The sequence below is a fragment of the Neobacillus sp. NRS-1170 genome (genome assembly GCF_050468025.1).
Map to the genome: position 1 here is coordinate 1 of NZ_JBITPF010000071.1, position 56,660 is coordinate 56,660.

Here is a 56,660-nt window from a genome sequence, read left to right on the forward strand (position 1 = left end):
ACCCCGCAGGCGCTTAAGCGGCGAGGAAGCTCCCCGGACCGCCCGCGAACCGCTCGCGCCTGGAGCGCAAATCAACAACCAACTTTAATAGAACTAAAGGAATAAAACAAGCCAGCTTCCTCGGAAACTGGCTTGTTGAGTTTTATTTAATTAATCCTTCATTTTCCAAAAACTCTTTTGCTACTTTTGCTGGAGACTGTTTTAGACTATCAACCTTATAGTTAAGTTGACGCATTTTGTCATCAGTTATTTTACCCGAAAGCGAATTGATAGCTTTTTTCAATTCAGGATGTTCTTTTAATGTTTCTTGCTTAATAATTGGCACCGCATAGTAAGGCGGGAAGAATTTTTTATCATCCTTTAATACTTTCAAGTGAAAGGCCTCAAGTAAACCATCAGTGGAAAATGCATCAATAACATCACTTTTATGATTATCTAAGGCTGTATAGCGCAGACCCCCGTCAACAGCTTTCACATCTTTAAAATTCATATTATATTTTTGAGAAAGTCCAATCAAACCATCATCACGATTTGGAAATTCAAGTGTAGGACCTAATATTAAGCCATTGCTGACTTTCGCTAAATCAGAAATCGTATTTAAGCCATACTGTTTAGCGGTGTCTTGGCGAACGGCCAATGCGTAAGTGTTATTAAATCCGAGCGGCTTTAATTGTTCAATCCCATATTTTTTAATAAATTCTTTTTGGACAATATTATAGACCTGCTCAGGATCATTTTTGGGCGGCTGCTTTAAAATATTAACCAACCCGGTTCCGGTATATTCGACATATACATCGACGTCACCTTTATTCAGGGCGCTAAAGGCTACCTGAGAGCCCCCTAAATTAAGCTTTCTTTCTACTTTAAGATCCGTCTTGTCTTCAATTAAATCAGCCAGCATATTTCCTAAAATTAATTGTTCACTAAAATTTTTCGAGCCGATGACAATTTTATCCTCAGCATTGGCCTTTGCATAAATTGAAAAGGCTCCGGCAGTAACAAGCAGAACGGAAGCAATACCAATCGCCCATCGTTTTGTCTGCTTACCTGAAGACTTTGAGGACCGTTTCTTGCTAGTATACGAAAGTGCAGATTCCATTTTACCCACAAGAAAGTCAATCAGAAGGGCCAGAATACACGCAGGGATGGCTCCTGCTAAAATCATGTTATTATCAACGGTTTGCACCCCTGAAAAAACGAGGTAACCAAGACCGCCCGCGCCGACGAAAGCAGCGATGGTCATTAATCCAACAGCGGTTACCGCTGAAATTCTGATTCCCGCCATAATCATCGGGAAGGCAAGTGGCAATTGCACTTTTCTCATTGTTTGACCTTTGGTCAGACCGATGCCTTTGGCGGCTTCCAGAATATCCCTATCAATATTTGTTAAGCCTGTATAAGTGTTTTTTACAATTGGAAGCAGTGAATAAAGAACGACCATGATAATTGCGGGCGTGCTTCCGATACCAATAAAAGGAATCAAGAATCCGAGTAAAGCCAAGCTTGGTACAGCTTGAATAACATTTGTCGTCCCAATAACCGGCTTAGAAAGCTTTGGTTCTCTGGAAATAAGAATTCCAAGCGGAATACCTACAACAATCGCGATTAATACGGAAACAATACTTAAATAAAGATGCTGTCCTAGTAAACTGAAAATCTGCTGATAATTAGACGAAAAATAATTCCAAAAGTTACTCATTAAAACGACACCTCCAAATCAATTAGTTGGCTGCTTAATGCTGATAAAATGCTGCTTCTTGTGATTAATCCAGTTAATTGTTTAGCACTATTTACGACAGGCAAATAGCCAATTTTATGCTCATTCATGGTTGCTAATACAGAAATTAAATTTGCATCATGGGAAACAGAAAGAATATTTTGTTCCATAATCATTTCAATTGAGGTGTTTCGGTTAAGGAGTTGAATGCCTTTTAAAGTCACAAGTCCTTTTAGGACATTATTTTTGTCGGTAACCATTAAACTGTCTACCTTATTGTCCTTCATAATCTCAATCGCCTGTAAGACGTTCCTCATCGCCGTAATTTTTACAGGATTCTGAATCATAATATCCTCGGCCAGTAATAATTCCGGATTATTCCATACACGTCTTTTCCCAATAAATCCCTCAACAAATTCATTTGCAGGATTTTTTAAGATATTTTCAGGTGTATCGTATTGAAGAATATCCCCATCTTTTAATATACAAATCTTATCTGCTATTTTAATAGCTTCATCCATATCATGTGTAACAAAAATGATTGTCTTATTCCATTCCTTTTGCATTTGGAATAATTCATCCTGAAGGGAACTTCTTGTAACGGGATCTAATGCACTGAAGGGTTCATCCATTAAGATGATATCGGAGTTTGTGGAGAAGGCCCTGGCTACGCCTATCCTTTGCTGCTGGCCGCCGCTTAATTCTTTGGGATAGCGGTGTAGATATTCCTTAGAATCTAAACCTACCATTTCCAGCAATTCTAAAGTCTTTTTTTCAATCGACGCCGGACCTTCGCCCTTCAGTTTAGGAATCAATTCCAGGTTTTCTTTAATTGACATGTGAGGAAACAATCCCGTGTTTTGAATGACATATCCAATATTTCTCCGTAAGTCAATCGGATTCATCTTTGAGATATCTGTCCCGTTGACAAAAATCTGTCCCGATGTGGGCTGAATCAGCTTATTAATCATTTTAAGCAAAGTTGTTTTACCGCATCCGCTTGGTCCAATAAAAACGACCAACTGACCTGCTTCAATGTCTAATGAAAAAGTGTTAATAATGGTCTTTGTTCGATATTTCTTAACAATATCTTTAAACTGTATCAATTTCATTCCCCCTTATTTTTTGAAACGTTACCGGTAATGTGACAACCTGATGATAACACATAAGTTGTCACTTTGTCGAGTTCAAGAAAAATTGAAGTGTTGGAACAATCTTTCCAAAAGATAGATATTGCCAGCTATTTTTATGTTAAATTAGAAAAAAGTGTTAAAATATAGATAATAAAAAATTTTCAAAAAAATAGGAGAATGCGAAGTGAGCTTTGTTCGAGATAAATTTAGTTCGAAGTTTTTCTTTTTCCTCGTTTTCGCTTTTCTGTTGATTCATGTACCGATAATCGGTAATTATGTAAAAATTATAAATACCCTTATCCATGAATCCGGCCATGCTTTTTTTGCCCTTTTTGGAGGCCATGTCGAAAGAATATCTTTGTTTATGAATTCAGAGGGTGCAACCTATAGTAATCAGTCAACCTGGATTGGCAGTTTTTTTACCAGTCTTGCCGGCTACACATTTGCTTCTTTTATGGCGTTCCTTTCGTTTTTGCTAATTGGAAAGAAACAGCAAATACTTTTGATTGATATTTTGTTAGCTTTTATATTTTTAAATCTGATATTCTGGGTTCGTAATCCATATGGGATATTTTGGCTTTGCTCATTTGCAGCAGCATTTCTGTTTTTGCTTATTAAGGGTGGCCAGGGATTCAGAGATCATTTATTACTTTTAATCGCCTCTGTTTTGTTGGTCGACTCTGTACAAAGTTCATATGAAATCTTAATTATTAGTTTCGTACAGCCTCATGCGGCAGGGGACGCGGAGAATCTTGCACAATTGACGCATATAATATCAGCACCAATCTGGGGGAGTTTCTTCTTCCTGCAAGCAATTTGGTTCTCTTATTATGGGTTGAAAAGAGGGTATTATAAAATCCAAAATTAGTAGAGGGGATGGTTAAATGAATGTATTCGACGCAATTCAAACGCGACGTAACATAAAGAAATTCAAACCTGATGCAGTAAAGGAAGAATTGATTTTCTCATGGCTGCAGGCAGCGGCCATGGCGCCAAATCATCGGATGACGGAACCATGGCAGATTCATATTATTGGAACGGAGACAAGAGCACAATTAAATCATAAAACGGATTTTGGAAATGCTCCTTTTCTTATGGCAGTATTATCGAAACAAGGAGCAACAAAAATAGAAACTGATGAAAATGCAATGGCTACCGCTTGTTTTGTACAAAATTTTAACTTGGCAGCCTGGGCAGAGGGAGTAGGAACATTTTGGTCCTCGATTGGCGCGAAAGGGAAAAATCGAGAAAAGTTAGCTATTCCTGGAAATTATGATTTTATAGGTGTTCTCGCTGTTGGCTATCCAGAGGAAATACCAGAACCAAAGCCAAGGACACCGATTCAGAATAAAATAAAGATCCTGCCATAGAAAAAGCCAACTATTTTCCGGTTGGCTTTTTTCTAATTACATTAATTCAAGTGTATATTGACAAGTTTTAATTGACTCCGCATATTCTAAGGTAAGATTATCTATAATTTTTTGGACAGGGAGAATTTCTTTAATTTCATCTACTCGTGCACCTGCAAAAACTAGTCCGTTTTCAACGTCACCATTTACTGAAGTAAGTAAAGAATCAAGTGTACAAAAGCGGTAGGAGCAATTTTTTAAGCAATCAAGGCATTTAGCGATTTTTAATTTATCTGGACCGCTAATTAGGGTTGTAAAGTTATTTTTTATCGCTCTTCCTTGCAAGCCGACAGTGGTTTTAACCAAAACCAAATCATCTTTTTTAGCATTAACGTATTTTTGTTTAAAAGCTAAAGGTGCATCACATTCTTCACTGGCAACAAATCGAGTCCCCATTTGCACACCTGAGGCGCCCATTGAAAGTGCTTTTGCAATATCACAGCCAGTCATAATTCCTCCTGCTGCTATCACTGGTATCGAGACCGCTTCGATTACCTCTGGAAGAATATCAAACATAGGACGATCGGTTCCTAGATGTCCTCCTGCTTCAAACCCCTCAACCACAACAGCTGCTGCACCCAGACGCTCAGAAATCCTTGCCAATTTTGCAGAAGAAACAATTGAAATAACTGGAATTCCAGCTTGCTTGCCCCATGTGTACATATCTCTAGATATGCCTGCTCCAGAAATAATAAAATCAACTTTCTCTTCAAGGGCTGCTTTCATTTTTTCAGCAAAATCATTCATAGCAAATAAAACATTTACACCAATATATCCGGTATTCTTAATAAGATTCCTCGCTTGTTTTATATGCGAACGTAATTCCTCAACTGAAATTCCTGTCCCAGAAATAATACCAACCCCGCCAGCATTTACGACTGCTGAAGCCAGTTTGCTTAAAGAGATACCAACACCCATCCCGCCTTGGAGGACTGGTACCTTTGGCATTATATGACCTATTTTAAGTTGTGGGAAATTCAATTCATAACCTCATTTCAAATGGAATTGTGTGAAACTTCTCAAGTATCGTATCATTATAAATTAGAAAAGGATGTGATTTTTTTAACTGGTCATAAAATCAGGTTATATCAATTGCTCACCGTATAAGAACATAAATCCAATACCAAACTATAGGTTATGGAAAAAATAATTGGTGGTGGAAGAATTGGTAAAACTTTTTACTGATATTGATTTAGATGGTCTTGGCTGCGGGGTGATTGCAAAAATAGCATTTGGGGATCAGGCTGATGTATCCTATTGTTCCTATCGAATTTTAAATCAGAGAGTGGATGGATTTATCTCAAATCGTGAGAATGATAAAGAGGAAATGTATATAACCGATCTAGCGGTAAACATCGAGGTAGAAAAAAAATTGGCAGATCGCTTTAAGCTGGGAAGGCATATTCAAATGATTGACCACCATGTAACCGCAATGCATTTTAATGAATATTCATGGGCATGTGTTAAGGCGGAATATGATACGGGGAAAAAGACCTGTGCAACCTCATTATTTTATGATTTCCTCGTTGAACGTGGAAAGCTAGAACGAAATAAGGCATTAGAGGAATTTATCGACTTGGTCCGCCAGTATGATACGTGGGAATGGGATGAAAATGATAATATCAAAGCAAAACGATTAAATGATTTATTCTACATAAGGAACCGTGAGCAGTTTGAAGAAGAAATGCTAAAAAGGTTAACGGAAAACAAGGATACATTTGACTTAACTGAAACAGAAAATATGCTTCTTGATATCGAAGAGCAGAAGATTAACCGATACATTCAATCCAAGAGCAGACAAATGGTCCAAACATTTGTTGATGATTATTGTGTCGGAATTGTCCATGCGGAGCAATATTTATCTGAGTTGGGAAATGCGTTAAATAATCTATATCCGTATTTTGATATGATTGCTTTATTGAATGTCGGCGGAAAGAAAATGGGATTTCGAACTATTCACGATGAAGTGAATGTAGCCGAATTTGCACAAAAATATGGCGGCGGTGGCCATCCGAAAGCCTCTGGTGCTGATTTGACAGGCGAAGCATTTGAAACGTTTATTGTGAAGGTTTTTGAATTTTCTCCCCCTAAACCAGATGCTGATCGAAATGAATTTAATGTGAAAGAAGCCTCCTATGGCAGCAGTTATCAGAACCATAAAGGAGAAATCAGTTTTATTTTGCCGGAGGGAAATAGCAGGTATATAATATACCATAATGGAGAGAAACTAAATCAATCATTCTTTTCTTATGAAGAGGCTGAACGATCTTTAAAAAGAAACCACGCCTCTTGGCTCCGCTATGACAAAGAATTTCTTCCGATACTGGCAAGAAATCTTCAAATTCCAATCGAAGAATTAAAAGTGAAATATCCTGAAATAGTCAGTAACAGAATTGTGGACATTGTAAACATATAAAAAGAGCTTGGGCAGCCAAGCTCTTTTTTATATTCATTTGACAATTTCAGATACAATTTCATAGGACCGCAGGCGGGCTTGGTGATCAAATATTTGCGAATTGATAATCATTTCATCTGCCTGGGTTTCATCCAAAAAGGCTTGCAGTTTCTCCTTAACCGTTTTCGGTGAGCCGACAATAGAGGTACTTAATCGACCAGCTAATAATGACTTTTCATAATCACTGCAAAGCGCATTGATATTTTCGACAGGCGGCTGAAGCTTCCCAGGGTTATTTCGGATGAGGGCTAGGAATTGCTGCTGCATCGACGTTGAAAGCCAGTTAGCTTCTTCATCTGTTTCCGCAGCAATCACATTCACTCCCACCATGGCATAAGGCTCCTCGAGTACATCAGATGGTTTAAATTTGCTGCGGTAAAGTGCAAGAGCAGGCTTCGTGTATTCAGGAGAAAAATGACTAGCAAAGGAAAAAGGCAATCCTATTTGTCCTGCTAATTGAGCACTAAAACCACTTGAACCTAACAACCAAATTGGAACATCCAATCCTTCTCCAGGAATGGCCTTGACATAATTTTTCCCAGATCGATTAAAGTAGGCACGGAGTTCTCCCAGCTGCTCTGGGAAGTCATTGCCATCGCTTCGCCGGTCTCGCCTTAATGCATGGGCAGTCAGTTGGTCTGTTCCAGGTGCACGGCCTAGACCAAGGTCAATTCGGCCTGGAAAGAGAGATTCGAGCGTTCCAAATTGCTCGGCAATGATAAGTGGTGAATGATTGGGAAGCATAATCCCGCCAGAACCAACGCGGATGGAGGTAGTCCCTGCTGCGACATGACCAATAACCACAGATGTGGCAGAACTTGCAATACCTGGCATATTATGATGCTCTGCAAGCCAATACCGGTTATAGCCCCATTTTTCAACATGACGGGCAAGGTCTAAAGTGTTCCTTAATGAATCAGCAGGAGTTCCCCCTTCAATGATGGGAGAAAGATCAAGGACTGAATATGGGATATCACTTAGACGTTTGCTGCTTTTTTCTTGATTCATATTGTCAGCCTCTTTCATAAAAACTTTAATCGGTTTTCTAAAGAAATTTTAACAGTTACTTAATCCCCTTCAAAATGAAATGCTTGCCCCCAGTTATTTAAGGCTTAATTAAGAATGGAGTGGTAATTTAATCGTGGGTATATTTGATTATTATTTCAAAATTGTAATTCCGATGAAACATTATGTAAATCCACTAACATATTCCCGTAATGGTTTTGATGTATCATGGATGAAAAGAGCGTTTTGGAAAATTTTAATATACCTTTTTGATTGAATTAAACTATGGGGTGATAAAATGGGTTCAACTTCAAAAAGGAGTAAATATTTCGATAATGCCAAATTTATATTAATTTTTCTCGTTGTTTTTGGGCATCTCATAAGTCCTTTAAAGGAACACGATGGGCTCCTTTTTACCTTATATTCCGTGATTTTTTTATTTCATATGCCAGCATTTATCTTAATCTCTGGATACTTCGCAAAAGGTTATAAAAAACCGGGATACTTGAAAAAGTCTGTTAAAAAAATTTTAATTCCTTATTTAATTTTTCAATCCATTTATTCTGTTTATTATTATCTAAATAGACAGGAAGACAAATTGAATTTTGATTTACTCCATCCGCATTGGTCGCTGTGGTTTTTAATGAGTTTGTTTTGCTGGAATATGATGTTATATATCTTTGCAGAACTTAAATGGAAGGGTCTTGTGATTGCTATCGCTATTGGGATTGGGATAGGTTATGTTGATCATATTGGAAGTTTCTTAAGTTTATCGAGGACATTTGTATTTTTTCCATATTTTTTATTGGGGTATTTATTAAACGGGAACCAGTTAAGAAGGGTTATCAGAGCAAAGTACTCACTTCCATTTGGGATATTAATCTTATCTGTAACACTTTTATTGGTTGGATTTGGCTTCCCAAAGGATGCAGTTCCCTGGCTTTTAGGTGATACATCTTATGCAAACATGGGAGGAAAAGAGGTATCAGATGGGTTATTGCGTGGTCTCCAATATGGCGTAACATTCATAGTAATGTTTGGATTTTTAGCTCTCATACCGTCCACCCAGTTTAAATTAACGAAAATCGGAGAAAGAACCTTATATATCTATTTATTTCACGGTTTTATTATTAAATCCTTTCAAACGTTCATACCGGATGAGCGGATACATTCCATATCAGGAAATTATCTATTACTTTTCATCATTTCTTTCTTGATATGTAAAGTTCTTGGTAGTTATTTTATGAAAAAATATACTCAACCGCTAGTTGAATTTAAAGTCTGATAGCCGAATGTGTTGGTCGCATTCGGCTGATTTTTTGTCCATTCATAACCCCAATAATGAACTAACAAAGTTTTTCTTTTTTCTTTTGACTTTTCCGTTGTCCAGGACGAGTGGTTTTTCCATTTGAGGAGATTTTTTCATTTCTTTTATTTCTGTTTGAAGGACTTCTACCTGTTGTGTTAAATTTTTTATTTGTTGCTGCAGTTCTTCAATTTCTCGGCGATGCTGAAGAAGCTGGTAGGAAGCAACCGAATCTGCTTTTGCATGAAGACCAATTTCAAGTTTATTTACTTTTTCAATCAGCTTTTCAATTGTTTCATTCTTCTCCTCAGATTTCACTATTCCTATTCGAGTTATCTTTTTCTCTTTTACAGGAGCAATTTCTTGAATAAGTGTACCGCTTTGAAGCTTTTCATGAATTTCTTTTAATACCTCAATGTCCTGGTTGTTAAAATGATAGTGCCCTCGTTCATTTCGTTCCATCGGCAGGTCGAGCTGTTTTACCCAGCGCTGAATCGTACTAGTAGACACTCCTAATAATTTAGCTGCCTCGCTTGTATTCATATCGAATCCCTCCAAAGTTAAAATTCTCGTAAACTCCGAACGACGAAATGATTAACAAACTATTAACCCCAGAATTTCCACCATTTCTTTTCCTTTGCTGCTGCTACATCTCTAAAGCTTGTCAACATTTGTTGAAATGCTAATTCTCTTTGAGTAATTTCTTGACGGTATTGATTTCGTTCTTCGATAAAAAATTCACGGTCTATTGAAATGGCTTCAGTTAGATTTGAGATTTCGTTATTGGTTACATCAACATAGTGAGACAATTCTTCAGTGGTTTCGGAAAGTTGCTTTGAAAGGGTGAAAATTTCTTCTGTTGTTTCCATTGAAACGTTTGCAATATTATTAGAAAGGTATTGCAATGATTCAAGCGTATGTTCAGAAGCTTTTTCGATTGATTCTGAAAGCTGTTGTATATCAGCTTGTGTGTTGGCTGATGATTTATAGATGGAATCGGAGATTGATTTGACGGTAGTTAACGTCCCATTTTTAATTTCTTTTTTTACTTCCTCTAAAACCTCTTTACGGACGACACTACGGATTTCTTCTTTTACTTCATGTAAAAAATTTTGCGTATAGGTATCCATGGCTTCAAAAAAAAGATTGGCATTATTTAATGGATACTCCTCCACAACCGATGGTGTTATCGGTTCTGAAATGACTTCTACAGAGACGACAGATGGTTCTAAATCAGCATCAGCAACATTTTCAGACTCTGGTTTTGGTTGGAGTGATTTGCGTATAAGATCTTTACTTGCCTTTTTTTCTTGCATACTCTTAATATCGAGAAGCAGGTTTATCTCCCGTTCCCCATAAATTCTTGCCCCTTGTTTTGTCCGGGGAATATCGAGTAACTCATTAAATTCTTTTTCCCACTGACGTAAGGTTCCAGGCGTGATATTTATTTCTTTTGCTGCTTCTTTTAAGGTATAGGTTTTCATTTACCAATCATTCCTCTCTAAAAAAAATCTAGGAAATAATCATCGTTATGATAGTAATTCACCATTAAGTATCCTATTTTCCTGCTTTATGACAAAAGCTATCAAAACAAGACTTAATGCAAGAAATAACAACATTTTACTGCAAATTGAGCGCAGTTCTTTTTTGGAAATGAGTAAGTTGAAATAGATGAGTGTAAACTAAAACATGAACAATTTACGAGGGGGAATAAGCCTTCATGGTTGCGGTTATCTATTCAATTCTTTGGATTATTGCTGCCATTAAGTTGGGGGATTGGAGAAATTGGAAACTGTACTACCCAACAATGCTTTTCGCTTCTGTTGGCAATATGTTGTATGAAATTGTTTGCTCAGAGTACCCCATGTGGGCAATGGAAAAAAACGGTTTGCCAAATCATACAATTCCTATTTTACTTTTATGTATTATTGGAATGCCGCTTTCAACCTTTGTTTATTTATCCAATTTTCCCAATACTTTATCAAACGGCAGGAAATTTTTTTATCTTACATTATTTGTATTTATTTTTGTTGTGCTTGAATATATATCTGTTCAACTAGGCTCCATAACTTATCATAATGGATGGAACTTATTATGGTCTATTTTGTTTAATTTCGTTATGTTTTCAATCCTTATCATTCACTATAGGAAACCTATTAAAGCACTTTTTCTGTCATCAATCTTTGTAGTGATGTTGGCGATTATTTTTGATGTGGACTTCGGCAATATGAAATAGAATTAGCAAAAATTTTATCTTTGAAAATATTTATTTTGTGGTATAGTTAGAAACGGAAATATATAATAATCCGCAGGCAGATGCGGTAGAGGTTCTAGCACCCCTCTCAAAAAAAACTAAGAGGAACAGTACTGCTTCTTAGTGGTGCTGTTTTTCTATTTTAAGGAGACTGAGTAAAAATGAAAAACAGTAAAGCATTAGTAGTCTTTAGTGGCGGTCAGGATAGTACAACATGTCTATTCTGGGCCTTGGAACAATTTAAAGAAGTGGAAGTTGTCACTTTTAACTATAATCAGCGTCACAGCCTAGAAATTGAATGTGCCAAAAATATTGCAAATGAACTTGGTGTCAGGCACCATATTTTAGACATGGAACTACTAAATCAGTTAGCGCCAAGTGCGTTAACGCGGGATGATATTGAAGTGAAGGATGGCGAAGAGGGCGGGCTGCCATCATCCTTCGTACCTGGAAGAAATTTAGTCTTTTTAACGTTTGCAGGAATCTTAGCGAGTCAGATCGGCGCCAAGCATATTGTAACAGGTGTTTGTGAGACAGACTTTAGCGGCTATCCCGACTGCCGTGATATTTTTGTGAAATCCTTAAACGTTACCCTTAATTTATCGATGGATTCTCAATTTGTCATCCACACACCACTTATGTGGATTAACAAAACCGAAACTTGGGAATTAGCCGATAAATTAGGAGCTTTAGATTTTGTCAGGGAAAAAACGTTAACTTGTTACAATGGCATTATTGCCGATGGCTGCGGAGAATGTCCTGCCTGTAAGTTACGACAAAACGGATTAGATGAATATTTGAAAATTCGAAAGGAGTTTTAACAGCCATGTATGGTTTTCGAATTGTTGATAAACTCCAAAAGATGGATGTAGATATCCAAAAAGAACAGCTAAGGTATCATAAAAAGCGTGTAATGGTTAGTAAAGAATTCACCTTCGATGCTGCCCATCACCTGCACAACTATGAAGGAAAATGTAAGAACTTACATGGACATACCTATAAAGTGATATTTGGATTGAGCGGTTTTGTCGATGAGCGTGGATTGATGATGGACTTTGGCGATATTAAAGATATTTGGAAAAATGAAATTGAAATCTTCCTCGATCATCGGTATTTAAATGAAACTCTTCCGCCGATGAATACAACAGCTGAAAATATGGTAGTTTGGATTTATGAAAAAATGGCTGAAGCACTTAGCCAAGATGAAAGACAGAAACAGTACCACGGTGTTAGAGTGGAAATTGTCCGTTTATTTGAAACACCGACTAGTTATGCGGAAGCCAGAAGGGAGTGGATGGAAGTTGAGTAAATTGCCTGTAATGGAAATTTTCGGCCCAACCATCCAAGGCGAGGGCATGGTTATCGGTCAGAAAACGATGTTTGTGAGAACGGCGGGTTGTGATTATTCCTGCAGCTGGTGTGATTCATCTTTTACATGGGATGGAACAGGTAAAAATGACATCAATATGATGACAGCAGATGAAATTTGGGAAGAGCTTAAAAGACTTGGGGGAAATGGTTTTTCGTTTGTAACAATCTCTGGCGGAAACCCTGCTCTATTAAAAAATTTAGATACTTTAATAGAACTATTTAAAGAAAATAATATAAAAATAGGTTTAGAAACGCAGGGCAGCAGATGGCAGGATTGGTTCGTAGATATTGATGAATTAACAATTTCACCAAAGCCGCCTAGTTCAAAAATGGAAACCGATTTCTCTATTCTTGATACTATTATAAACCGTCTTGAAGGGAACGATCCCTCGAAACATGTTAGCGTAAAGGTTGTTATTTTTGATAACGAGGATTATGAATATGCAAAAAAAGTATATCAGCGCTATCCTAATGTGCCTTTCTTTTTGCAGGTAGGAAATGATGATTTAACGACAATGGATAATCTTTCGTTAGTAAGTCAATTATTGAGTAAGTATGAGTGGCTTATAAATAAGGTGATGGATGATAATGATTTTACAAATGTAAAAGTCCTTCCGCAATTGCATACTTATATTTGGGGCAATAAAAGAGGGGTTTAAATCGAAATATTGGGGAAAACTATGCGGGAGTCGTTTATAGGTTATAAAGAGAGGGAATTTATGAAAAAGCTGCTATTTTTCCTGTGTCTTTTCGTAATTGGACTTCCCGGTGTAGTTTTCGCTCAGCAAAAGGTACCCATTCTTATCTATCATTCAATTGATGAATTTACAGGACATGGTTCTAAAGAGCTATATGTTACTCCGGAAAATTTTGAAAAACAAATGATCTATTTGAGAGATCATGGCTATACCTTGTTGACCTTTGAGCGCTGGCAAGATATTCAAAAAGTGAAAAAGCCAATTTTTATTACCTTTGATGATGGATATAAAAATAATTTGAACGCCTTTGCCATTTTTCAAAAAGTGAAAACGGATCATTTCAAGCCTGCTGGAACTATTTTTGTGATATCAGATTTTATTGGCCGTTCCAATCGATTATCGCAGTCAGACTTAAAGATGATGGCGAATTCTGGCATGATTTCTATCCAATCTCATACGGCAACCCATCCGGATTTAACCAATGCGGATAATTTGACCTATGAACTTAAGGAATCGAAAGAAAAATTACAGAGGATTACGGGTAAACAAGTCAATGCTTTGGCCTACCCCTATGGAAATACAGATGAACATGTTGTAAACGAAACAAAAAAGTACTATTCCTACGGACTTACTACTACCCCTGGTCCATATACAAAAACCGGAATTAAAAATGAGCTTTATCTCTTGCCAAGAAGTTACGTCAAATATTCAACATTACTTGAAGATTTTGCACAAATAGTAAAATGATATATAAAGATAGGCGATTACTTTTTAGAAGGTAATCGTCTTTTTTTGTTGTTTAAATAATATGCTCTTTTTAGGGGGGAATGGGGATGAATTCTGCGATTAGTATATGGCAAGAGCATTTATTTTGGCTGGAAATTCTCCAGGATCATGCAATATTTGTTCGGGATCACTTGTCAATAGAAGAAAAGGAGGCAATTTCCATCGCTGAAAGGTTTAAAGAATCATTCGGTGCCTTGCTTAATAGCCTGCAGCAATTAAATCCAGACCTAAGTGCTTCCGCAAGTGAACAAATTGCCTTTTCTGAACAAGCTTATTCTGTTTCATTTGAGTACTATCGATTTGAGGGTCATTTACAAAATCTAAGGATCAAAAATGAAATAAATTTGAACTTATCGCCAACCTATTTAAATGGAACACTCAATGAAAACCAGGAGTACTTAAGGATTCTTTCATATTTTGTCAATGGACAACAACCTGTTCCATTAAGACTCGATCAATTGCTGGATTTATGGCTGGAGGATCAGCTCGGTCACATTATTTTATTAAAGAATATCGTTGATCCGATTGAATTGGCCGTAGATAAGCAGACTGATGTGTATGCCCAAAGGTTCCAGATGTATATTCTGCAAAATCATCATGTAAAGGGATTCCTTCGATTTATGGAGCAGGGGTTTCCGCGACAAAAAGAGCTTGCCTTAGAGGTTGGAAGAACCGTTATTGAAATGAATTTGTACATCAGGTCGATTATGGAAAAATATAAAGGTAATCGGATATTAAATAAAACAACTTTAAGGTTTATAGAGCATCACTTTCCGGAAACCTGTTATTTTATAAAAAGATTAGCGGAATTTGCTCCGGAACTTCTTTCAGAAAGTATGCATTGTTCCTTACGAAAGCCATCTTTTGGCTAAGGAGAGGAACTGGGAATCTAAAGCTGCTCAGTTCTTACTTTTTTAATATGAAAAATTTAGATAATGACAAAGCATTGTAATCTGTCCGAAACTTCCGTGTAAACTATCACAGCTATAATAGAACAAAGACTCTTATATGGCGGGTGTTTATATGGAAGAAACAATGGTAAAATCTTATTTGCAGAAATCACTAGAAGAGTGGAGGGATGATATTTCACTCGTTCTTGATGAAATTGCGTCAGAATATGATGAAGTGGCACAGGAATTAAAGGTTTATTCCTATAAATATGGGATTACCAAACAGGTAATTCAATCGACAGTAAATGAAGAAATAATTGAAAAAATTCGCCAAATGTATCACAAGCCGTTTGAAGAAAGCTATAATCAGCTGAAGGAGTACATAAAGGATCTTGAGGAAAAGCGAAGAGTGTTTCAAATGTTTATTCAAAAAATTGAAGAAGTGACAAAGAAAGAATCAGCGAAGATTACTACTTATTAACAATCGTAGGAGGCACCGTTTAACGGATGCTTCCTTTTTGTTTGGCGTGAACCACTCCAAAAGGGATTTGCATATATTAAATAGCAGGATGGAATAGCGAGGTGTCAATACATGATAACGGCAAAAATTGGAAGTAATACCTATCAAATCCCGGATAACCTCGAGGAGTATTTTCAAGCGTTTCGCAAACAAGTGATTGGGATGAATCAAGAGTTTGAATCGCCCTACGGCAAAAAGAAAATTATTTATGCCGACTGGACAGCCAGTGGCCGTTTGTATAGACCGATTGAGCAAAAAATTTCTGATGTATTTGGACCATATATGGCCAATACCCACACAGAATCCAATATTACCAGTCTTATGATGACGGGAATTTATCAGCAATCAAGAAAAATTATCAAGGAACATGTTAATGCCGATAAGGATGACGCTGTCATCTTGGATGGTTTTGGGATGACATCAGTCATCAACAAATTTCAAAGGCTCATAGGAATCAGAGTGCCAGAACAGTGGAAAAACGCCATGCAGCTTCCAGATGAAGATAGACCGATTATTTTTCTGACTCACATGGAGCACCATTCGAATCAAACTTCCTGGCTCGAGACCTTGGGAGAGGTAGTGATCATTCCACCCGATCAGGAAGGAAGAGTGGATGTTCAACAATTGGAACAACAACTCTCTCGTTATAAAGACCGCCGGATTAAAATCGGTTCTTTTACTGCCTGTTCCAATGTATCTGGAATCCAAACTCCCTATCATCAATTAGCAAAAATGATGCATCTACATGGCGGGATTTGTTGTGTGGACTTTGCCGCATCGGCTCCATATATCAAAATTGATATGCATCCAGAAGATCCACTGGAAAAACTAGATGCTATTTTTTTCTCACCCCATAAATTTTTAGGGGGACCTGGAACTAGTGGGGTATTAGTCCTTGATTCTCGATTATATAAAAATAAGGTACCCGACCACCCCGGAGGAGGAACGGTGACATGGACAAATCCTTGGGGCAATCATAAATATTATGAAGACATTGAACTGCGTGAAGACGGAGGTACTCCAGGTATACTCCAAGCCATTCGAATCGCTCTTTGCTTGAATTTGAAAAAACAAATGGGAGTTCCAAACATCTTAAAAAGAGAAAAAGAACAGCTTGCTCTTTTGCTGACACAATTAGAGGAAATTCCAACCCTGAAAATATTAGACGGTCACATCAAGGAGCGCCTAGGTATTGTATCTTTTTATGTGGAACAAATACACTACAATTTAATTGTTCGCTTACTTAATGATCGATTTGGCATTCAGGTAAGGGGGGGCTGTTCGTGTGCGGGAACTTATGGACATTACCTATATAACATAGATGAAAATTCATCAAAGCTAATAACCGATCAAATAGACCAGGGGGATATGTCCACAAAACCTGGATGGGTTCGCTTTTCTTTACATCCAATTATGACAAATGAAGAAATTTCATTGTTTGCTCAAGCAATTAGGGAAATTGTCAGCAACATTTCTGACTGGAAAAAGGACTATGTATATGATGCCGCGAGCAATGATTATTTTTATATCCACCACATTAGAGAGGATATGTCGTCATTATTCCGCTTTGAATAGGTATGTATCATAGTCCAACGATTTTTCATATGCTATTCAAAAAAAGGGGGTGGTATGGGGTGATTCATACAGTTAAAGCTGGCGAAACATTACCTATCTTATCCGCTAATTATCGGGTTAGCCTCAGGCGGCTTTATGCTGCAAATCCCGGGATAGGGCATTTGCATGCAGGACAAAAAATACAAATTCCCGGTCTGCCGGAGCCGAGTACGATCCCTTTTTCTATTCAGATTTCAGTAGGGAAGAGAAGACTAGTTTTATATAAAAATGGGAGACTAGTTAGAATTTTTCCTATTGCAGTGGGGAGGATGCTGACCAATACTCCAACTGGAGAATTTGTCATTGTAAATCGCCAGTACAATCCAGGAGGACCGTTTGGTGTTTTATGGATGTCCCTTTCAAAACAGGGATATGGAATACACGGTACCAATGATCCAAGTTCTATCGGAAAAGCCGTTTCCCATGGATGTGTAAGGATGTACAATCGGGATGTATTGCAGCTAGCAGATATGGTCCCGAATGGAACTAGAGTTGTTATTAGTCCTTAGATTTTAGATAAAAGGCCCACCTGCGACTAAGAGGAAGGTGGGCCTAAAATTTTTTATTTATAGATTACGATGGATCCAACAGATTTGTCCTTGGCTTGTCCGTTTACGCGAACCTTAAGTCCGAAGTTTTCCACATTTCGGCCAGCATCAGGTAAAAACGTATTTGCAAAAGAGTTGCTGTCATTGAATAATGAGACTGCATTTTGACTTGGGAATAGAATCGAATATGTCGGATATTTAATATCTAATCCTGAGGTTGGATTTAATCCGAATGCTGCATCTGCTACTTGGAAACGTGAAATAGCTTCATTTCCATTACTTAAAAGAATACTTTTTCCGAGATGGGCATCAACTACACCTAGGAAGCCGTCTCCTGGATGAACTCCTGTCCAGTTATCAGTAAAGCTGTCGTCTACATACCAAACTAGTAATCCACCATCATAGCTCATTAAGGAACTACCACGTTTAATATGAGCAAGACCTGTATCAACACCTTTATGGTTACGCCATTCTAGTAAATAATAATGGTTAGTGAGTTTGTTACCATCCATTTTAGTAAAGCCATTTAATGTAAATGGAGATGTAGTATTTTCGCCGCCTTCATCTAATACTGTGGCACCATCAGCAACCACCTTAATATTGTCAGCAAAGAATCCTGTGAATGAGCTGCCCCAATCTGTAGCATAGCGAAGTCGAAGTTTGATTTTTTGACCTGCATATGCTGATAGGTCAAATGACTCTTTCTCCCAACCATTAGATTTACCAGTAAAGCCAGGCATAGAGTTTAAGATCGTCGGATAGCCTTCTGGAACTACATCGGAACGTGTATGATCGTTTCCTAATGACTTCCAAGTTGCACCGTTGTCAGTTGAGACTTGAGCGAATCCAAAATCCCACTGCTCTTCAATATCGTACCATGCATCAAATGTTAGGGTTGCAGAAGATTTCCCTGTAAGGTCAACATCAGTTACCATGTTGGAATCCATTTCATCCGCTTGTCCGCCCCAGAACTCATAGCTGCCCGCAGCTGGAGTATTGATAGGTGTTTTCTTCTTAGGAAGGTTAACGCGAATCGCTTGGTTATTTTGCCCTAAAGGTGAATTTGCTTGGTCTAACAAGAATTGTGTACCTTTTGTAGATACCTCATCCCAGTTCACAACAGTCGGAGCTGTCCATTTTCCACCTAGTGTAGATTGGAAGTATTGTTTTGCCCATGGAGAGAAGCCTGTAGGTTCCGCACCAGGGATCTTACCAGCCCATGAACCGCTTGACATGATGGACCAATATTCGATTGCTTCACCTTGACCGGAATAAATGGTATCGTACTCATCAGGTAGACCCAAGTCATGACCATATTCGTGCGCGAATACACCAGTGGCCCCGTCTTCAGGCATCATTGTGTAATCATAAAAGCCTGGTAGTCCTTTTCCTAGTCCATCTGGATCAACTAATTTAGCTGAACGGTGAGACCAAATAGCATTATTCCCTAATGAGCCGCCGCCTGCTTCTTGTCCCCTTCCGGAGTGGATAATTTGTAAATGATCAACTAATCCATCTGGCTCCCAGTAGTTACCGTCACCATCTAAATCATGCGGGTCCTCTAAATCATAATCTTCTAAAGGAATTCCGGCTGCTTTGGCAGCAGCGTACGTATCAATTACTAGTTGTTTAGCTCCACCTGGCGTAACATTATCATGACCGCCAGTTGTTCTATCAGAACCATAGTATGCTGCAGTACCAGGTACTTTCAACCATCCATAAGCTTTTCCTGCAATTGTATAAGTTCCACCTGATTGTTCTTCATAATATTGCTTTTGAGAAACTTGGTCTTCACCATTTGGACCCTTATATTCACCTTTATTACCAAATATCATATTTTCATAGTGTTCTGTATTATAATCTGGATAATAGTTATCTGTTTCACTTTTTTGTAAATTATTGTGAGAGAAGTCTGAGTATTCTACCATTAGAGTAAGTAGTTTTCCTTTTTTGACGACTCCAGGTGAAGCGCTTTCACTTACGGGATCAGGATTACCCTTTAACTGCCCATATTTATTACCACTTCCATTTAACAAGCCATAATTGGAATCTTTAAATTTCCGTTGTTTTGCTGCATCCGCTGCTTTTACTTTTGCGGCTAAAGGATCAACAGCCGTTTCTTTATCTTGCTTCCCCTTTAACTCTAGGTAATTATGTAGTGCTTTTTGCTGCTCTGCAGAAGATGCTTCTTTGGAGATGATACCCTGTTTAATAAGGGAATCTAGTAATTTGTCCTCATTTACTACAGATAAGTCTAGCGAACCATAAGAATGAGAGACTGAAGCTTGACTTTGACCCTGGTTTTGGACGGCAGCCGAAGTTTTCGCATAGTTTCCAGGAAAGCCGGAAAATAGTGTGCCTGCGATAACAGCTGTAGTAAGTCCTGTTTTTAATAGCTTTTTCAATAATCTTCCCCCTTAGGAAAAAAATAGAGTGCCTTTTAATAATATTTCGAATATTGAAATAACACAACGGGAAAATTTGCTCAATTTTCTGTAAATTCGAGCAAAAAATAGTGAATTTGACATATTTTGTATGGGGGATTTTTGTCACATCTTTCCGTTTCTACCTTCACAAAACGACAAGCGAAATTTACAATAAAAATAGCATAGTAATAATCAGCAAAAGAGGAGACTTTTCGATGAAAAAAGTTTATATCATCCATGAAAATAACGAATGGACCATTCATCTAACGAAGCGTTTAGATGAATTAAAAGTCCCATATGAAGAATGGCATCTAGATCGAGGAAGGCTGGATCTATCCAAAGAACCACCAGAAGGGGTTTTTTATAATCGGATGAGTGCCTCTTCTCATACGAGAGGACACCGCTTTGCACCGGAATTTACAGCACAGGTTCTTGCCTGGCTTGAATCCCATGGGAGAAAAGTTTTTAATGGGACTCGCGCCCTACAGCTAGAGGTTAGCAAGGTTTTGCAATACCTTGAGCTAACTAAACATGGCATCCAAACGCCACGGACCATTGCAGCTGTTGGCAAAGAACAAATATTGGAGGCAGCAGCCAAATTTGTTGATATACCTTTTATTACTAAACACAACCGTGCAGGAAAAGGGCTTGGTGTCCAATTATTTCAGTCAATTGATGCTTTACGGAGCTATGTAGAAGGTCCTGCATTTGAGGAGCCAGTTGATGGGATTACTTTAATTCAAGAATATATCCAAGCTCCGGAAAGTTTTATTACACGCTGTGAATTTGTTGGCGGAAAATTTATTTATGCAGTAAAGGTGGATACTTCAGAAGGTTTTCAATTATGTCCAGCAGATGCCTGTCAAATTGGGGATTTATTTTGTCCTGTAGGTGAAACTGTGGAAAAACCTAAATTTCAAATCATTGAAGGATTTAATGACCCAATTATCAAAAAATACGAACAGATTCTCTCTGCTAACCACATTAATGTAGCTGGAATTGAATTTATTCGTAATTCAGCTGGAGAAATATTCACCTATGATATCAACACAAATACAAACTATAATTCAGATGCAGAAGAAATGGCCGGTAAATTTGGCATGTTAGAGCTGGCCAAGTTTTTAAAAAATGAGTTAAATCTACTTCATTAGGACTAAACAAATAGAAAGAGGCAGTTTAAATTGAAACTGCCTCTATTTTTATTGAAGATTAAGCTTTAGCAGCCTGAATTTGAAGGTTGATTTTTACTTTATCGCCAACAAGTACGCCGCCTGTTTCAAGTGCAGCATTCCAAACTAGGCCATAGTCAGAACGGTTGATGCTGCCTGTTGCACTGAAGCCAGCCTTTTCATTACCCCATGGATCTTTTCCTGTACCTTCAAATGAAACAGCAAATGTTTCTTGCTTTGTTACACCACGAAGAGTTAAATCACCAGTCACATTGTATTCTCCATCATCTGTTTTTTCAATGCTAGTAGCCTTGAAAGTCATGTTAGGATGATTTGCAGCGTCAAAGAAATCAGCAGAAGCTAAGTGCCCATCACGATCTTGGTTGCGAGTGTCAACACTAGCTGTTTCAATCGCAAATTCGATTGATGCAGTTGTTAAATCAGTTGGATCTGCTTCAATTGTTGCATTAAAGCTGTTGAAAGTACCTTTTACATTTGCAATCATCATGTGTCGAACCGAAAAATCTACACTGCTGTGTGCAGCATCTAATATCCAATTTGATTTTGTCATGGTAAAATCTCTCCTTTTTTTGTTTTGAATTTATTTATCTCGAAATTAAAATAACTTAATTCAAAATAAATTATATTGTGTTGGACATCTTGATGTCAATTGATTTTTTATAATTTTTTTTTGATCTTTTCAAATACTAATTCATAATGGATTTTTGGGAAGGAATGATTTCATATGAAAAATAGGAGACGAAATAGGGTTCCATTTATATTATTATTTCTTATCCATACCTTCCTTCTTGGTTTATCCATTCAAAGGAGCAAGAGCTGGAAAAAATTATTGGTATTGTTGTTTTCCAATATGGGGTTTTCCTATTTATTCGAATACTTTATTTTTAATCTATTTAAGGCATATTCGTATCAACCAAAAATACTGAAAAAAAAGCTTTTCGATAATATTTTTGGTGCATTCTTATCTCAAGCTATCTATGTGCCCTTTACTGCTGTATTTTTAACGGAAAAAAAATCTGGTTGGGGAAGCAAAATTGGTGCAGGAGGTTATTTTTATTTAGTAGAAAAAATTTTTTTATCGCTGGGGATTTTTAAGCTTGCTGGATGGAAAACCATTTATACCTTTATCCTTTTGCCGTTTTATTTTAAATTAAGTGATTTTTGGTTTGCATCATTAAATAAAAAAAACTCGATTACCCGATTTATTTCACTCTTTTTTATGATTATGGTGACAGAAACTAATCTGTTGTTAGTTCTAACCTTTTTACGGCGGTACCGTTTTGGAATAGGAAAATACCACTCATGGAGAGAACACTTTATCATGTCACCGTTATATACCATTCTTTTATCGTTATTTACGGCTTTTTCATTAAGAAAAAAGAATAATTTAGGAGTTAAGTTAGGATTAGTTTTATTTTCGGCAAGTTTGAATAAATTTTTTACAAAAATAAAGCTTTTAAAAAATAATCTTCATCCAACTGCTTATCTTGGAAAAAGGATTCTCATGATCTTTATTTATGGATGGTATAGAGAATGGGTGTATAAAGATGGGGGGAACAATCAACTGGAAAATTAACACAAAAAAACGCCTTTACGGCGTTTCCTTTTTGAGAAATAAAATTCGCTTGTAATAATTAAAACTATGTGATAAAATGATTTTTGGTTTAATATGTAAAATGTCTTCTTACGGTTAAAATACCCTACAATAACATTAACATATTAGTTTGTGAAAGTCAAACAAAAGGACCAAAATTTTTTCTGGGGAGTGGTTTCATGAACGAAAAACAGAATAAAGTTTGGCAATTGGAACAAGAACGGGTACATGAGGTTGTCGAAGAAATTGAGAAAAAAGAAAATAAATTAATGAAAAATACCGGCAAAGTCAGTTCAGACGTTCTGGAGCTTCGAAAAACCTTTTGGGAAGATGTTACCGTCAATTTGGATGATCCTGATGATGTTATCGAAACGGCAGCGAGTATTAAGCAGCAGTCAGAATTACTTTCAGAGCGGGAACGGACCCATAAACAGTTGGATAAACACCTTAAAACGCTTGATCGGCTTAAATATTCCCCATACTTTGGAAGAATTGATTTTTTGGAGGATGGAGAAAAAGAAACAGAAAGTGTCTATTTGGGAATCGCTTCGTTTATGGATCAGGATGACGAGGATTTTTTAATTTATGATTGGCGTGCCCCCATTTCGAGCCTTTATTATGATTATTCTCCAGGTCCAGCCCATTATAAAACCATGGATGGAAACATTGAAGGAGAAATGAAACTTAAGCGTCAATTTATTATTCGTGCTTCAGAAATTAAAGGAATGTTTGACACCGGGGTAACAATTGGCGATGAAATGCTCCAGGAAGTGCTTGGGAACAACGCAAGCACACAAATGAAAAGTATTGTTGCGACGATTCAACGTGAACAAAATCTGATTATCCGAAATGAAAAAAGTAAGTTACTTATTGTCCAAGGGGTTGCGGGAAGCGGGAAAACCTCAGCAGCCCTGCAGAGGGTAGCCTATTTGTTATATCGCTATCGTGATACGTTAAAGTCGGAAAATATTATGCTATTTTCTCCAAATCCCTTGTTCAATAGCTATGTGGCCACCGTGCTTCCTGAACTTGGCGAAGAAAATATGCAGCAAGCGACTTTTATGGAGTACCTAAATCACCGTTTGGGTCATGAATTTGAAGTAGAAGACTCATTCAATCAGATGGAGTATTTGTTAAACGGGCAAAATGACGAGGATTTTCAGGTTAGAGTTTCAGGTATCCGTTATAAGTCAAGTCTCGAATTTAAACACATCATCGATCAATATACATTCATTTTATCAGAAGAGGGTTTGCTTTTTAGAGATTTGACCTTTAGAGGTGATGTATTAATTTCGAAAAGAGAAATCCATCAATATTTTTATAGTTTAGATAAGAATTTTACCTTGCCAAATCGGATACAGCTTGTTAAAGAATGGTTAATAAAAGAGTTGAAGCGTTCGATGAAACGAGAGCGTTCCAGAAGCTGGGTGGAGGAAGAAATTCAATTTCTTGAAAAAGAAGATTATATGGAGGCATTCAAGCAGCTTCAAGAGAAGAAACATTTTACTCAGGATACTTTTGATGATTTTGAGAGAGAACAAAAACTTTTAGCTGAAATGTTAGTAAAAGAAAAATTTAAACCTTTATTTACAAGGGTGAAAAATTTGAAATTTATCGACATGCCGGGAGTTTATCGGCAAATTTTTGAAACAGGACATAGATTGAAGGTAAACTTACTAGACAACTGGGACAATTTTGCCAGGCAAACAGTAGATAAATTGACAACTGGGGAAATTCCTTATGAAGATGCCACTCCATATGTCTATCTTCAGGATTTAATCCAAGGCCGGAGATCGAATACTTCTATCCGCCATATCTTTATTGATGAAGCGCAGGATTATACACCATTTCAATTTGCTTTTATCCAAAAATTATTCCCATATAGTAAGATGACGTTGCTAGGTGATTTTAATCAAGCCATCTTTTCAGGCGCGACGGGGTCAGAAACTGTATTAACAGATTTAGACATGAAAGGTGAGGACATTGAAACGTATGTTTTAACAAAAACGTATCGTTCAACTAGAGAAATTGTGGAATTTACAAGTGGGTTGATAGCCGGCGGAAATAAAATTGAACCTTTTAACCGGAGAGGCAGTAAGCCTATACTAGAAAGAGCAGAACAATCAAAGCTAAATACTCTTATTGCTGAGAAAATTAAGGCCATTGAGAAACAAGGGCATAAGACAATCGCCGTCATCTGCCGCACTGCAGAGGAAAGTAAAATCGTGTATGAGGCGCTTAAGAATAAAGTCTCGATCCATTTAATCGAAAAAGGTACGATTTCTTATGAGAAAGGCATTCTGGTGATTCCGTCGTATCTTGCAAAAGGGATTGAATTTGATGCGGTTATTTTGTACGATAGTTCAGCGTATAGAAGTGAAAGCGAACGAAAGCTTTTTTATACGGTCTGTACTAGGGCCATGCACGAATTGCATCTATTTGCAACAGGTCCATTCAGTCCGTTATTAAATTCTGTTAGGAAAGATTCCTATGTAATAATTTAATCAAAGTGAAAAGCTGCAGGTTTTGAGAAGCATGCAGCTTTTTCGTAAATGAAAGGAGGCAATTTACATATTAAAGGAGCAACATTACTTAATCGTTTTTCTATTATTGTTCTCCACTGTCCTAATTTGGTCAGCAGTCCATCCCCATGATCGATTTACGTGGTGGCTGGAGGTAATACCAGCTTTAATTGGGGTATTAATATTATTATTTTCCTATCGTTTTTTTCAATTTACCTCTCTTGTTTATTTCTTAGTCCTGATTCATTCCTGTATTTTATTTATTGGAGGGCACTATACATACGCTGAAATGCCTTTGTTTAACTGGTTTAAGGAAATTTGGGGCTTTGAACGAAATTATTATGACCGGCTCGGTCATTTTGCGCAAGGTTTTATTCCAGCCATCATTATTCGGGAATTATTGATTAGAACTTCTCCTATAAAAAATACGAAATGGCTCCCGGTAACGGTAGTATGCATGTGCTTGGCGATTAGCGCTGCTTATGAATTAGTTGAATTTACGGTGGCGATATTGACCGGAGAAGCAGCTGAGGCATTTCTCGGTACACAGGGGGATGTGTGGGATACTCAATGGGACATGCTGTTAGCCTTGATTGGTTCAATTATTTCGTATTGGGCACTTAGTAAAATTCATTCCCATCAATTAAAAAAGTTGATTAAATAAGAAACACAGCAGCATAAGCCTGCCGCTGTGTTTTTAGGGAGAAATTATTTTTTCCATTGCTTTTGAACTTGTTCAAAAGCAAGTCGAAGAATTTCTTCATCGGTTGTCTCCCGAGTAGTAATGACGTTCGTTAAATAGCTTCTGCCTTCAAACGTAATCGTAACTTCAACTTGTACCATTGGGAATCACCTTTCTTTTCTATATTGAATTTGAAAGTTTGCTAAAAGTTATAAATGATTTTTTGATATAATAGTTCCAAGAATGAATTGTAAGGTGATAAATAATGTCGATGTTTTTAGAAGAGATTAAGAAAGATACATTGTATATTGCTGTTGAAATAGTTAATTCAAACCCCGAGTATAATGTATTTGAAAACGGTAAAGAAACAAGGGAACTAGAAGAACTTGAAGATGAATTTTTAAATCAAAACACACTTAGTGCTTTTATAAAACTAGATGACACATATATTGGTGTCATTGATTTTATGCTGGAAAATCCAAATGATCATTTTCCATGGTTAGGTTTATTGATGATACATGGTGATTATCAAGGTTATGGTTTTGGTGCACAGGCCTATGCACTATTTGAAAAAGAGATGCTAAAACGAGGTTTGGACACTGTCCGAATTGGTGTGTTACAAGAAAATAAAAAAGCGCAGCATTATTGGGAGTCGCAAGGATTTGTTTATTATAAAACGACATCATCCAAAAATGGAAGTGAAATATTATGCTATCAAAAATCAATCGTATAGAAAACTTCCTAAATGAAAGCTATCAAATCTCAACAGTCATAAATTCCTCCACAAATAGCTGCACCTGATTCTTGTCAATTTGATTTTTCTTAAGTAAGGATTCAACAATAACAAGATGGGCTTGAATGGAAACATTTTTCTTTAACTCTCGAACTGATACATCGCCATTCAATAATTGGATGGCTTTTTCTCTGATGTCTTGATTCTTAGAAGACTTGTAAAGAAGATAGGCAATGCAAGTAATCTTATCCACTGCAAACACTCCTCATCAATCAAGAATCGAACTTTTTTATTATAATTCGACCGCAATTTAAATTTTCCTGCTAATTTTCTGAAAATTATTAAAAAATATTAGACTAAAGTCGTAGATAGAATCAAGCTTCTTTACGAGGAGATAAAACTACATATTCCTTATGATAAAACCATAGAAAACAAAATGAATCGTAAGGGGTTTTATAAAATGGAAAACAATCAAGTAGTGATGATTACAGGTGCTTCAAAGGGATTAGGGAAAGCTTTAACTTTAGCATTTGCTCGAAAAGGAGCTAGCTTGGCAATTTGTGCAAGAGGGGAACATGATTTAGAAAACGTTAAAAAAGAAGCTGAAGCCCTCGGTGCACCTAATGTAATTGCGGTAACAGCTGATATCTCTAAATCAAGAGATGTAGAAAGATTTGTAGCGGTTACAGAGAATGCCTATGGGAAAATTGATGTTTTGATTAATAATGCTTCGATCTTGGGACCAAGTCCAATGCCATTATTATTAGATTTTCCAGAGGAAGATTTTTTTGAAGTGTTAAGGGTCAATGCGGTGAGCCCGTTTTTAGTCACAAGAAGGGTGCTGCCAGGCATGCTGCTTAGAAACAGCGGCTCAGTCATTAATGTAACTTCAGAAGCGGGTAACACAGGATATGCTGGCTGGGGGGCTTACGGGATTTCAAAATTTGCGGTTGAAGGACTAACGGAAACATGGGCAGATGAGGTGGGTGAAACGGATGTCCGGGTAAATATGGTCGATCCTGGTGAAATGGATACAGAGATGCACCAATTAGCAGTACCTGATTGTGACTATGAATTAGCCAATCCCAATGATGCTGTCGAAGTTTTCCTTTACCTTGCCTCTGATAATTCTAAGAAGGTAAACGGACAGCGATTCCAAGCGCAGGAATTTACCCAAGGGAGTGTTGAAGATGCTGCAAGAAACGCTTAAATTTGAACTGCCTTCCGTTTTAAATGCCGCCATGCCGCCAGAAAGAAGAGGAGTCCGCAGAGACCAGGTTAAAATGATGGTCCAAGACCGCATGTCAGGGCAAACATCACATGATCACTTTTTTAATCTTGAAGTTTATTTAAAAAAGGGCGATGTTCTTGTCCTAAACAGCAGCAGAACAGTACCAGCAATATTAACATCGGAACTGCTGCGCGAGAGAAATTTAGTCTATCGAGAAATTGAAATCCGCTTAGCCCGACGGATAAATGAAAGCACCTGGGAGGCACTGGCTGTTAGTGAGAGGATTGAAAATGGCGATCTGCTTGTCTTTTCACCGAATCTGACAGGGGACGTGTTATCTGCACCTAAAAATTGCCCGTTTATTACTATCCGATTTAATCAAAAAGGTTCTGCGTTGTATGATGAAATTTATGCAATCGGTGAGCCAATCCGTTATGAATATATTAATAGCCCATGGGAACTTGATTATTACCAAACAGTTTTTGCTACTCATCCTGGATCTGTTGAAATGCCTTCTGCCGGACGCGCATTCAGCTGGGAATTATTATTTAAATTACAGAAAAAGGGGATAAAGCTCGTTTTTATCCAGCTTCATACGGGGCTAAGCTATTTTTTAGATGATAAATGGGATCATTCACCAAGTGAAAATCGTGAAGAATATAACATTCCAGCTGAGGCTTGGGAGGATATTTTACAGGCAAAGTTGAATAGTAAAAGGGTAATTGCTGTTGGTACGACAGTTGTCCGAGCAATAGAGACTGCTGCAGAAAATGGGAATCTTTCTGGTTGGACTAATCTTTATATTACCAAGAAATATGACTTGAAAATCGCGGATGGTATTATCACAGGAATGCATGAACCAGAAGCAAGCCATTTAGATATGCTCTCAGCCTTCGTCAACCAGCAGAATTTATTCAAAGCCTATCAAGAGGCAATCGCATTGGGTTATTTATGGCATGAATTTGGCGATATGAATCTTATTTTATAATGGCAGGAGAATGGTATGTTAAAAGTCCATCATTACGCAATGGAAGTTACTGACGTTCTCATAGTTAAGGATTTTTATTTAACTCTATTGGGGTTTGTCGAGGATGAAAAGGTAGAGTTTGCTGGTGAAGAAATCCTATTTTTACGGAATGGAGATTTCCTTCTTGAACTTATTGAGGTAAATCAAGAGGAAGCTCTTCCTGGAAATGTTCATCTATGTTTTGAAACAAAAAGTATAAAAGATATTATGGAAAAGTTTTTAAAAGCTGGAATTGCTCCTGAGGAAGGGCCGTATACCCTGAAAAATGGCTGGAAGACGGTTTTCTATAAAGGGCGTGCGAATGAAATATTAGAATTTCTTGAGCCTTAATTTGTTGTATATTGCTTATTGAGTTGAATTTTTTGTATAATATTGAAGGGATAAAAGAAAAATGATGATTTGTAATACCATACTCTACCTTTCGTCCCCACTGGGATGAAGGGTTTTTATTTATCCATTACCCGTAATACATAGGAGGATATATCAATGAAACAAGCCTTAATTAAGGATTTGTACAGAAATACAGAAAGCTACGTGGAACAAAAGGTGCAATTATCCGGCTGGATCAGAACAATTCGCGATTCCAAAACCTTTGGTTTTATTGAATTAAATGATGGCAGCTTCTTTAAAGGCGTGCAAATCGTTTTCGATGATCAATTAGAGAACTTTAAGGAAATCGCCAAGCTGCCAATTAGCTCTTCGATTAACGTAGAAGGAGAATTTATTCACACTCCTCAAGCTAAGCAGCCGTTTGAAATTAAAGCAACCAATATAGCCATTGAGGGAATCTCTAATGTGGATTATCCTTTGCAAAAGAAAAAACACACCTTTGAATACTTACGGACGATTGCTCACTTAAGACCTAGAACAAACACATTCTCTGCCGTCTTCCGCGTTAGGTCTTTAGCGTCTTATGCAATTCATAAGTTTTTCCAGGATAAAGGTTTCGTTTATGTTCACTCTCCAATCATTACTGGCAGTGATACTGAGGGTGCAGGGGAAATGTTCCGTGTAACTACTCTCGATTTGGACAACCTTCCAAAAAATGAAGAAGGAAAAACGGATTTGACTATGGATTTCTTTAACAAAGAAACGAATCTGACTGTTAGCGGACAATTATCTGCAGAAGCATTTGCATTAGCATTCCGTAATGTTTATACTTTCGGACCAACCTTTAGAGCAGAAAACTCCAATACAGCAAGGCATGCAGCTGAATTCTGGATGATTGAGCCTGAGCTCGCATTCGCTGAACTTCCGGAAATAATGGACCTTGCTGAAGAGATGGTTAAATATGTGATTGGTTACGTATTAGAACAAGCTCCAGAGGAAATGAACTTCTTTAATAGCTTCATTGAAAAAGGTTTATTAGACCGTTTAAATAATGCTCACACTGCTGAATTTGGCCGGGTAACCTATTCTGAAGCCATTGATTTATTAAAAGAATCTGGAGAAACCTTTGCATATCCAGTTGAATGGGGATTGGATCTGCAAACAGAACACGAACGCTATTTGTGTGAAAAGGTATTTAAGCGTCCTGTTTTCGTTACAGATTATCCAAAGGAAATTAAAGCATTCTATATGCGTTTAAATGAAGACAACAAAACTGTTGCTGCGACTGATTTGCTTGTTCCAGGAATCGGAGAGTTAATCGGCGGCAGCCAGCGTGAAGAGCGCGAAGAAATACTTGCTGGTAAAATTAACGAACTTGGTATGAATGAAGAAGATTATTGGTGGTATTTAGAATTAAGAAAATATGGCGGAACAAAGCATTCTGGCTACGGTCTTGGCTTTGAGCGCTTAATTATGTATCTAACAGGAATGTCCAACATTAGAGACGTCATTCCATTCCCAAGAACAACTGGTAATGCAGAATTTTAAACTTATTAATGAAAAGAAGACCAATTCACTGAATTGGTCTTCTTTTTAAAGTTGTCTTAAATATTTTTCAATTCTTCCTCGAAATAAAATGTGCCAGGATGTTCCTTAACAGTATAAGAAAATCTTTTCATATTTTTAACGTATTGCCATTTTAATATGGTAACAACCTCGCCAGTTTCTTTAATATTAACAGCTTGACCGTTATTAAAACGGTTATTTGTGTTTTTCAAATTAACACCCCTTTATTGATCTTATTAATTATAACATACAATGAATGTAACCAACTTCCTTTCTATTACCATCTAACTGTGTTATGCTTAACAAAAGTGAGGTGTCATTTTTGACCAATTATAAAGCAAAGAAAAGCAACCTCAAGGACTTATTAGCGAAAAACGGTATGGACTTGGATAGTTTGGAGCAGAATACTCAAATTCCGAAAAGCCAACTTAACGACTACATATCAAAGAAGGTTATGAACCTAAATGCTGCGATGACCATTTCCAAAGAATTAAATTGCCAAATTGAAGATTTATATGTTTGGTCTTTAGAGGAAAAGTTAAGTTAATTGTTCATTTAAAACAGACTCAATTGTGAGTCTGTTTTTTTATATCAATGCGACAATATAATTAATATTAAATTTAATATAATTAATTTTTTTATTATTTTTTATCAAAAAATTAAATTAATACCTTTAAAAACTTTATAAAATATTGTATGATGTGGTTAATAAAGGAAAGGAGATTATTATGGCGTATCCGCTCATAACAAATTGCCCGGTTTGCAGCAAACAATTAAAAATTACGAAGCTTCAGTGTACCCATTGCCATACGACTGTGGAAAATGAATTTCAACTATCTAAATTTGCAGCTCTTGGTCAGGATCAGCTTCAGTTTATAGAGACTTTTTTAAAATGTCGTGGAAATATTAAGGAAGTTGAAAAAGAACTTGGAATTTCCTACCCAACCGTACGTGGAAAATTAGACGATATTATTACTTCCCTTGGTCACACCACAAATAAAAAGATGGAAATAGATAAGAAAAAAATTGTATCGATGCTTGAAAAAGGCGAAATCACTGCTGAAGAGGCCATTCATTTATTAAAAGAGGGGGAACTATAAATGAAAGAAGAGATTTCAAGGGTGTTAACGATGGTTGAAGAAGGGAAGCTGGATAAAGAAAAAGCAACAGAATTGATTAATGTACTTCAAGGTAAGGAGCAATCCATTCCACTTAACAAAGCTGCTTCGTATTTAAATAAAACATTAAAGATCCGAGTTTCCTCAGAAGAAGGCGATAACGTAAATGTGAACTTGCCGATAAAATTAATTAAAGCGGTTTTAAAAGTGGGCACAAGCATCGCTGAAAAAATCCCTGAGGCTGAAAAGTATGTAAAGCATGTTAATGTAGACATGTTAATCGAGGCTATCGAAAATGAAGTAGACGGACAAATTGTCGATATCACCTCGGCAAAAGGTGAAAAAGTTTTCGTGGTCATTGAATAAATCTATGCTTAAAGTCCGAATGAAATTAAAAGAAAAAAAGATAACCATACCTGTTCCATATCCGATCTTAAACCTACTCTTAAGAGTGATTACTTCGAAAAAAATAACAAGATTTGTTAATAAAGCAATCGAAAATGATGGGAAAAAGTTTACGATTCCGCAAATAGATAAAAAAGATGTAAAGCCTTTGTTAAAGGCGCTAATAGAGTATAGAGGATTAACTTTGGTTGAAACCAAATTAAAAGATGGAACTGAAGTAACAGTTAAATTATGAAGAAAAAAGAGCATGCTAATAGCGTGCTCTTTTAACGTTAATTATTTAGATCACATTTTTCTAAAGGAATAACTTTGGTTTTCTTTGTGATTTTATAACCAAGCCATAAAATGAGGAATAACGGCAATCCAATATAGGAAACTAAAACGCCATTCCAATCAATATGGTCTCCCATAAATGCTGAATAGTTTTGCCCTAAGACAACGAATCCGCAGACAGCAAAGGCGAAAATCGGACCAAATGGGAAGAATTTAGATTTATATGGTAATAAGTTTAAGTCTTTTCCTTGAGTGACATATGCCTTCCGGAAGCGATAATGACAAATCGCAATTCCTAGCCAGGCGATAAAACCTGACATACCAGATGCGTTTAACAGCCAAACGTAAACAGTGCCATCGCCAAAGAAAGACGCAAGGAATGCAAGTGTACCAACTAAAGTTGTTGCAATTAATGCATTGACAGGAACGCCATTTTTATTTAATTTACCAAGGAATTTCGGTGCTTTGCCTTCACGAGCCAAATCCCAAAGCATACGAGTTGAAGCGTACATGCCTGAATTTCCTGCTGAAAGTACTGCTGTTAAGATAACCGCGTTCATAACTGAAGCAGCAAAAGCAATACCTGCTTTTTGGAAAACAAGTGTGAAAGGACTGACAGTAACATCACCATTCGCTAATTCGCCATTTGTATAAGGAATTAAAAGGCCGATAACTAAAATAGCTAAAACATAAAATAAAAGGATACGCCAGAATACTTGTTTAACTGCACGCGGAATGGCTTTAGTAGGATTATCTGTTTCCCCAGCTGCAACTCCAAGCAACTCTGTCCCTTGGAATGAAAATCCAGCTGCCATAAAGATACCAAGCATTGCCATGAAACCGCCGTGGAAGGGAGCATCACCGACAGTGAAGTTTTTAAACCCAATTGCTTCGTCTCCCATAATGCCAAAAATCATTAAGGTGCCAGTAACGATAAAGATAATTACCGTAACCACTTTCACTAAGGAGAACCAATATTCAGCTTCTCCAAAGCCCTTTACAGAAAGGAAATTTAATAAAAACATAACGACTAGAAAGATGCCGCTCCAAATAATCGATGGAGTATGCGGGAACCAGAATTTCATAATCATCGTAACAGCAGCTAATTCTGCTGCAATTGTAATGGCCCAGTTATACCAGTAATTCCAGCCAAGTGCAAAACCAAGTGAAGGATCAACGAATTTAGTGGCATAGGTACTAAAGCTTCCAGCGACCGGCATGTACGCACCCATTTCTGCTAAGCTTTGCATTAAAAAGTACACCATTACGCCAATAACGAGATAAGAAAGGATTGCACCACCTGGACCAGCAGAATGGATGGCTCCGCCACTTGCTAGGAATAGTCCTGTACCAATTGTACCTCCAAGTGAAATCATCGTCAGGTGTCTCGATTTTAGGCTTCGTTTTAATCCATCTTTATTAGATGGATTGATATCTATGCTTACATCTTCTTTTAATACCCGTGAAGTTTGCATAATTATAACTCCCTTTTGATTAGTTTATGGAAGGAGTTTGGAATAAAAAATACCATCGAGATAGACTTCGATGGCATTTTTAATACCCCGCATCATACCTTCCGAAAGATAGCTCAACACGAACAGCTGGTAGGTCCATTCGTGACAGTTCTGTTCCTATTTGGAGACAGCCCCAGCATGCTTGTTCAGAGAAGAAAGCACACTTCGGCAGTTTTTCCTTTCAAACGGAGTCAAAAATGTCTCTGCATCTCGTCCGTGATACTAATAAAAACCGCGACCTCTACCTCATCGGTTTGATGAGGATTTATTTATGAAGTTTAATATATTACTAAAGTATAAATGTTATTGAATTATTGTCAATCTTTCTTCCTAAAAAAATTTCTATCAATAGCATGAAATCTAATGCAGGTTGAATAATTATTCATGTTAAAGGGAAAATCATAAAGAGATGTTAATAGGAGATTATCCTTATTCCTCTTAATTAAAGAGCAAATAAATAATTGTCAGATAATTTATTATTATTATAAAAAACTATTAAATTTACATGAAGAAATATTATCGGTATTATTTTTAAATAAATGGAGAAGTATGGGAGGATTTCCTTGTGCGGATTTTTGGACTTATAATTGGATCCCTTATTATTGTTATTGCCTTTAATCTTTTTTTAATTCCACATGAAGTGTTAAGCAGCGGATTAAGTGGAATTTCTATGATGTTTGGAATGATTACCCCCATTAATACAGGGTTGGCCAACTTTCTTTTGAATTTCCCGTTATTAATCATTGGATATAAAATGCTTGGGAAAAAATTTATCATGAATTCCATCTTTTCAGTATTAATTATTTCTGTAGGGCTTTATGTAATACCAGAATTCCCAATCGCAAAAGGTACGATCCTTTCCTCCATATTCGGTGGAGCTTTAACAGGCTTAGGAGTGGGAATCGTGTTCCGCTGTTCAGGATCAACTGGTGGTTTTGATATCATAGGAATGATAGTTGCACGCAAAAAAGACTTTCCAATAGGCGTTTTACTTTCTGGCATGAACGCAGTCGTTATATTAATAAGTGGATTTTTATTCACATGGGATGCCGCTCTTAATACATTAGTTTCCATATTTGTAACCGGTAAAGTTGTGGATGCTATCTATACCGATCATGCAAAATTAACCATCATGATCATAACTGAAAAAGGCGAAGAGATGAGACAGCATTTACTGACTAACCTGTACCGGGGTTTAACTATTATGGATGGAGTAGGCGGCTATTCAAATGATAAACGTAATGTTATGGTTACAGTTATTTCCCGTTACGAACTAAATGAAGTAAAAACCCTGATAACAGAAGTAGATCCAACTGCTTTCGTAAATATTACAGAAACAATTGAAGTCATGGGGCTGTTTCACAGGCCAAGTCCTTCATAACTAATGCTTGCACTTATTCAAAGTGCAAGCATTTTACTTGTATCGAGGTAATGATTTCATGGTATCGTTATGGAGGGATAAACAAACGATAAGTAACAACTCCCATCCAAAAGGAGGAATCATCGATGGCAACTTCTGTAAGTACAAAAAGTTTGACTGAATTGATTAATGAACGTCATTCAGTAAGAAAATATGACGCAACATATAAAATTTCTAAAGAAGAAATTAATGATATTCTAAAAGAAGCAACAAAAGCACCATCATCTAGTAATTTGCAGCCATGGCGCTTTATTGTGATCGAAGACCAAGAAGTTAAAAAAGAACTTAGAACAATTGCGAACAATCAAGAGCAGGTGGAAACAGCTTCCGCCGTTATTGCAGTCATTGGCGATAAAGAGATGTATAAAAGTGTAGAAAAAGTTTACCGCAGTGCATTTGAAGCTGGATATTTAGATGAAGTTAGCATGAACCGATTAATCGAAAACACCAACAAAACGTATCCTTTTGCTCCAGAAGAGATTCTGAAAAACATTGCTTCCTTTGATGCAGGACTAATTTCCATGCAGTTGATGTTAATTGCAAAGGATAGAGGCTATGATACAGTGCCAATGGGCGGTTTTAGCAAGGAGCAATTTGCGAAAAAGTTCGAACTCCCTGAACGCTTTTTCCCTGTTGTCTTAATCGCCATAGGGAAAGCCTCTGCACCGGCTCATCATACAACCAGATTGCCATTAGATGATGTTTTAATTGATTATATTTAAATAAAATAACCCCAAGTTGGGGTTATTTTTAATGTATTTAATTATTAATGTACTTTTCAAATACTGAGCCAAAGTCCTTCACGCAATATTGTTTTTTGCTGTCTTCTAACCATTGGAATGCTGCTTGGTTAAGCATTTTAAACTGAACCACTAAATTGCTGTCAGGACTTGTAACACGGCCTAATGTAGTAGAGGCAACTTCAAGGCTTTGCTTTGCGAATTGAAGGGAAATGTCATTTTCATGTGTGATTTCAGATATTTTGATTAAAGCCTTGTATAAGTCCTTTACTTCTTCAATATGTTTTTTATGAACATCAATGGAGAATGGCATAGAACCAATTTTGAATTTGATTTCCACGTCAAGATCGACGGTTCCGGCTGTTTCAAGCATTACATCAGTTATTTTATGGGTAGCATAGCTATATCGGTGCAGCATGCGTTTTTTACTTGTGGCACTGGTGCCGTCTAAATGGATAAGAGCATTGTTGGTAAAACAATATTCATCTGATTTAGATTTAATTAGGAAATATATTTTTTCATTATCTTCATGCATCACATAATCATCGGCGTCAACTTTATCATAATTCTCCGGCTTAATAACCGCACCAACATCACTTAGTCCCAAAATATCAGCAGCAACTTTTCCGAACATGGTATCAACCTCACTTTATAATTTATCTTGACCACAATATGTACGTGTGAAAAAGAAGAAAGTTTCAAATTAATCGAGGCTAATTTTTTCGTTAAACAAATAATTCAGAAATCTGCTATACTATAAAATGTTGATCTACCAAAGAGTGAAATTTAAAGTAGAAGGGAATTTATACGATGCGGCCCATCATATTAGGCATACTTGCCGCTTTCTTTTTTGCGTTTACCTTTATTTTAAACCGTGCGATGGACTTAGATGGCGGGAGCTGGATTTGGAGTGCATCCTTACGTTATTTCTTTATGGTACCCTTTCTATTCGTTATCGTAATCATGAGAAAAAATCTTAGGCAATTATTTGCAGAAATGAAGAAACGGCCAAGTGCATGGTTTTTATGGAGTTTTGTGGGGTTTGGATTGTTCTATGCACCTATTTGTTTCTCTGCGGCTTACGCTCCCGGATGGTTAATTGCAGCCACCTGGCAAATCACCATTATCTCCGGTTCGTTGTTATCTCCGCTATTTTATGAAACCGTTATGACGGATAAAGTACCAACCCAATTAAGAGGAAAAATTCCATTCAAAGGGTTGGCAATGTCATTGATTATTTTATTGGGAATTATATTAATGCAGCTGGAGCAAGCCAATCATCTTTCTGTTTTAGCAATTTCCTTAGGGGTGATTCCGGTTGTAATTGCGTCTTTTGCCTATCCCCTTGGCAACCGAAAAATGATGGATGTTTGCGGCGGACGGTTAGATGTATTTCAACGTGTATTGGGGATGACATTGGCCAGTCTGCCACTTTGGATTATTTTATCCCTATATGGTTTTCTTACAGAAGGACCTCCAAGCTCGGGACAAACGATACAATCAGGACTTGTTGCCATTTCTTCCGGTGTCATTGCCACCATTCTCTTTTTTCATGCCACCGATTTGGTTAGAGGAAATATGCAGAAATTAGCAGCGGTTGAAGCAACTCAATCAATGGAAGTTTTATTTGCTTTAATTGGGGAATTATTGCTCCTAAATTCTTTATTCCCTTCAACCATATCCTGGATTGGAATGATATTAGTTATGGCTGGAATGGTGCTTCATAGCTATATTTCTCATAAAAGCACGGCCACTTCCCCGGCACTTACCAGCAAAGAAAATTCAGTTAGTTCCTAAAAATATTGAATCCTTATCAATCAATCGTTGATAAGGATTTTTCATGTACTATCCATTTAAAAATGGACTAAGCTTATCAATTGTTTCCTGTAGAACAGCAGCATTTTTCTTGTACATTGCTTTTGATTGTTCACAATCGGTCTGATGCGAAAATATTTCTAAATCGGCCTGGGTCTTTTTCATGGTTGCAAGTAATAGAGGTCTTTGTTGGGGCTCGGGAACCTGAATTTTATCATCATACAAATCAACGGTTAATTCACCATAAGAGTCAACTTGTCCTATGAAAACATTTGCAAGTGTAACGTTTAGTTTTTCTAATTCTGTATAGAGCCAGGCTCTGCTTTTTCGGGCAATTCGCAATGGTTCATCGATGATATTTCCATCCATTATAACCGTTTGCGGCTCTTTTTCATTTGGTACTTTCATTTGTAAATCTTTAGGTGTAAGCGGACGGTTTTCCTTTTTTAACAAGGCGGTTAAATTGCCTCGGGGTTCCAGAACCGCAAATTCCACATCTGCTAGCCTAAAAATATCCTTTTGACGAAGAAGTGCTGAAAGCTCGTCAATCGTATATTTTTCTTTCTTTAAATTTTCTTCCAAAACTTTTCCATCTTTAATGACAACCGTACCTTTTCCTTCGACCATGTCCCGAAAACTTTTACTGTATAAAGAAATAAAGTCAACCAGCCAGGTAACAAAGCCAAATACCACACACGCCAATATTCCATGATATATATTGGCTTCAAGTCCGGTTACAACCTCCCCGGCAATACTGCCGATTGTAATTCCGGCAATATATTCGAAAAAAGAAAGCTCAGAAATTTGTTTTTTTCCAAGAATTTTAGTTGTTAGAAATAAGAGCAAGATAAATATAAGCGAACGAACAATTATAAATATCCATCCTGGCACTATTTTTCACCCCAATGATTATGAGCCTTTATATTGCGGTTCCTGTCGTTCTAGTTCCAAAACACGATATTGAAGGTCTTTTTTGATATCGGCCATCGTTAAGGAAGTTTCATGAAACAAAGCTTGAGCTTCTTTATCTAAAGAATTTAAAGCAAGCGAAGACAGTTGCGCTTCAATTCCTTTTATGGTAATCAGGCATTGCTTAACATTTGAAGCAACGGTCACTGAAAAAACTTCCTTTCATTTTTTATTACAAAACCTAAAAATTAAATGAAAAATGGGTTGGCAGAAAAGCCAACCTTTTTTAATTATTGATTGTATTGTGGTTCTTCAGTCAAGATTTCTTGAAGACGCGGCTCAAGGCTATCAAGAACCTGTTGTGTTTGCTGGGCAGCCTGCTGATATAGCTGTTTTGCATTTTGATTATCTGTTGCAAGAGCAAAGGTTTCGAAACTTGCCTGTGCACTTTTTAATCCCGCTAATGCTTGTTTTACCTGTGTTCCTACAGTCATGAAATAATCCTTCTTTCGTGATAGTGATTGAAATTACAAAAATAGTATGTGATTTATCTTGATGCTTATGTACCTTTTTTATTTTTAGGGCAGTGAAAATTTTTCCACCTTCACTATATCAATTATTTTTTTTATTTCGTCCGCATATAGATGAATCATCAAAATCGTGAGGTGATTGTAATGGCTAAAGTTGGAAAAGATGATTTTGTTCCTGGCTTTGTTCCACACCATAATCATGGTTCTGTAGACTATACTGGTGTTAGTTCAGGGCATGTACACCAATGCTTTGATGTAACCTCACCGCCAATACCAACACAAGATGGCGGACATATTCATTATACTGAGGGATATGTATTATTTGAGGATGGGCATACCCATCATTACCGGGCGTACTCAGGACCGGCTATCCCAGTGGGGAACGGAATGCATGTTCATTACTATGATTTCCATACAACAGAAGAGAGCGGCCACAGTCACCATGTTAAAGGTGTAGATCATCCAGCACCGGGAACAAAATAAAATGGATAAAAACCAGTCAATAATTGACTGGTTTTTTATCATTCCAATTTTATATGAAACTTCCCGTGGAAAATGACGTCAAATCATTCAGATAATGGTAAAATTAAAAGGAATAAAATACATAAGGATGGTATTTTTAAATGTTGTTGCAAAAAAGGAAAGAGCATACCGAGGATAATCAGGTAAACCTTGTTGCCTATACAATTATTTTGTATATCAGCAGTTTATTTGTTCCATTTATTGTTGTGGCTTCCTATCAGAGTATGGTCTATTACTCTCGAACCCAATGGTTTTTTACTACGCCTTTAACGGCCTATATTACTTTTGCGGCAGGAATGTTAATAATAGCGTTCGCTTTAACCGTTTATCTTATTTTTCGGTCGCGATCGGATGGCAGAGAAATAAAATGGGTTACCTGGGTCCTGATTCTTGGAAGTATACCAGTGTTTTTTATGAGCCTAACCAATTATTATTATTTCGATGAAGAAGGAGTCCATTATAACTCCCTTACTAAAATAAAGGAAGAGGAATATAGATGGGATAAAATAAAAAAAGTTCATATCGTTTATCGAAATCACCAAGGAACCACAGGTATATTGGAATATCAATTTGAAAATAGGAATGGAAGGAAAATAACCATACCATTTAATGATAAACTTTCAGAAAATAAGTGGCGGGTTGAAAAAATGATAAAAGAAAACAATATTCCGATAACAGATAATTTTAAAAATCCCATCGTGGATTAATAAACAATGGTCTTCCTCAGAAACAACAGGAAGACCTTTTTACTTATATTAAAATATGCTCTAAGACGAGTGGGTGCAGTGCAGTCGTTTTATCGATAAAAATAAATCCATCATACCTTTGACCCATGTTGGAAGGAACATAATTTCCAAAATGCTCATATTCAGGCCGGTATACTACACCAATCGCTCGATGACCTATGGTTGTGGAAAATTCCTCTTGGTTCTTATTATTAAAAATGAGGTATTTATTAAAAGCGCCTGAATTATGCATAAGATATTCCCAGCTTCCAAATTGGGCAGGCGGAACCTCAGTGACCTGAAAATCCAGCCCCCATTCAGTTGCCGATATGACGGTGCCGTTAAAGGTGCCGAAGCCGATAATGAACACATCTTCTGGTTTGTTTTGTTCTCTAATTAATTGGCCGACATTTATCATTCCCTCACCCTTCATGTCGGTTGCCCTTGCATCGCCAACATGCGTATTGTGCTCCCAAATAATCACTTTTGCGTCCCTGCCATAAAACTTCATAACCGTGTCTAAGGCATCTACCATATGTTTGTCACGGACATTCCACGACCTTACATCACTTGTTACCATTGTTCGATAGTATTCCTCAGCATGTGCCGTAACCAAGGCATTTACCTCCATATTAAGACTGCTTTCTTCTTGGTCATCGAATCTCCATTTGTTTTTTCGAATCGATTCTAAAAGCTCTAATGATTCTTTCAAACAATCGTCCGATAAATAACCTGCAGAGACAGCATAGGTTTCATGATTTCGGTTAAAGGGTTCAAAGCAGGAGAATGCTTGTTTTGCTTGGTTAAGACTAGGTGAATTGGTTTTTTCTAAATATCTGAGGATTTCGTCCATACTTTCCCAAAGACTATATACATCCAAGCCATAAAAGCCGACTTTTTGAGGTCGATTTTGCTGCAGGTTGTATTCTTTTAGCCATTCGATTAGCCCGATGATTTCTTGATTTGCCCACATCCAAGTTGGCCATCTATTAAAGGATTGAAGTACCTCTTTTACATCCATTCCAGTTTGATTAAAACCTTTTACGTAACGGTTAACACTTTGGCAGGACGGCCAATCTCCTTCAACGGCAATAATAGAAAAACCTTTTTCCTTAATCAATTGTTTTGATATCTCGGCACGAATCGTATAAAACTCGGAAGTTCCATGAGAGGATTCACCGAGAAGCACGTATTTAGCATCACCAACAGCATCAATTAAAGGGGTAAAGTCTGTAATTGTGTCGAAAGGTTTTGCGTATTTAATTATGGATTCATGCATTGCATTATCGCATCCCTTCATAGTTCCTGTTAGTAATTTTCCCTTATAATTTTGGGTTACTACATAAAAAAAGAATCCTTTATAAAGGATTCTTTCATTAACGATGCATCGTCCACATGCCAATATCTTTGAAGCCAAGTCTTTTATAGATCCGGCCTGCCTCAGGATTATTATAAAAGAGGCATAGTGTTTTTCCTTCTGTTAATACATCCTGAAATAGCTTCTGCATGATTCCAGTGGCGAGGCCCTGACGGCGATTCTCATTTCTTGTGCAGACACCGACAATCATGGCTGAGATGGAATTTTCGGCTGTAGTCGACACACATGAGGTCATTATGCCGTTTTCTTCGGTATAATAGGTCCTTGAAGTATTGGCCTCCATTGATTTTAATAAGATTTCATGCGCATCACTTCGAATTTGAAATTCTTCAATCGTGCTGCGAAGGGAAATGATTCTGTCAACATCTTCCAATCCTGCAGAGTGGATTTCTAATTCTGTCATTCCCAAGTTTTCGATGGAACTGCATTCAGCAAAGTAAGTAACATGTTTAGGTCCAAGCTCCAATTCTTTATAGGACTCGAACCGTTCTACGATATCTGATTTTCCCGATAAGTAAAGAGGCTTCTGATACTCTTTCATGATTGAGGCAAAACCACTAACGTTAAATTCCCCTTTAGCATACGGAATAAATGATTGATAAAAGCGGAGCAGGACGGCTTTGAACTCACCTTGTGGATCAAATTCCCCCCATATTTCCTGAAAATCAGATTGGTATCCAAACACCTCTAAGTCCCCAATAATAAATAAATTAATCGAAGGTTCCTCACTTAAAAAGGAAAGGACCTGTTTATGATCTTTTTCTGAGAGTTTCCTAATCAAATTAATCTCCCCCTTGGTCCTAATAGATTAATCAAACAATACAAAAAATTCAACCATTTTATACTGAAAAGTTTGATGCTCTTATAGTAAATCTATTGGAGTCTACACAAACTACTATTTATTAATACTTATTAGAGGAGGAGTAAAGCTTATGAAGACAGGTCGATTAGTTTTATTAAATATCATCATTTTAATTATTTTAGTTGGCGGAGGATTTGCTGCATATTCCTACTACAACAACACTGTAAATTATTTATCCACGGACAATGCTCAAATTGCCGGTCAGCAAGTTACGATTTCCGCTCCGGCAAGTGGAAAATTATCAAATTGGGATGCAAAGGTTGGAGATCACTTTGCCAAAGAGGAGCAAATTGGTTCCGTCTTTACTGCAGGTACTGGAGCAGGGGCTGCACCTGCGGAAATTAAAATTACCCTACCTACTGCCGGTACTGTAGTCCAAACAAGTGCTGTCAAGGATTCATTTGTAGCAGCCGGAATGCCTTTAGCTCAAATGTTTGATCTTGAAAATTTATGGGTGACGGCCAATATCGAGGAAACGAGTATAGATGAAGTGGCCGTTGATCAGGAGGTTGATATTTATATAGATGCCTTCCCAAACACTACATTAAAGGGAAGGGTGGAGAATATCGGATTAGCCACATCCGGGACATTTTCATTATTACCTAATACAAATGCAACCGGTAATTATACCAAAGTGACACAAGTCATCCCTGTTAGAATAGCCATTGAAGATTATAAAGGACTGCAATTAGTACCTGGGATGAATGTTACCGTGAGAGTCCATAAGTAGGTGAAAATATGTCAATTTATATTTCTGTATATATCATTTTAAGCATTTTGTTTTTTGGAGTATTGAATTATATATTATTGAAAAAAAAGAAGAGGAAGGCTAAAAGGGTAGAGGCCATTTATTCTAAGGATTCGGAAGCAGACAATGAGGATCTACATCTGCAAGTGGAAGACCTATTAAAGGAGTCTGCCATTCCTGAACTTGCCCTAGAATACGTCGAAGCAAATGTAAAACCGAAGAAAAAAGTTCCTGGCAGATCAAGAAAGCAAGATGCCAAAGAAAATACCGGAAAAGGTAAAATTTTGGCAGCATTGATGCTTGGAGCCTTTGTAGCGATTTTAAATCAGACGCTATTAAATGTAGCAATCCCACATATTATGACAGACTTAAATATTTCAGCCACAACGGTTCAATGGCTCTCGACGGGATATATGCTTGTAAATGGGATATTTATCCCTGTTACTGCTTATTTAATTGAAAAGTTTGGGACAAGGAAATTGTTTATCACTTCTATATTTCTGTTTACATTTGGTTCCATAATTTGTTCATTTTCGGCAAACTTCAGTATGCTGATGGTAGGAAGAATTGTTCAGGCTTCAGGCGCAGGGATTATTATGCCGCTTTTAATGACCGTATTTTTCTCTTTATTTCCACCAGAAAAACGCGGAAAAGCAATGGGGATTATTGGTATCGTTATGCTGTTTGCACCAGCTATTGGTCCTACTTTGTCAGGGTGGATTGTGGAACATTATTCATGGAGACTTTTATTTGATGTAGTCATTCCAATTGGAATTCTCGATTTAATTTTGAGTATCTTTTGGATGAGAGATGTTACTGAGGTTACCAACCCGAAATTTGATTTCCCAGGTTTGTTATTTTCAACCTTGGGTTTCGGCTTCCTTTTATATGGCTTCAGCGAAGCAGGAAGTCATGGATGGTCCAGTGGTACAGTTCTGATTTCCTTAATAATAGGGGTAATCACCTTAATTGCCTTCGTTTGGCGAGAGCTGACTACGAAAAATCCGATGCTCGATTTACGTGTCTTTACGTACGATATTTTCGCTTTAACCACCATTATCAGTATGATTATTAATATGGCAATGTTCGGGGCGATGATTTTGCTGCCGATATATTTGCAAAACATTCGCGGGTTTAGTGCATTTGATTCAGGTCTATTGTTATTGCCTGGAGCAATCGTTATGGGTATCATGTCTCCGATCGCAGGAGCACTGTTTGATAAAATGGGAGCAAGGTGGTTAGCCGTGATTGGCTTAACCATTACAGTGATCACAACTTGGCTCTTTACTCAGATGAGTATGACTACTAGTTTTAATCATATTTTATTACTCTACGTTTTACGAATGTTCGGGATGTCTTTTCTAATGATGACAGTTATGACGGAAGGGCTAAATCAATTACCGCGCCATCTGGGCGCCCATGGGACAGCAGCTTCAAATACAGCAAGACAGGTTGCCGGCAGCATAGGTACGGCCTTTTTAGTAACGGTTATGACAACAAGACAAGGTGTTCACATGGGAGAATATTCGAATCTTATTACGAGTGTCAATCCTTTTATAGCAAGCAAGACAGCTCAAATTGGGCAGGGCATAGCAGCATTAGCTCATTTGCCGGCCGCAGCAGGCAATCAGATAGGAACGTTTTTGATCTATGGACAAACAATGAAGCAAGCCACTATCGATGGTATTAATGATTCGTTTATCGTAGCAACAGGAATCGCTGTTGTTGCATTAATTCTCGCCTTCTTCATCAAACGGGCACGATTAAAAGAACAATAATGACTGAAAGGAAAGCAGCAGGAGAACATCCATGCTGCTTCTTTTTTATCAAGTAAGTATATTTCCGGGCATTTATTGAAAAAATATTTTCGGAAAGGGGGCTATGAATTGACAAAAAGAAGAAATTTAAACCAAAATATGCCACGAATCGCGCCTGGAATGGATGATCAGGAAGAATTAGAGCAAAGTGCTACTGAAGAAGAAGTGGAAAAAGGGGATTTTACGAGTGTTACAACACTTTCTTTCGACGAGGTTAATCCAAGTTAATATAAAATTTCTATGCTGCCTGTAAAAGGCAGTCCTTTTTTTATTAAATATGGCAGAAATAAAAGCATATTATTATAAATAAGTGCAATTATTCGTTATACTATATATAGAACATCTAATTTGAAAGGGGCAAGATAATGTCAGGAACACAAGAAATAAATGTTATTCAACAGCAGACCGCCATCATGGAAAAGATACAACATCGAAGATTGACTAAGAAAAAGATTTTTCAGCGAATTTTGTTAATTACTATTGGTGCCATATTAATGGCTGTCGGACTTGAAATCTTCCTCGTACCAAACAACGTTATTGATGGTGGAATTACCGGTATTTCCATCATGCTATCGTACATTACTGACTGGAAAATCGGTATTTTCCTATTTATTCTAAATATCCCTTTTTTCTTTATTGGTTATAAACAAATCGGAAAAACCTTCGCTTTATCCACGCTTTATGGAATCATCGTTCTTTCCATTGCAACCACATTGCTCCACCCTGTCCCAGCGTTTACGCAAGATATTACCTTGGCAACTGTTTTTGGAGGTGTAGTCCTTGGTATTGGCGTAGGTATTGTAATTCGGTACGGAGGTTCCTTAGATGGCACCGAGATCTTGGCTATTTTATTTAATAATAAACTGCCATTTTCTGTTGGAGAAATCATTATGTTCTTTAATCTTTTTATCCTTGCAAGTGCTGGCTTTGTTTTCTCGTGGGACCGTGCTATGTATTCACTGATTGCCTATTTTGTTGCTTACAAAACGATTGATATTACGATTACAGGTCTTGATGAATCCAAATCAGTATGGATCATAAGTGATAATGCCAAAGAAATCGGCGATGCAATTTTAAGTCGTCTTGGCCGTGGTGTAACTTACATCAACGGGGAAGGTGCCTATTCAGGAGATGATAAGAAGGTTATCTTTTGCGTCATCAACCGTCTGGAAGAGGCAAAATTGAAGGAAATAGTAACCGAAAATGATCACAGTGCCTTTTTAGCTGTTGCTGATATTGCTGAAGTCAGAGGCGGAAGATTTAAGAAGAGAGACATACATTAAAATCGTAAATAAATACTTGCCTTTTTAGTAGACTGTGTAAAGGCCTTTGATAAATAAATTATTAGCACTGTTGGTTGGAGCGCAAATCAACAACTAAGTTTATCAAATTCTTTTAGAAAAAAGATAAAGTTATTGTAATTTTCTGATATTTAATGTCGTATTATGATGAATAAGGTAGAGTTTAGCATTCGAGATTTGTCGTACTATGCGCTTACCTCGGAAATAAATAGGCGAAAAATGAAATATTTCCTAAAAAGATGGCATAAATCTATGCCATCTTTTTAAGTATCAAAGTAATAGTTCATACACTTCATTTAATTGATATGCTCGTTTTTCGTCCTGTTCTTCTTTTGCATAGTTGATTTCTTTAGGAAGTACGTCATTTAAAAAATTTATTTCTTTTTGGTTTAAATCCCTTACAAATGCTCCTTCTGATGAATAGTGGCCTTCCGAAAGCTTATGATATAATTGTTTACCCAGAGAGTGCTGGTCAGTATAATTTGATAAAATTTCCCTAAGATACCCCAATGTTTTATCCACGTTTGTCACCCATCCTTTCAATAGCTTATTTTTCGTCGAGAATTTTTTTATATACACTAGAACTTGAAAGAATGTGGACTAGTTAATTTTTGGAGCAAGTAATAATCCGATAACTTAATATGTCCTGATATTTAAGTACAATATGACCATGCTGGTTTAGAATTTCAAATAATTCCGGTTCGAAGTTTTTGGAGAAATTAAATTCTGCTCCTTGGTTTCCATTATTCACACTAAATTTTTTTTGTTTTAATTTTATTTTTAGAAAACCAGTACTTTCTAAAAGTCTTTTCCAATCTTCCTCAAGCAATATTGAATCCAAAGCGTAAAAATTTTTAATTTCCATTTCGTCTTGTGGGGATAGTTTTTGGTTTATTGTCATTTCATTTGCAATGAGTCTTCCGCCTTTTTTTAACACCCTATAAAATTCTTTAAGAGCTGCAGGTTTATCAACAAAAGCTAAAACAGATTCACAAATGATAAAATCGAAGGTATGATCCTCAAAGGGAATTTTTTCTATTGAGCCTTGGATTACTTGAATAGGCATCTGCAAGGTCTGAAACCGATTTTTTGCTTTTTCAATCATAATTGGATTGATCTCCAATCCAAATACCTTTGCCTTATACTGCTGATATATATAAGCCGCTGTCTGTCCTGTGCCGCAGCCAGCATCCAAAATGATCGAATCCTTAGTAATCCTTTCGTTTGAAAGGAGATCTGTTGTTAATTGGATTCCTCCAGGATGGGCTCCGCCAACGCCAAACTTGGCCAAGAAATCTAAATATGTTAGGCCTCCCATAGACACCACCTAGTTTTCTTTTTTGCATAATATGTAACTAGGAGGAAAGAGGTTCATTTTAATGGTACTAAGGCTCGATTTAACAATAATAATATTATGTAAACAAAAGCTGTTTATATTTTCTATAATTCCCATTTACCACGGAATTTAGCATTTTCAAATTTTTATCACATATCCTTATATTACCATATTAAAAACCCATATTCATTGTCACCCTATGAATAAGATAGAATGGAGTGTAAGAATATGTATGTCCGTCTTATAATCATTTGGATTTGGAAGTTTTTAGATCCACTATTTTATCAATTTTCCCGTTTACATTACATAAATGATCAATCTGTATTTCGAGTTCGCATTACAAAATACAAAGGGGAAAAATTCGTTCTTTCAGATGGTACAATCATTGCCAAAAATGATTTCCTATTAAAAATTCATTTACATAATGTTCAATTACTAAGTGAATTTTTAAAAATAAAAAATGAACTTTCCCGAGCAAGAAAAATATATACCAGGGTATTAAGATCCATGCCATTGCTGGCAAGTTATTTAATGGAGCATCCTGAGGAAGAGAAGATTAAAGGGATTATTGGAATTACGACTATAAATAAGGGGGTAAAATCGTTAGGCTTTGAATGTTTTTCACCTTCAAGTCGTTGGTATCGGTCCTTTAAAAAATTAGGCCAGCTTCCAATCATGTTTCTTTCTAATTCCTCCTCAAAATCCAATACACTTACCTATTTATTTTTATCTAAGGACATTCTATATAAAAAATATGGGAAAAAACTGCCAGCCATTAACAAATAAGGCTCTGTTTGCTCATCATATTCAAATCAAAAATGCACAAATTAAGCAAATGGAAGGGATATTCTCTTCTATAACATGCTGAAGGAGTGCTGATAATGAAAAGCTTAAGAAACCAGCCTTTTTTCAATTTGTTTATGCCTAAACGGAAGAGCAGGGGGGCCATGTGGGCATCTCTCCTAGGCATAGGCTTAAGTGCTGCAGTATTTGGAGTAACAAGAGGAAAGCGTAAAGATATGGCACTTCCAATCCAAAATGCTGTGAAAAATATGGTTCCAAAATTTAACAACATAAACAGGATGGATACTGCTGCCTTAACGGAGTTCTCTGAAGAATTGTTAGAAAGTGCATTAAATAATAAACGTTAAAGTAAAAAGTCCGCATTTTGCGGACTTTTTAATATGGAGGATTTGGAACTTTTCTGGGGATATATTCTATGCTTTCAGAAGAATAGACCCTTATGATTAACCAGTTGCCAAGCGTTCTTGCCCTAATTAAAACAGGCTGATTGTACTTGTTTTTAAATGCAAAATCTGGTCCATACCAGCTTACTGTAGCATCCCGGCCTGGAGGAATATACGGAACCTTTCGAGTGTGAGAGAATCGTTCAACAATTTGAAGCCCGGCATTATCTACGGCATTAAAAAGAGTGGATGATACTTGGCAGATTCCTCCGCCAATATCCTCTGAAAATTCTCCTCTTACAATTACAGGGGCACGCTGGTAGCCGCGCGCAACTGTCCGTTTACCTACCACTTTGTTGAAGGAAAACGTCTCGCCAGGAAAGACAACATAATTATTAATCGCATCTGCCGCTAACTGAATATTGGTGGTACGGTTGTTATTATGTGGATTGAAGGAAGTAACATAACGGCCGATTCTCATCCTCCCGATGCTTTCAAGTAATTCGCTATCCACCTTTGGATAGAGAGTTGACATGGGTATTTCTAGCCTAGTACGGCTTTGATCAAAAAAATAAGTATAAACTTGTTCGGTAAATGCTTGGCGGTTAATTTGGTACCCAACTTTTTCTGAGTGAATATTACCATGCTGGTCTAAATAGGCATTTTCTGGTGCGATAGAAAATTGCTTATCAAGTTGATTCAAAAACTGGTTATATTTTTTCATATCCACAATCGGTAAATCTATGTATGGATTGGTAAAGTCCAAATGATTAATATGGGAAACAGGCTGACCGTCTTTTGTAATGAGTAAACTAATTGGAGCGTTTACTTGCTGAGCAAACAGCATACCTCCAAATATCCACGATAAAATCATTATCCCTTAACCTCCTCTTTATAATATAAGTCGAAAATTATCATTTCATGTAACCAAATAGATGTGATGGAAATTTTAAAAATTTCCAATTTTTTCTTTACACGTATCAAAAAATGAAATATTATCATTTTCGATGCTTGTTGCTGTATATACAAAAATTATGAAATACAAGCCATCGAAGGATAGAAGAAGAAGAACAATCGCCACAATTATCATTCCAGAACAAAAGAACGAATAGGGGGATTTAAAAATGACAATTAAGGAGAGGGAAGTAACAATACAAAGTGGGGCATCACTAAAGGGAACTTTATGTTTACCGGAAAATACAGAAGAAAAAACCCCTGCGGTGTTAATCATTACGGGGTCAGGAAAATTGGACCGAAATGGTAAAGTAAATAAAAAACTCGATTTGAAGCTTTATCGTCAATTAGCTGAATATTTAAACTCGATTGGGTTTATTAGCCTAAGGTATGATAAGCGAGGTGTGGCCGCTAGTGAAGGGGATTTTTTAAAAACAGGGCTGTGGGATTTAGTTGATGACGCCCAGGCAGCTGTTAAATTTTTAAAAAACCTTCCTGAAGTGGACGCTGAAAAAGTAATCGTATTAGGCCATAGTGAAGGAGCGGCTATCGGCACAGCTTTAGCCCCAAGAGAAGACCTTGGAGGATTAATTTTACTTTCTGGTGCTGTGGAAAGATTGGGTGAAGCGCTAAAGAGACAAAGAGATTTAGCCACGGAGGACATCATCAATGCCAAGGGCTTTCAAGGATATTTACTTCGTTTACTTGGAGCTCATAAAAAAGTGGAAAAACAAGCACATAAGTTTCTAGAAAAAGTTCTAAACTCAAGTGAAGATGTTATGAAGCAAAATTTTGTAAAAATAAATGCGAAATGGATGCGTGAACATCTATCCTATAATGTTCGTAATGATTTGGCAAAGGTTTCTTGCCCGGTTCTTGCAATAACAGGTGCTAGGGATATTCAGGCAAATCCAGAAGTGCTAAAAGATTTACCACTTTATATTAAAGGTGATGCACAATATTATGTCGTTGAAAATATGGGACATTCCTGTAAATATATAACAAAATCCTCCACTATTTTTTCGATTAAAAAAGATCTTCCGATAGAAGCCGAATTGCCAGTTCATCCAGAATTGTTAAAGTTGCTGGAAACGTGGCTATCCGGTCAATTTGCGAGCAATTCAAAAGTAGAAACGGTTATTCATTAATCCTAATAATTTTGTTAGTATTATATAGTAGTAGATTTTTTAGTTAAGATAGGTGGTAACAGAAAGTGAGAATCAGAGTCTTATTGATGTTTATTTGTGCATTTCTTATTATTAACCCCATTTATCCAAAGGCAGATGTTAGTGACGGAACCCATTATACAGGCTGGCAATATGATAATGGAAAATGGTATTTCTTTGGAAGCGATGGTGTCATGCGACATGGGTGGGTAAATGATGAGGGAAAATGGTATTACCTCGATAGCAACGGAGTGATGAAAAAAGGCTGGCTTCTGGATAACGGTAAATGGTATTTTCTTGATGCTAGGGGAGTCATGCAGACCGGCTGGCTCCGTGATTCGGGAAAGTGGTATTTTCTTGCCAATAACGGAGCCATGCAAATGGGCTGGGTGTATGACAATGGAAAGAGGTATTTTCTCGGGAAAACGGGAGCCATGCAGACCGGCTGGCTTTTCCACAATAACCATTGGTACTATTTAAATCCATATGGAGCGATGCAAACAGGGTGGGTTTATGTGGACAGATGGTATTATCTTAATCAAAATGGCACCTGGATTCCCAATACGATTGCCGATCAGTTTACAACGATTTCAGATAACAAGCAACTTATCCTCGTAACCACAACAGGATATAACACGGTTAAAGCAAAAATCCGGACCTTTGAAAAAATAGATAATAAATGGTATGAGAAATTAACCATCGACGGGTACATTGGGAAAGAAGGATTTGCTACCGTAATGAGTGAAGGTGCGAAAAAATCACCAAGAGGAAAATATACGATAGGAACAGCATTCGGCCGATATCAAAACCCGGGGACTAAGCTACCGTACCGGCAAATCACTCCAGATGATGTTTGGGTAGACGATTCCACGTCTTCACTATATAACACTTGGCAAAAAGCTTCTGAAAATCAAGGACGATGGAGCAGTGCTGAGAAAATGGATGTCTCGGCCTATAACTATGGCTTTGTCATTAATTACAATACAGCGGAAAGAATTCCAGGTGCGGGTTCAGCCATCTTTTTTCATGTAGCAAGCAGCTATACACTAGGATGTACTGGGACGGCGCAAGCAAATGTGTTATCGATTTTAAAATGGCTAGATCCTGTAAAGCGTCCAATTATCATCCAATCTCCAGAAAGTGAATTAAACCAATATTAAAAGGTCTATTAAAGAAGAGGGGCTAAAAACTAGCCACTCTCTTTTTTTAGGAAGGATAATGAAAAATTTGTAGAAATGTAGTATAGTATCATCAGATATCATTTAAATAGAACAGTGCTAGCAATATGCTAACAGAAGGATAGGAGTGCTTACCTTGAGCGAAAGCGAAAGAATTCAATTAAATGTAAGAATTTCAAAGGATACCTCTGCAAAGCTGGATGAAATTGTTGAGTATTACCAACAAGGCTTAAAGCTCGGTAGAATTTATAAAGGCGATGTTTTAACGGATATAATTGAAAAATCGTATGAAGTTATGAACAAGCAAAAGAAAGGAATTAAGAGATTTTAGCAGCCAATGGGTCGAGACTTTTTAATGTTTCTCGACCTTTTTTAGTACACTGAGTTGAATATTAACAGTAATTTTATTAGAATATTTAGAAAAGAATTTGAATATTTAAGTTTTGAAGGTATAATTAAATCATAACATACCAACCGGTTAGTACAAAGGTAGGTAGTTTTGAACACGCTTACATATAAATAAGTCATTTTGGAAAGAAAGGTTGGAGAAATTATGAGATTACTAGGAAAAACAGCAATTGTAACCGGTGGAGGGGGCGGAATTGGACGCTCAACCGCAATTCTTTTTGCAAAAGAGGGTGCTAAAGTAGCAGTTGCCGATATCGATTCACAGTTGGGAGAAGAAACGGTAAGCCTGATAAAAGAGGCAGGCGGCGAGGCCATTTTTGTCAAAACGGATGTTTCTGATTCAGGTCAAATTAAAGACCTAATCAATATTACTACAAATGCCTATGGAGGACTCCATATCATGTTCAATAACGCAGGCATTGGCAATTCAGAGGTAAGAAGCGTTGAGATTACGGAAGAAGAGTGGGATAGAGTAGTCGATATAAATTTAAAAGGAGTTTTCTTGGGGATTAAGTATGCTGTTCCGGAGTTAATCAAGGCGGGCGGCGGTGCGATTATTAACACTTCTAGTTTATTAGGGTTAAAAGGTCAAAAATATATGGCCCCGTATAATGCATCAAAAGCAGGAGTTGTGGTACTTACCCAAAATGCGGCTCTGGAGTATGGAAAATACAATATTCGTGTAAACGCCATTGCACCGGGAGTAATCGATACAAAAATCATTGACAACTGGAAGCAGAATGAAAGGAAATGGCCGATTATTTCTAAAGCGAATGCTCTTAGAAGAATCGGGACACCTGATGAAGTGGCGAAAGCGGTTTTATTTTTAGCATCAGATGAAGCATCCTTTGTTACAGGAACAACTCTTTCTGTTGATGGTGGAGGTCTAATCTTTTAAAAAAGATAGACTATTAATAAATTTCTGGAGGAGAAATTATGACACAAGCAAATACATGGCTGGCACAATATCCTGAATCCATTGTAAAAACGATTGAGTTTCCAAACAAAACAGTAAGTCATATTCTTCAAGAAACAGCGGAAAAATACCCAACAAATAATGCTCTATCTTTCTATGGAAAAAAGTTTACTTATCAGCAATTAAACGAACTTGTTCAATCTTTTACTTCTGCTCTTCAACAAAACCATGTTCAAAAGGGCGATCGAGTAGCGATTATGCTGCCTAACTGCCCTCAATATGTTGTTTCTTATTATGGGGCCCTTACTGCTGGGGCAATTGTAACGCAGGTGAATCCAATGTCGGTTGAACGGGAGCTTGAATATATTCTGAAGGATTCAGGTGCGGAAACCATGATTGTTTTAGATGCTCTTTATCCAAGGGCAAAGAATGTTCAAGCCAAAACTAACTTGAAGAATATCATTGTTGTCAGCTTACAGCCTGAAGGGCAGGATTTTGCACCGGATCGGAGCTTTGAAAGCTTTCTGACAGAAGGAAACGGCAATGTCCTCCCCGTTGAATTTGAACCAGAACATGATGTGGCTGTTCTTCAATATACAGGAGGAACCACCGGCAGATCAAAGGGTGCCATGCTAACACATAAAAATATCCTAGCTAATGTCATTCAGTGTTATGAATTTTTTAAACATGAATTTCAAATTGGAAAAGAACGCTGTTTAACAGTAATTCCTCTTTTCCATGTTTTTGGTATGAGTTCGTGTATGAATCTTTCAATTTATACGGCATCTGAATCCATTATGCTTCCTCGTTTTGATTTAGAAGAGGTATTAAATACAATTAAAAACGAACAGCCGACGACTTTTCCGGGTGTACCAACCATGTATGTAGCGATCACAAACCATCCGCGTGCAGAGGAATATGGAATCAGCAGCATTAAAACATGCAACAGCGGAAGTGCACCAATGCCGATTGAACTGATGCGCGAATTTGAAGGCAAAACAGGTGCAAAAATATTGGAAGGATACGGGCTTTCAGAAGCATCTCCAACCACTCACTGTAACCCTCCATTCGCGGACAGAAAACCTGGGAGTGTTGGAATTGGAGTGCCTTCCACCGAATACAAAATTGTAGATTTGGAAACGGGGACGAATGAATTACCAGTCGGAGAACTTGGAGAAGTAATCATCAAAGGCCCGCAAATTATGAAGGGATATTGGAATATGCCTGAAGAAACGGCCAATACTTTAAGGGATGGCTGGCTATATACAGGCGACATCGCTAAGGTTGATGAAGATGGATACCTTTATATCATTGACAGAAAGAAAGATATGATTATTGCGAGCGGTTATAATATTTATCCGCGAGATATTGAAGAGGTACTTTACGAACATCCTGCTGTCCAAGAGGCAGTTGTGATTGGGGTCCCAGACCCATACAGAGGCGAAGATGTAAAGGCTGTCATCGTCCTAAAAGCTGGTAAAAAAGCTACAGATGAGGAAATCAGGCAGTATTGCAAGCAAAACCTGGCAGTCTATAAAGTTCCACGTATTGTAGAATTCCGTGAGCAATTACCTAAAACAGGGGTCGGTAAAATCCTTCGCCGCACCTTAAGGGAAGAAGCTGTAAATAAATAAGATAAAAGTCATTGTTAATCTTTTACTTTTTGATTAGAGCGGAAGGTGCGAAGACTCCTGCGGGAGGCTCCCCGAACCGCTCGCGCCTGGAGCGCAAATCGACAGACAACTTAAACAAAACAATTTAATGCCTACAGATTAATAATCCAAATGAATGTCTTGGAAAAAAACTTATTATTCAAAGATGGATTATAAAGGAGAGATAGAGAATATGGTATAATTTCCAGTAGACATTTAAGATTGCGAGGACATTTAGGTGAAAGAGAAAATAACAGAACAAAGCATCCGATTATTCGAAAAAAAAGGGTTTAGTGAGACATCGATTCAAGATATCGTAGATACTCTTGGGGTGACTAAGGGAACCTTTTACTATTATTTTTCTAGTAAAGAAGAACTATTAATGGATATCCACCTTGGTTATATTGAGGATTTACTGAATCGACAAGAAAAAATCATTCATGATAAATCCAAGACATATAAAGAAAAATTATTTGAAGTTGTATACATGCTCATTTCGGATATTGAGACAAGAGGATTGGCAGCAAAGATATTTTTCAGAGAAATGAAAAATATAAGTGAAGACCGCCGAGCCATCATTATTCCAAAACGAAATGAATTCAGATTAAATATTGAAGAATTAATCAAGTCTGGCATGGAGGCAGAGGAATTTCGCCCCGATCTGAATGCAGCGATACTCGCCTTCGGCATACTCGGGATTACCAACTGGAGTTACCATTGGTTTAATCCAGAGGGAAATTGCTCTGACCGTGAAGTTGCCGAGATTTTTGTCGAAATGA

At 37.2% G+C, this 56,660-nt stretch carries 64 protein-coding genes and 1 riboswitch (1 of these 65 running past the window's edge); of the genes, 43 read left to right on the forward strand and 21 right to left on the reverse strand.

Annotated elements, in window-relative coordinates:
* Nucleotides 1–142: 142 nt before the first annotated feature.
* Complete coding sequence (locus tag ACIFOT_RS25755) at nt 143–1,699, reverse strand: glycine betaine ABC transporter substrate-binding protein (protein ID WP_430069744.1); 1,557 nt, start codon at nt 1,697–1,699, stop codon at nt 143–145.
* Nucleotides 1,699–2,823 (reverse strand): ABC transporter ATP-binding protein, encoded by a 1,125-nt coding sequence (locus ACIFOT_RS25760; protein ID WP_430069747.1) that lies wholly within the window; start codon nt 2,821–2,823, stop codon nt 1,699–1,701. Before ACIFOT_RS25760 ends, ACIFOT_RS25755 begins: the two co-directional genes overlap by 1 nt.
* 211 nt (nt 2,824–3,034) lie before the next feature.
* Between ACIFOT_RS25760 and ACIFOT_RS25765 the strand changes: the two genes are divergently transcribed.
* Together ACIFOT_RS25765 and ACIFOT_RS25770 are read left to right on the forward strand one after the other, a co-directional pair.
* A complete protein-coding gene (locus ACIFOT_RS25765) occupies nt 3,035–3,718 on the forward strand; it encodes a M50 family metallopeptidase (RefSeq protein ID WP_430069750.1) in 684 nt (227 codons plus the stop codon).
* A 16-nt stretch (nt 3,719–3,734) separates the two neighbouring features.
* Nucleotides 3,735–4,220 carry a nitroreductase family protein gene (locus ACIFOT_RS25770; RefSeq protein ID WP_430069753.1) on the forward strand — a complete coding sequence of 162 codons (486 nt, stop codon included), beginning with the start codon at nt 3,735–3,737 and terminating at the stop codon, nt 4,218–4,220.
* Nucleotides 4,221–4,256: 36 nt separating this feature from the next.
* On the opposite strand, the gene ACIFOT_RS25775 is transcribed toward ACIFOT_RS25770, so the two are convergent.
* On the reverse strand, nt 4,257–5,207 hold the full coding sequence (locus tag ACIFOT_RS25775) for an NAD(P)H-dependent flavin oxidoreductase (RefSeq protein ID WP_430069962.1): 951 nt from the start codon (nt 5,205–5,207) through the stop codon (nt 4,257–4,259).
* 208 nt (nt 5,208–5,415) lie between these two features.
* Here ACIFOT_RS25775 and ACIFOT_RS25780 point away from each other — a divergent pair, with 208 nt between their 5' ends.
* Nucleotides 5,416–6,675, forward strand: a complete 1,260-nt coding sequence (locus ACIFOT_RS25780) for a DHH family phosphoesterase (protein ID WP_430069965.1) — start codon at nt 5,416–5,418, stop codon at nt 6,673–6,675.
* A 33-nt stretch (nt 6,676–6,708) separates the two neighbouring features.
* On the opposite strand, the gene ACIFOT_RS25785 is transcribed toward ACIFOT_RS25780, so the two are convergent.
* Entirely contained in the window at nt 6,709–7,722 is a 1,014-nt protein-coding gene (locus tag ACIFOT_RS25785) for an LLM class flavin-dependent oxidoreductase (RefSeq protein ID WP_430069756.1), read from the reverse strand.
* Between the two features lie 295 nt (nt 7,723–8,017).
* Here ACIFOT_RS25785 and ACIFOT_RS25790 point away from each other — a divergent pair, with 295 nt between their 5' ends.
* Nucleotides 8,018–9,004, forward strand: a complete 987-nt coding sequence (locus tag ACIFOT_RS25790) for an acyltransferase family protein (RefSeq protein WP_430069759.1) — start codon at nt 8,018–8,020, stop codon at nt 9,002–9,004.
* A gap of 42 nt (nt 9,005–9,046) precedes the next feature.
* Here the strand turns inward: ACIFOT_RS25790 and ACIFOT_RS25795 are convergent, their stop codons facing one another.
* Together ACIFOT_RS25795 and ACIFOT_RS25800 are read right to left on the reverse strand one after the other, a co-directional pair.
* Nucleotides 9,047–9,568 carry a MerR family transcriptional regulator gene (locus tag ACIFOT_RS25795; RefSeq protein WP_430069762.1) on the reverse strand — a complete coding sequence of 174 codons (522 nt, stop codon included), beginning with the start codon at nt 9,566–9,568 and terminating at the stop codon, nt 9,047–9,049.
* Between the two features lie 62 nt (nt 9,569–9,630).
* Complete coding sequence (locus ACIFOT_RS25800; protein ID WP_430069764.1) at nt 9,631–10,509, reverse strand: MerR family transcriptional regulator; 879 nt, start codon at nt 10,507–10,509, stop codon at nt 9,631–9,633.
* Between the two features lie 236 nt (nt 10,510–10,745).
* On the opposite strand from ACIFOT_RS25800, the gene ACIFOT_RS25805 reads away from it, so the two are divergent.
* The 9 genes from ACIFOT_RS25805 (at nt 10,746) to ACIFOT_RS25845 (ending at nt 17,667) form a co-directional block, all read left to right on the forward strand.
* Entirely contained in the window at nt 10,746–11,261 is a 516-nt protein-coding gene (locus ACIFOT_RS25805; RefSeq protein WP_430069767.1) for a CBO0543 family protein, read from the forward strand.
* A 179-nt stretch (nt 11,262–11,440) separates the two neighbouring features.
* The gene (queC, locus tag ACIFOT_RS25810; protein ID WP_430069770.1) at nt 11,441–12,100 is read left to right on the forward strand and encodes a 7-cyano-7-deazaguanine synthase QueC; all 660 of its coding nucleotides are present in this window, start codon (nt 11,441–11,443) and stop codon (nt 12,098–12,100) included.
* A gap of 5 nt (nt 12,101–12,105) precedes the next feature.
* Complete coding sequence (gene queD / locus ACIFOT_RS25815; protein WP_430069773.1) at nt 12,106–12,588, forward strand: 6-carboxytetrahydropterin synthase QueD; 483 nt, start codon at nt 12,106–12,108, stop codon at nt 12,586–12,588.
* Nucleotides 12,581–13,309: a 7-carboxy-7-deazaguanine synthase QueE gene (queE, locus tag ACIFOT_RS25820; RefSeq protein ID WP_430069776.1), complete on the forward strand. Its 729-nt coding sequence runs from the start codon at nt 12,581–12,583 to the stop codon at nt 13,307–13,309. Before queD ends, queE begins: the two co-directional genes overlap by 8 nt.
* Nucleotides 13,310–13,369: 60 nt before the next feature.
* Nucleotides 13,370–14,095: a polysaccharide deacetylase family protein gene (locus tag ACIFOT_RS25825; RefSeq protein ID WP_430069779.1), complete on the forward strand. Its 726-nt coding sequence runs from the start codon at nt 13,370–13,372 to the stop codon at nt 14,093–14,095.
* A gap of 86 nt (nt 14,096–14,181) precedes the next feature.
* Nucleotides 14,182–15,006: a DUF2935 domain-containing protein gene (locus tag ACIFOT_RS25830; RefSeq protein ID WP_430069782.1), complete on the forward strand. Its 825-nt coding sequence runs from the start codon at nt 14,182–14,184 to the stop codon at nt 15,004–15,006.
* Nucleotides 15,007–15,157: 151 nt separating this feature from the next.
* Nucleotides 15,158–15,505 (forward strand): hypothetical protein, encoded by a 348-nt coding sequence (locus tag ACIFOT_RS25835; RefSeq protein ID WP_430069784.1) that lies wholly within the window; start codon nt 15,158–15,160, stop codon nt 15,503–15,505.
* A gap of 111 nt (nt 15,506–15,616) precedes the next feature.
* Complete coding sequence (locus ACIFOT_RS25840) at nt 15,617–17,119, forward strand: aminotransferase class V-fold PLP-dependent enzyme (RefSeq protein WP_430069787.1); 1,503 nt, start codon at nt 15,617–15,619, stop codon at nt 17,117–17,119.
* A gap of 29 nt (nt 17,120–17,148) precedes the next feature.
* Nucleotides 17,149–17,667: a L,D-transpeptidase family protein gene (locus ACIFOT_RS25845; protein ID WP_430069790.1), complete on the forward strand. Its 519-nt coding sequence runs from the start codon at nt 17,149–17,151 to the stop codon at nt 17,665–17,667.
* Between the two features lie 53 nt (nt 17,668–17,720).
* On the opposite strand, the gene ACIFOT_RS25850 is transcribed toward ACIFOT_RS25845, so the two are convergent.
* On the reverse strand, nt 17,721–20,111 hold the full coding sequence (locus ACIFOT_RS25850; RefSeq protein WP_430069793.1) for an immune inhibitor A domain-containing protein: 2,391 nt from the start codon (nt 20,109–20,111) through the stop codon (nt 17,721–17,723).
* Nucleotides 20,112–20,347: 236 nt separating this feature from the next.
* On the opposite strand from ACIFOT_RS25850, the gene ACIFOT_RS25855 reads away from it, so the two are divergent.
* The gene (locus ACIFOT_RS25855) at nt 20,348–21,283 is read left to right on the forward strand and encodes an ATP-grasp domain-containing protein (protein ID WP_430069795.1); all 936 of its coding nucleotides are present in this window, start codon (nt 20,348–20,350) and stop codon (nt 21,281–21,283) included.
* A 58-nt stretch (nt 21,284–21,341) separates the two neighbouring features.
* On the opposite strand, the gene ACIFOT_RS25860 is transcribed toward ACIFOT_RS25855, so the two are convergent.
* Entirely contained in the window at nt 21,342–21,872 is a 531-nt protein-coding gene (locus tag ACIFOT_RS25860) for a YceI family protein (protein ID WP_430069798.1), read from the reverse strand.
* A gap of 174 nt (nt 21,873–22,046) precedes the next feature.
* Here ACIFOT_RS25860 and ACIFOT_RS25865 point away from each other — a divergent pair, with 174 nt between their 5' ends.
* The 3 genes from ACIFOT_RS25865 (at nt 22,047) to ACIFOT_RS25875 (ending at nt 26,102) form a co-directional block, all read left to right on the forward strand.
* Nucleotides 22,047–22,898: a hypothetical protein gene (locus ACIFOT_RS25865; RefSeq protein WP_430069801.1), complete on the forward strand. Its 852-nt coding sequence runs from the start codon at nt 22,047–22,049 to the stop codon at nt 22,896–22,898.
* Between the two features lie 197 nt (nt 22,899–23,095).
* The gene (helD, locus tag ACIFOT_RS25870) at nt 23,096–25,420 is read left to right on the forward strand and encodes an RNA polymerase recycling motor HelD (RefSeq protein WP_430069804.1); all 2,325 of its coding nucleotides are present in this window, start codon (nt 23,096–23,098) and stop codon (nt 25,418–25,420) included.
* Between the two features lie 106 nt (nt 25,421–25,526).
* Nucleotides 25,527–26,102, forward strand: a complete 576-nt coding sequence (locus ACIFOT_RS25875) for a DUF2238 domain-containing protein (protein WP_430069807.1) — start codon at nt 25,527–25,529, stop codon at nt 26,100–26,102.
* Nucleotides 26,103–26,146: 44 nt separating this feature from the next.
* Here the strand turns inward: ACIFOT_RS25875 and ACIFOT_RS25880 are convergent, their stop codons facing one another.
* Entirely contained in the window at nt 26,147–26,281 is a 135-nt protein-coding gene (locus ACIFOT_RS25880) for a BA3454 family stress response protein (RefSeq protein ID WP_430069809.1), read from the reverse strand.
* Between the two features lie 104 nt (nt 26,282–26,385).
* Between ACIFOT_RS25880 and ACIFOT_RS25885 the strand changes: the two genes are divergently transcribed.
* Nucleotides 26,386–26,853 carry a GNAT family N-acetyltransferase gene (locus ACIFOT_RS25885; protein ID WP_430069812.1) on the forward strand — a complete coding sequence of 156 codons (468 nt, stop codon included), beginning with the start codon at nt 26,386–26,388 and terminating at the stop codon, nt 26,851–26,853.
* A 22-nt stretch (nt 26,854–26,875) separates the two neighbouring features.
* On the opposite strand, the gene ACIFOT_RS25890 is transcribed toward ACIFOT_RS25885, so the two are convergent.
* Nucleotides 26,876–27,106, reverse strand: a complete 231-nt coding sequence (locus ACIFOT_RS25890; RefSeq protein ID WP_430069815.1) for a hypothetical protein — start codon at nt 27,104–27,106, stop codon at nt 26,876–26,878.
* A 207-nt stretch (nt 27,107–27,313) separates the two neighbouring features.
* On the opposite strand from ACIFOT_RS25890, the gene ACIFOT_RS25895 reads away from it, so the two are divergent.
* The 4 genes from ACIFOT_RS25895 (at nt 27,314) to asnS (ending at nt 30,989) form a co-directional block, all read left to right on the forward strand.
* Nucleotides 27,314–28,063, forward strand: coding sequence for an SDR family oxidoreductase (locus ACIFOT_RS25895; RefSeq protein WP_430069818.1), 750 nt, complete (start codon nt 27,314–27,316; stop codon nt 28,061–28,063).
* A complete protein-coding gene (locus ACIFOT_RS25900; RefSeq protein ID WP_430069821.1) occupies nt 28,044–29,072 on the forward strand; it encodes an S-adenosylmethionine:tRNA ribosyltransferase-isomerase in 1,029 nt (342 codons plus the stop codon). Before ACIFOT_RS25895 ends, ACIFOT_RS25900 begins: the two co-directional genes overlap by 20 nt.
* 15 nt (nt 29,073–29,087) lie before the next feature.
* The gene (locus ACIFOT_RS25905; RefSeq protein ID WP_430069824.1) at nt 29,088–29,441 is read left to right on the forward strand and encodes a VOC family protein; all 354 of its coding nucleotides are present in this window, start codon (nt 29,088–29,090) and stop codon (nt 29,439–29,441) included.
* Between the two features lie 156 nt (nt 29,442–29,597).
* Nucleotides 29,598–30,989: an asparagine--tRNA ligase gene (gene asnS, locus ACIFOT_RS25910; RefSeq protein WP_430069828.1), complete on the forward strand. Its 1,392-nt coding sequence runs from the start codon at nt 29,598–29,600 to the stop codon at nt 30,987–30,989.
* A 56-nt stretch (nt 30,990–31,045) separates the two neighbouring features.
* Here the strand turns inward: asnS and ACIFOT_RS25915 are convergent, their stop codons facing one another.
* The gene (locus ACIFOT_RS25915) at nt 31,046–31,219 is read right to left on the reverse strand and encodes a hypothetical protein (protein ID WP_430069831.1); all 174 of its coding nucleotides are present in this window, start codon (nt 31,217–31,219) and stop codon (nt 31,046–31,048) included.
* 110 nt (nt 31,220–31,329) lie between these two features.
* On the opposite strand from ACIFOT_RS25915, the gene ACIFOT_RS25920 reads away from it, so the two are divergent.
* From ACIFOT_RS25920 to ACIFOT_RS25935, 4 genes are all read left to right on the forward strand, one after another.
* The gene (locus ACIFOT_RS25920; protein WP_430069834.1) at nt 31,330–31,554 is read left to right on the forward strand and encodes a helix-turn-helix domain-containing protein; all 225 of its coding nucleotides are present in this window, start codon (nt 31,330–31,332) and stop codon (nt 31,552–31,554) included.
* A gap of 181 nt (nt 31,555–31,735) precedes the next feature.
* Nucleotides 31,736–32,107, forward strand: a complete 372-nt coding sequence (locus ACIFOT_RS25925; RefSeq protein ID WP_430069837.1) for a DUF2089 domain-containing protein — start codon at nt 31,736–31,738, stop codon at nt 32,105–32,107.
* Complete coding sequence (locus ACIFOT_RS25930) at nt 32,108–32,491, forward strand: SHOCT-like domain-containing protein (RefSeq protein ID WP_430069839.1); 384 nt, start codon at nt 32,108–32,110, stop codon at nt 32,489–32,491.
* A 4-nt stretch (nt 32,492–32,495) separates the two neighbouring features.
* The gene (locus ACIFOT_RS25935) at nt 32,496–32,765 is read left to right on the forward strand and encodes a hypothetical protein (RefSeq protein ID WP_430069842.1); all 270 of its coding nucleotides are present in this window, start codon (nt 32,496–32,498) and stop codon (nt 32,763–32,765) included.
* Between the two features lie 37 nt (nt 32,766–32,802).
* Here ACIFOT_RS25935 and ACIFOT_RS25940 read toward each other — a convergent pair whose 3' ends face one another.
* Entirely contained in the window at nt 32,803–34,278 is a 1,476-nt protein-coding gene (locus tag ACIFOT_RS25940; RefSeq protein WP_430069845.1) for an amino acid permease, read from the reverse strand.
* A gap of 101 nt (nt 34,279–34,379) precedes the next feature.
* Nucleotides 34,380–34,569: riboswitch (Lysine riboswitch) on the reverse strand.
* 313 nt (nt 34,570–34,882) lie between these two features.
* Between ACIFOT_RS25940 and ACIFOT_RS25945 the strand changes: the two genes are divergently transcribed.
* Nucleotides 34,883–35,698 carry a YitT family protein gene (locus ACIFOT_RS25945; RefSeq protein ID WP_430069848.1) on the forward strand — a complete coding sequence of 272 codons (816 nt, stop codon included), beginning with the start codon at nt 34,883–34,885 and terminating at the stop codon, nt 35,696–35,698.
* A 125-nt stretch (nt 35,699–35,823) separates the two neighbouring features.
* On the forward strand, nt 35,824–36,459 hold the full coding sequence (locus ACIFOT_RS25950; RefSeq protein WP_430069851.1) for a nitroreductase family protein: 636 nt from the start codon (nt 35,824–35,826) through the stop codon (nt 36,457–36,459).
* A 37-nt stretch (nt 36,460–36,496) separates the two neighbouring features.
* Here ACIFOT_RS25950 and ACIFOT_RS25955 read toward each other — a convergent pair whose 3' ends face one another.
* On the reverse strand, nt 36,497–37,111 hold the full coding sequence (locus ACIFOT_RS25955; RefSeq protein WP_430069854.1) for a PH domain-containing protein: 615 nt from the start codon (nt 37,109–37,111) through the stop codon (nt 36,497–36,499).
* 176 nt (nt 37,112–37,287) lie between these two features.
* Between ACIFOT_RS25955 and ACIFOT_RS25960 the strand changes: the two genes are divergently transcribed.
* The gene (locus ACIFOT_RS25960) at nt 37,288–38,274 is read left to right on the forward strand and encodes a DMT family transporter (RefSeq protein WP_430069856.1); all 987 of its coding nucleotides are present in this window, start codon (nt 37,288–37,290) and stop codon (nt 38,272–38,274) included.
* A 48-nt stretch (nt 38,275–38,322) separates the two neighbouring features.
* Here ACIFOT_RS25960 and ACIFOT_RS25965 read toward each other — a convergent pair whose 3' ends face one another.
* From ACIFOT_RS25965 to ACIFOT_RS25975, 3 genes are all read right to left on the reverse strand, one after another.
* Nucleotides 38,323–39,183, reverse strand: coding sequence for a DUF421 domain-containing protein (locus ACIFOT_RS25965; RefSeq protein WP_430069859.1), 861 nt, complete (start codon nt 39,181–39,183; stop codon nt 38,323–38,325).
* A gap of 18 nt (nt 39,184–39,201) precedes the next feature.
* Nucleotides 39,202–39,408, reverse strand: a complete 207-nt coding sequence (locus ACIFOT_RS25970; RefSeq protein WP_430069862.1) for a DUF1657 domain-containing protein — start codon at nt 39,406–39,408, stop codon at nt 39,202–39,204.
* A gap of 83 nt (nt 39,409–39,491) precedes the next feature.
* Nucleotides 39,492–39,695 (reverse strand): DUF1657 domain-containing protein, encoded by a 204-nt coding sequence (locus ACIFOT_RS25975; RefSeq protein ID WP_223595571.1) that lies wholly within the window; start codon nt 39,693–39,695, stop codon nt 39,492–39,494.
* Between the two features lie 180 nt (nt 39,696–39,875).
* Between ACIFOT_RS25975 and ACIFOT_RS25980 the strand changes: the two genes are divergently transcribed.
* Together ACIFOT_RS25980 and ACIFOT_RS25985 are read left to right on the forward strand one after the other, a co-directional pair.
* Nucleotides 39,876–40,214: a YmaF family protein gene (locus ACIFOT_RS25980; RefSeq protein WP_430069865.1), complete on the forward strand. Its 339-nt coding sequence runs from the start codon at nt 39,876–39,878 to the stop codon at nt 40,212–40,214.
* 140 nt (nt 40,215–40,354) lie between these two features.
* Entirely contained in the window at nt 40,355–40,960 is a 606-nt protein-coding gene (locus tag ACIFOT_RS25985; RefSeq protein ID WP_430069868.1) for a hypothetical protein, read from the forward strand.
* Nucleotides 40,961–41,003: 43 nt separating this feature from the next.
* Here the strand turns inward: ACIFOT_RS25985 and ACIFOT_RS25990 are convergent, their stop codons facing one another.
* Together ACIFOT_RS25990 and ACIFOT_RS25995 are read right to left on the reverse strand one after the other, a co-directional pair.
* On the reverse strand, nt 41,004–42,257 hold the full coding sequence (locus ACIFOT_RS25990; RefSeq protein WP_430069871.1) for an erythromycin esterase family protein: 1,254 nt from the start codon (nt 42,255–42,257) through the stop codon (nt 41,004–41,006).
* 97 nt (nt 42,258–42,354) lie between these two features.
* Nucleotides 42,355–43,137 carry a GNAT family N-acetyltransferase gene (locus tag ACIFOT_RS25995; protein ID WP_430069874.1) on the reverse strand — a complete coding sequence of 261 codons (783 nt, stop codon included), beginning with the start codon at nt 43,135–43,137 and terminating at the stop codon, nt 42,355–42,357.
* Nucleotides 43,138–43,288: 151 nt separating this feature from the next.
* Between ACIFOT_RS25995 and ACIFOT_RS26000 the strand changes: the two genes are divergently transcribed.
* The 4 genes from ACIFOT_RS26000 to ACIFOT_RS26015 all read left to right on the forward strand — a co-directional run bounded on the left by ACIFOT_RS26000 (nt 43,289) and on the right by ACIFOT_RS26015 (nt 47,066).
* The gene (locus ACIFOT_RS26000; RefSeq protein ID WP_430069876.1) at nt 43,289–43,948 is read left to right on the forward strand and encodes an HlyD family secretion protein; all 660 of its coding nucleotides are present in this window, start codon (nt 43,289–43,291) and stop codon (nt 43,946–43,948) included.
* An 8-nt stretch (nt 43,949–43,956) separates the two neighbouring features.
* Entirely contained in the window at nt 43,957–45,744 is a 1,788-nt protein-coding gene (locus ACIFOT_RS26005; RefSeq protein ID WP_430069879.1) for a DHA2 family efflux MFS transporter permease subunit, read from the forward strand.
* A 108-nt stretch (nt 45,745–45,852) separates the two neighbouring features.
* Nucleotides 45,853–46,011: a hypothetical protein gene (locus ACIFOT_RS26010; RefSeq protein WP_430069973.1), complete on the forward strand. Its 159-nt coding sequence runs from the start codon at nt 45,853–45,855 to the stop codon at nt 46,009–46,011.
* Between the two features lie 185 nt (nt 46,012–46,196).
* Nucleotides 46,197–47,066 carry a YitT family protein gene (locus ACIFOT_RS26015; protein ID WP_430069968.1) on the forward strand — a complete coding sequence of 290 codons (870 nt, stop codon included), beginning with the start codon at nt 46,197–46,199 and terminating at the stop codon, nt 47,064–47,066.
* A 288-nt stretch (nt 47,067–47,354) separates the two neighbouring features.
* Here ACIFOT_RS26015 and ACIFOT_RS26020 read toward each other — a convergent pair whose 3' ends face one another.
* Together ACIFOT_RS26020 and ACIFOT_RS26025 are read right to left on the reverse strand one after the other, a co-directional pair.
* Nucleotides 47,355–47,606, reverse strand: coding sequence for a sigma-G-dependent sporulation-specific acid-soluble spore protein CsgA (locus tag ACIFOT_RS26020; protein WP_430069882.1), 252 nt, complete (start codon nt 47,604–47,606; stop codon nt 47,355–47,357).
* Nucleotides 47,607–47,688: 82 nt separating this feature from the next.
* Complete coding sequence (locus tag ACIFOT_RS26025) at nt 47,689–48,402, reverse strand: class I SAM-dependent methyltransferase (protein WP_430069885.1); 714 nt, start codon at nt 48,400–48,402, stop codon at nt 47,689–47,691.
* A 246-nt stretch (nt 48,403–48,648) separates the two neighbouring features.
* On the opposite strand from ACIFOT_RS26025, the gene ACIFOT_RS26030 reads away from it, so the two are divergent.
* Together ACIFOT_RS26030 and ACIFOT_RS26035 are read left to right on the forward strand one after the other, a co-directional pair.
* Entirely contained in the window at nt 48,649–49,206 is a 558-nt protein-coding gene (locus ACIFOT_RS26030) for a YkoP family protein (protein WP_430069888.1), read from the forward strand.
* Between the two features lie 95 nt (nt 49,207–49,301).
* Nucleotides 49,302–49,571 carry a hypothetical protein gene (locus tag ACIFOT_RS26035; RefSeq protein WP_430069891.1) on the forward strand — a complete coding sequence of 90 codons (270 nt, stop codon included), beginning with the start codon at nt 49,302–49,304 and terminating at the stop codon, nt 49,569–49,571.
* Nucleotides 49,572–49,599: 28 nt separating this feature from the next.
* Here the strand turns inward: ACIFOT_RS26035 and ACIFOT_RS26040 are convergent, their stop codons facing one another.
* Complete coding sequence (locus tag ACIFOT_RS26040) at nt 49,600–50,481, reverse strand: VanW family protein (RefSeq protein WP_430069893.1); 882 nt, start codon at nt 50,479–50,481, stop codon at nt 49,600–49,602.
* 250 nt (nt 50,482–50,731) lie between these two features.
* On the opposite strand from ACIFOT_RS26040, the gene ACIFOT_RS26045 reads away from it, so the two are divergent.
* The 6 genes from ACIFOT_RS26045 to ACIFOT_RS26070 all read left to right on the forward strand — a co-directional run.
* A complete protein-coding gene (locus ACIFOT_RS26045; protein ID WP_430069896.1) occupies nt 50,732–51,709 on the forward strand; it encodes an alpha/beta hydrolase in 978 nt (325 codons plus the stop codon).
* A gap of 65 nt (nt 51,710–51,774) precedes the next feature.
* Nucleotides 51,775–52,887 carry a cell wall-binding protein gene (locus ACIFOT_RS26050; RefSeq protein WP_430069899.1) on the forward strand — a complete coding sequence of 371 codons (1,113 nt, stop codon included), beginning with the start codon at nt 51,775–51,777 and terminating at the stop codon, nt 52,885–52,887.
* A 154-nt stretch (nt 52,888–53,041) separates the two neighbouring features.
* A complete protein-coding gene (locus ACIFOT_RS26055) occupies nt 53,042–53,236 on the forward strand; it encodes a hypothetical protein (protein ID WP_289988195.1) in 195 nt (64 codons plus the stop codon).
* A gap of 222 nt (nt 53,237–53,458) precedes the next feature.
* Complete coding sequence (locus tag ACIFOT_RS26060) at nt 53,459–54,211, forward strand: SDR family NAD(P)-dependent oxidoreductase (protein WP_430069902.1); 753 nt, start codon at nt 53,459–53,461, stop codon at nt 54,209–54,211.
* A 38-nt stretch (nt 54,212–54,249) separates the two neighbouring features.
* Complete coding sequence (locus ACIFOT_RS26065; RefSeq protein ID WP_430069904.1) at nt 54,250–55,863, forward strand: long-chain-fatty-acid--CoA ligase; 1,614 nt, start codon at nt 54,250–54,252, stop codon at nt 55,861–55,863.
* A 256-nt stretch (nt 55,864–56,119) separates the two neighbouring features.
* Nucleotides 56,120–56,660: the 5' portion of a TetR/AcrR family transcriptional regulator gene (locus ACIFOT_RS26070; RefSeq protein WP_430069907.1), read on the forward strand. It continues 26 nt past the right edge of the window; the window shows 541 of its 567 coding nt (coding positions 1–541); its start codon is at nt 56,120–56,122; the stop codon falls past the right edge of the window.

Coding starts and splice junctions, on each gene's coding strand:
- ACIFOT_RS25755 (WP_430069744.1), bottom strand. CDS start 1,699: ATGAGTAACTTTTGGAATTATTTTTCGTCTAATTATCAGCAGATTTTC.
- ACIFOT_RS25770 (WP_430069753.1), top strand. CDS start 3,735: ATGAATGTATTCGACGCAATTCAAACGCGACGTAACATAAAGAAATTC.
- ACIFOT_RS25775 (WP_430069962.1), bottom strand. CDS start 5,207: ATGCCAAAGGTACCAGTCCTCCAAGGCGGGATGGGTGTTGGTATCTCT.
- ACIFOT_RS25785 (WP_430069756.1), bottom strand. CDS start 7,722: ATGAATCAAGAAAAAAGCAGCAAACGTCTAAGTGATATCCCATATTCA.
- ACIFOT_RS25790 (WP_430069759.1), top strand. CDS start 8,018: ATGGGTTCAACTTCAAAAAGGAGTAAATATTTCGATAATGCCAAATTT.
- ACIFOT_RS25795 (WP_430069762.1), bottom strand. CDS start 9,568: ATGAATACAAGCGAGGCAGCTAAATTATTAGGAGTGTCTACTAGTACG.
- ACIFOT_RS25800 (WP_430069764.1), bottom strand. CDS start 10,509: ATGAAAACCTATACCTTAAAAGAAGCAGCAAAAGAAATAAATATCACG.
- ACIFOT_RS25805 (WP_430069767.1), top strand. CDS start 10,746: ATGGTTGCGGTTATCTATTCAATTCTTTGGATTATTGCTGCCATTAAG.
- queC (WP_430069770.1), top strand. CDS start 11,441: ATGAAAAACAGTAAAGCATTAGTAGTCTTTAGTGGCGGTCAGGATAGT.
- queD (WP_430069773.1), top strand. CDS start 12,106: ATGTATGGTTTTCGAATTGTTGATAAACTCCAAAAGATGGATGTAGAT.
- ACIFOT_RS25825 (WP_430069779.1), top strand. CDS start 13,370: ATGAAAAAGCTGCTATTTTTCCTGTGTCTTTTCGTAATTGGACTTCCC.
- ACIFOT_RS25830 (WP_430069782.1), top strand. CDS start 14,182: ATGAATTCTGCGATTAGTATATGGCAAGAGCATTTATTTTGGCTGGAA.
- ACIFOT_RS25835 (WP_430069784.1), top strand. CDS start 15,158: ATGGAAGAAACAATGGTAAAATCTTATTTGCAGAAATCACTAGAAGAG.
- ACIFOT_RS25840 (WP_430069787.1), top strand. CDS start 15,617: ATGATAACGGCAAAAATTGGAAGTAATACCTATCAAATCCCGGATAAC.
- ACIFOT_RS25845 (WP_430069790.1), top strand. CDS start 17,149: ATGCTATTCAAAAAAAGGGGGTGGTATGGGGTGATTCATACAGTTAAA.
- ACIFOT_RS25855 (WP_430069795.1), top strand. CDS start 20,348: ATGAAAAAAGTTTATATCATCCATGAAAATAACGAATGGACCATTCAT.
- ACIFOT_RS25860 (WP_430069798.1), bottom strand. CDS start 21,872: ATGACAAAATCAAATTGGATATTAGATGCTGCACACAGCAGTGTAGAT.
- ACIFOT_RS25865 (WP_430069801.1), top strand. CDS start 22,047: ATGAAAAATAGGAGACGAAATAGGGTTCCATTTATATTATTATTTCTT.
- helD (WP_430069804.1), top strand. CDS start 23,096: ATGAACGAAAAACAGAATAAAGTTTGGCAATTGGAACAAGAACGGGTA.
- ACIFOT_RS25880 (WP_430069809.1), bottom strand. CDS start 26,281: ATGGTACAAGTTGAAGTTACGATTACGTTTGAAGGCAGAAGCTATTTA.
- ACIFOT_RS25885 (WP_430069812.1), top strand. CDS start 26,386: ATGTCGATGTTTTTAGAAGAGATTAAGAAAGATACATTGTATATTGCT.
- ACIFOT_RS25895 (WP_430069818.1), top strand. CDS start 27,314: ATGGAAAACAATCAAGTAGTGATGATTACAGGTGCTTCAAAGGGATTA.
- ACIFOT_RS25900 (WP_430069821.1), top strand. CDS start 28,044: ATGCTGCAAGAAACGCTTAAATTTGAACTGCCTTCCGTTTTAAATGCC.
- ACIFOT_RS25905 (WP_430069824.1), top strand. CDS start 29,088: ATGTTAAAAGTCCATCATTACGCAATGGAAGTTACTGACGTTCTCATA.
- asnS (WP_430069828.1), top strand. CDS start 29,598: ATGAAACAAGCCTTAATTAAGGATTTGTACAGAAATACAGAAAGCTAC.
- ACIFOT_RS25925 (WP_430069837.1), top strand. CDS start 31,736: ATGGCGTATCCGCTCATAACAAATTGCCCGGTTTGCAGCAAACAATTA.
- ACIFOT_RS25930 (WP_430069839.1), top strand. CDS start 32,108: ATGAAAGAAGAGATTTCAAGGGTGTTAACGATGGTTGAAGAAGGGAAG.
- ACIFOT_RS25935 (WP_430069842.1), top strand. CDS start 32,496: ATGCTTAAAGTCCGAATGAAATTAAAAGAAAAAAAGATAACCATACCT.
- ACIFOT_RS25940 (WP_430069845.1), bottom strand. CDS start 34,278: ATGCAAACTTCACGGGTATTAAAAGAAGATGTAAGCATAGATATCAAT.
- ACIFOT_RS25950 (WP_430069851.1), top strand. CDS start 35,824: ATGGCAACTTCTGTAAGTACAAAAAGTTTGACTGAATTGATTAATGAA.
- ACIFOT_RS25955 (WP_430069854.1), bottom strand. CDS start 37,111: ATGTTCGGAAAAGTTGCTGCTGATATTTTGGGACTAAGTGATGTTGGT.
- ACIFOT_RS25960 (WP_430069856.1), top strand. CDS start 37,288: ATGCGGCCCATCATATTAGGCATACTTGCCGCTTTCTTTTTTGCGTTT.
- ACIFOT_RS25975 (WP_223595571.1), bottom strand. CDS start 39,695: ATGACTGTAGGAACACAGGTAAAACAAGCATTAGCGGGATTAAAAAGT.
- ACIFOT_RS25980 (WP_430069865.1), top strand. CDS start 39,876: ATGGCTAAAGTTGGAAAAGATGATTTTGTTCCTGGCTTTGTTCCACAC.
- ACIFOT_RS25985 (WP_430069868.1), top strand. CDS start 40,355: ATGTTGTTGCAAAAAAGGAAAGAGCATACCGAGGATAATCAGGTAAAC.
- ACIFOT_RS25990 (WP_430069871.1), bottom strand. CDS start 42,257: ATGCATGAATCCATAATTAAATACGCAAAACCTTTCGACACAATTACA.
- ACIFOT_RS26000 (WP_430069876.1), top strand. CDS start 43,289: ATGAAGACAGGTCGATTAGTTTTATTAAATATCATCATTTTAATTATT.
- ACIFOT_RS26005 (WP_430069879.1), top strand. CDS start 43,957: ATGTCAATTTATATTTCTGTATATATCATTTTAAGCATTTTGTTTTTT.
- ACIFOT_RS26015 (WP_430069968.1), top strand. CDS start 46,197: ATGGAAAAGATACAACATCGAAGATTGACTAAGAAAAAGATTTTTCAG.
- ACIFOT_RS26025 (WP_430069885.1), bottom strand. CDS start 48,402: ATGGGAGGCCTAACATATTTAGATTTCTTGGCCAAGTTTGGCGTTGGC.
- ACIFOT_RS26030 (WP_430069888.1), top strand. CDS start 48,649: ATGTATGTCCGTCTTATAATCATTTGGATTTGGAAGTTTTTAGATCCA.
- ACIFOT_RS26035 (WP_430069891.1), top strand. CDS start 49,302: ATGAAAAGCTTAAGAAACCAGCCTTTTTTCAATTTGTTTATGCCTAAA.
- ACIFOT_RS26040 (WP_430069893.1), bottom strand. CDS start 50,481: ATGATTTTATCGTGGATATTTGGAGGTATGCTGTTTGCTCAGCAAGTA.
- ACIFOT_RS26045 (WP_430069896.1), top strand. CDS start 50,732: ATGACAATTAAGGAGAGGGAAGTAACAATACAAAGTGGGGCATCACTA.
- ACIFOT_RS26060 (WP_430069902.1), top strand. CDS start 53,459: ATGAGATTACTAGGAAAAACAGCAATTGTAACCGGTGGAGGGGGCGGA.
- ACIFOT_RS26065 (WP_430069904.1), top strand. CDS start 54,250: ATGACACAAGCAAATACATGGCTGGCACAATATCCTGAATCCATTGTA.